Annotated in this window: 62 protein-coding genes (2 of these 62 only partly in view); 25 read left to right on the top strand and 37 right to left on the bottom strand. The window is 67.6% G+C overall.

All coding sequences use genetic code 11. From position 1 onward, the window contains the following. A protein-coding gene (gene hemN, locus EEB15_RS16000) for an oxygen-independent coproporphyrinogen III oxidase (protein WP_141510863.1) crosses the window boundary here: on the bottom strand, nucleotides 1-989 show its 5' portion. It extends 394 nt beyond the left edge of the window; 989 of the gene's 1383 nt are visible here — the first part of the coding sequence; the start codon lies at nucleotides 987-989; its stop codon lies off the left edge, out of view. Nucleotides 990-1095: 106 nt separating this feature from the next. Here hemN and fnr (EEB15_RS15995) point away from each other — a divergent pair, with 106 nt between their 5' ends. Next, entirely contained in the window at nucleotides 1096-1830 is a 735-nt protein-coding gene (gene fnr, locus EEB15_RS15995) for a fumarate/nitrate reduction transcriptional regulator Fnr (protein ID WP_141510862.1), read from the top strand. 9 nt (nucleotides 1831-1839) lie between these two features. Here the strand turns inward: fnr (EEB15_RS15995) and EEB15_RS15990 are convergent, their stop codons facing one another. Continuing rightward, nucleotides 1840-2394 carry a hemerythrin domain-containing protein gene (locus tag EEB15_RS15990; RefSeq protein WP_141510861.1) on the bottom strand — a complete coding sequence of 185 codons (555 nt, stop codon included), beginning with the start codon at nucleotides 2392-2394 and terminating at the stop codon, nucleotides 1840-1842. Nucleotides 2395-2510: 116 nt separating this feature from the next. Between EEB15_RS15990 and EEB15_RS15985 the strand changes: the two genes are divergently transcribed. Genes EEB15_RS15985 through EEB15_RS15970 form a run of 4 tightly spaced genes read left to right on the top strand, consistent with a single transcriptional unit; the run spans nucleotide 2511 to nucleotide 7930 of the window. Beyond that, complete coding sequence (locus EEB15_RS15985) at nucleotides 2511-3749, top strand: nitronate monooxygenase family protein (protein WP_141510860.1); 1239 nt, start codon at nucleotides 2511-2513, stop codon at nucleotides 3747-3749. Beyond that, nucleotides 3746-6145, top strand: coding sequence for an adenosylcobalamin-dependent ribonucleoside-diphosphate reductase (locus EEB15_RS15980; RefSeq protein ID WP_141510859.1), 2400 nt, complete (start codon nucleotides 3746-3748; stop codon nucleotides 6143-6145). Before EEB15_RS15985 ends, EEB15_RS15980 begins: the two co-directional genes overlap by 4 nt. Continuing rightward, nucleotides 6142-7413: an NnrS family protein gene (locus tag EEB15_RS15975; protein WP_141510858.1), complete on the top strand. Its 1272-nt coding sequence runs from the start codon at nucleotides 6142-6144 to the stop codon at nucleotides 7411-7413. The genes EEB15_RS15980 and EEB15_RS15975 overlap by 4 nt, the downstream gene beginning before the upstream one ends. Further along, nucleotides 7379-7930, top strand: coding sequence for a hemerythrin domain-containing protein (locus tag EEB15_RS15970; protein WP_233259501.1), 552 nt, complete (start codon nucleotides 7379-7381; stop codon nucleotides 7928-7930). Before EEB15_RS15975 ends, EEB15_RS15970 begins: the two co-directional genes overlap by 35 nt. Nucleotides 7931-7934: 4 nt before the next feature. Here EEB15_RS15970 and EEB15_RS15965 read toward each other — a convergent pair whose 3' ends face one another. From EEB15_RS15965 to EEB15_RS15885, 17 genes are all read right to left on the bottom strand, one after another. Continuing rightward, complete coding sequence (locus EEB15_RS15965) at nucleotides 7935-9101, bottom strand: hypothetical protein (RefSeq protein WP_233259500.1); 1167 nt, start codon at nucleotides 9099-9101, stop codon at nucleotides 7935-7937. Beyond that, entirely contained in the window at nucleotides 9050-9382 is a 333-nt protein-coding gene (locus tag EEB15_RS15960; RefSeq protein ID WP_141510857.1) for a metal-sulfur cluster assembly factor, read from the bottom strand. The genes EEB15_RS15965 and EEB15_RS15960 overlap by 52 nt, the downstream gene beginning before the upstream one ends. Nucleotides 9383-9395: 13 nt before the next feature. Further along, nucleotides 9396-10880, bottom strand: a complete 1485-nt coding sequence (gene nirK / locus EEB15_RS15955; RefSeq protein WP_141510856.1) for a copper-containing nitrite reductase — start codon at nucleotides 10878-10880, stop codon at nucleotides 9396-9398. Between the two features lie 153 nt (nucleotides 10881-11033). Then, nucleotides 11034-11630: a hemerythrin domain-containing protein gene (locus EEB15_RS15950; RefSeq protein WP_141510855.1), complete on the bottom strand. Its 597-nt coding sequence runs from the start codon at nucleotides 11628-11630 to the stop codon at nucleotides 11034-11036. Nucleotides 11631-11702: 72 nt separating this feature from the next. Continuing rightward, entirely contained in the window at nucleotides 11703-12491 is a 789-nt protein-coding gene (gene fnr / locus EEB15_RS15945; protein ID WP_141510854.1) for a fumarate/nitrate reduction transcriptional regulator Fnr, read from the bottom strand. Between the two features lie 26 nt (nucleotides 12492-12517). Beyond that, entirely contained in the window at nucleotides 12518-12928 is a 411-nt protein-coding gene (locus EEB15_RS15940) for a response regulator transcription factor (protein WP_233259499.1), read from the bottom strand. Between the two features lie 490 nt (nucleotides 12929-13418). Beyond that, on the bottom strand, nucleotides 13419-14051 hold the full coding sequence (locus EEB15_RS15935) for a response regulator transcription factor (RefSeq protein ID WP_141510853.1): 633 nt from the start codon (nucleotides 14049-14051) through the stop codon (nucleotides 13419-13421). Next, nucleotides 14048-15496 carry a PAS domain S-box protein gene (locus tag EEB15_RS15930; protein WP_141510852.1) on the bottom strand — a complete coding sequence of 483 codons (1449 nt, stop codon included), beginning with the start codon at nucleotides 15494-15496 and terminating at the stop codon, nucleotides 14048-14050. Before EEB15_RS15930 ends, EEB15_RS15935 begins: the two co-directional genes overlap by 4 nt. A gap of 34 nt (nucleotides 15497-15530) precedes the next feature. Beyond that, nucleotides 15531-15773 carry a hypothetical protein gene (locus EEB15_RS15925; RefSeq protein WP_141510851.1) on the bottom strand — a complete coding sequence of 81 codons (243 nt, stop codon included), beginning with the start codon at nucleotides 15771-15773 and terminating at the stop codon, nucleotides 15531-15533. 14 nt (nucleotides 15774-15787) lie between these two features. Next, complete coding sequence (locus EEB15_RS15920; protein ID WP_141510850.1) at nucleotides 15788-16060, bottom strand: FixH family protein; 273 nt, start codon at nucleotides 16058-16060, stop codon at nucleotides 15788-15790. 9 nt (nucleotides 16061-16069) lie between these two features. Next, nucleotides 16070-17479 (bottom strand): cytochrome c oxidase accessory protein CcoG, encoded by a 1410-nt coding sequence (gene ccoG / locus EEB15_RS15915; RefSeq protein ID WP_141510849.1) that lies wholly within the window; start codon nucleotides 17477-17479, stop codon nucleotides 16070-16072. Nucleotides 17480-17489: 10 nt separating this feature from the next. Continuing rightward, entirely contained in the window at nucleotides 17490-18407 is a 918-nt protein-coding gene (ccoP, locus tag EEB15_RS15910) for a cytochrome-c oxidase, cbb3-type subunit III (protein ID WP_141510848.1), read from the bottom strand. 22 nt (nucleotides 18408-18429) lie between these two features. Further along, entirely contained in the window at nucleotides 18430-18567 is a 138-nt protein-coding gene (locus tag EEB15_RS15905; RefSeq protein WP_141510847.1) for a cbb3-type cytochrome c oxidase subunit 3, read from the bottom strand. Between the two features lie 9 nt (nucleotides 18568-18576). Beyond that, a complete protein-coding gene (ccoO, locus tag EEB15_RS15900; protein WP_141510846.1) occupies nucleotides 18577-19209 on the bottom strand; it encodes a cytochrome-c oxidase, cbb3-type subunit II in 633 nt (210 codons plus the stop codon). Between the two features lie 13 nt (nucleotides 19210-19222). Next, a complete protein-coding gene (ccoN, locus tag EEB15_RS15895) occupies nucleotides 19223-20662 on the bottom strand; it encodes a cytochrome-c oxidase, cbb3-type subunit I (protein ID WP_141510845.1) in 1440 nt (479 codons plus the stop codon). Between the two features lie 67 nt (nucleotides 20663-20729). Next, complete coding sequence (gene ccoS, locus EEB15_RS15890; RefSeq protein WP_141510844.1) at nucleotides 20730-20867, bottom strand: cbb3-type cytochrome oxidase assembly protein CcoS; 138 nt, start codon at nucleotides 20865-20867, stop codon at nucleotides 20730-20732. Further along, nucleotides 20867-23155, bottom strand: a complete 2289-nt coding sequence (locus EEB15_RS15885; protein ID WP_141510843.1) for a cation-translocating P-type ATPase — start codon at nucleotides 23153-23155, stop codon at nucleotides 20867-20869. The genes ccoS and EEB15_RS15885 overlap by 1 nt, the downstream gene beginning before the upstream one ends. A gap of 102 nt (nucleotides 23156-23257) precedes the next feature. Between EEB15_RS15885 and EEB15_RS15880 the strand changes: the two genes are divergently transcribed. Beyond that, nucleotides 23258-23701, top strand: coding sequence for a universal stress protein (locus tag EEB15_RS15880; protein ID WP_141510842.1), 444 nt, complete (start codon nucleotides 23258-23260; stop codon nucleotides 23699-23701). A 31-nt stretch (nucleotides 23702-23732) separates the two neighbouring features. Here EEB15_RS15880 and EEB15_RS15875 read toward each other — a convergent pair whose 3' ends face one another. The 3 genes from EEB15_RS15875 to EEB15_RS15865 form a co-directional block, all read right to left on the bottom strand. Next, nucleotides 23733-24077: a cytochrome C gene (locus tag EEB15_RS15875; RefSeq protein ID WP_199236551.1), complete on the bottom strand. Its 345-nt coding sequence runs from the start codon at nucleotides 24075-24077 to the stop codon at nucleotides 23733-23735. Then, a complete protein-coding gene (locus tag EEB15_RS15870) occupies nucleotides 24074-24631 on the bottom strand; it encodes a hypothetical protein (protein WP_141510841.1) in 558 nt (185 codons plus the stop codon). Before EEB15_RS15870 ends, EEB15_RS15875 begins: the two co-directional genes overlap by 4 nt. Before the next feature lie 147 nt (nucleotides 24632-24778). Next, nucleotides 24779-25666, bottom strand: a complete 888-nt coding sequence (locus tag EEB15_RS15865) for an MBL fold metallo-hydrolase (RefSeq protein ID WP_141510840.1) — start codon at nucleotides 25664-25666, stop codon at nucleotides 24779-24781. Between the two features lie 73 nt (nucleotides 25667-25739). On the opposite strand from EEB15_RS15865, the gene EEB15_RS15860 reads away from it, so the two are divergent. From EEB15_RS15860 to EEB15_RS15840, 5 genes are read left to right on the top strand one after another with little or no spacing between them, the layout of a single operon-like run. Then, nucleotides 25740-26066: a metalloregulator ArsR/SmtB family transcription factor gene (locus EEB15_RS15860; RefSeq protein WP_141510839.1), complete on the top strand. Its 327-nt coding sequence runs from the start codon at nucleotides 25740-25742 to the stop codon at nucleotides 26064-26066. A gap of 3 nt (nucleotides 26067-26069) precedes the next feature. Further along, complete coding sequence (locus tag EEB15_RS15855; protein WP_141510838.1) at nucleotides 26070-26504, top strand: YeeE/YedE family protein; 435 nt, start codon at nucleotides 26070-26072, stop codon at nucleotides 26502-26504. A 10-nt stretch (nucleotides 26505-26514) separates the two neighbouring features. Then, nucleotides 26515-26952, top strand: coding sequence for a DUF6691 family protein (locus EEB15_RS15850; protein WP_199236550.1), 438 nt, complete (start codon nucleotides 26515-26517; stop codon nucleotides 26950-26952). Continuing rightward, nucleotides 26949-27587 (top strand): DUF599 domain-containing protein, encoded by a 639-nt coding sequence (locus tag EEB15_RS15845; RefSeq protein WP_141510837.1) that lies wholly within the window; start codon nucleotides 26949-26951, stop codon nucleotides 27585-27587. Before EEB15_RS15850 ends, EEB15_RS15845 begins: the two co-directional genes overlap by 4 nt. A 10-nt stretch (nucleotides 27588-27597) precedes the next feature. Then, entirely contained in the window at nucleotides 27598-27855 is a 258-nt protein-coding gene (locus EEB15_RS15840; protein ID WP_141510836.1) for a hypothetical protein, read from the top strand. Here EEB15_RS15840 and EEB15_RS15835 read toward each other — a convergent pair whose 3' ends face one another. After that, on the bottom strand, nucleotides 27856-28674 hold the full coding sequence (locus EEB15_RS15835) for a formate/nitrite transporter family protein (RefSeq protein ID WP_141510835.1): 819 nt from the start codon (nucleotides 28672-28674) through the stop codon (nucleotides 27856-27858). A gap of 67 nt (nucleotides 28675-28741) precedes the next feature. Next, the gene (locus tag EEB15_RS15830; RefSeq protein ID WP_141510834.1) at nucleotides 28742-29116 is read right to left on the bottom strand and encodes a cytochrome c; all 375 of its coding nucleotides are present in this window, start codon (nucleotides 29114-29116) and stop codon (nucleotides 28742-28744) included. Nucleotides 29117-29273: 157 nt separating this feature from the next. On the opposite strand from EEB15_RS15830, the gene EEB15_RS15825 reads away from it, so the two are divergent. Genes EEB15_RS15825 through EEB15_RS15805 form a run of 5 tightly spaced genes read left to right on the top strand, consistent with a single transcriptional unit; the run spans nucleotide 29274 to nucleotide 32984 of the window. After that, nucleotides 29274-29468, top strand: a complete 195-nt coding sequence (locus tag EEB15_RS15825; protein WP_141510833.1) for a DUF2892 domain-containing protein — start codon at nucleotides 29274-29276, stop codon at nucleotides 29466-29468. A 10-nt stretch (nucleotides 29469-29478) separates the two neighbouring features. Further along, entirely contained in the window at nucleotides 29479-29850 is a 372-nt protein-coding gene (locus EEB15_RS15820) for a carboxymuconolactone decarboxylase family protein (RefSeq protein WP_233259508.1), read from the top strand. Between the two features lie 6 nt (nucleotides 29851-29856). Further along, nucleotides 29857-31050, top strand: coding sequence for an efflux RND transporter periplasmic adaptor subunit (locus tag EEB15_RS15815; protein WP_141510832.1), 1194 nt, complete (start codon nucleotides 29857-29859; stop codon nucleotides 31048-31050). Beyond that, nucleotides 31047-32240 carry an ABC transporter permease gene (locus tag EEB15_RS15810; protein WP_141510831.1) on the top strand — a complete coding sequence of 398 codons (1194 nt, stop codon included), beginning with the start codon at nucleotides 31047-31049 and terminating at the stop codon, nucleotides 32238-32240. The genes EEB15_RS15815 and EEB15_RS15810 overlap by 4 nt, the downstream gene beginning before the upstream one ends. Beyond that, complete coding sequence (locus EEB15_RS15805) at nucleotides 32241-32984, top strand: ABC transporter ATP-binding protein (RefSeq protein WP_141510830.1); 744 nt, start codon at nucleotides 32241-32243, stop codon at nucleotides 32982-32984. 39 nt (nucleotides 32985-33023) lie between these two features. Here the strand turns inward: EEB15_RS15805 and EEB15_RS15800 are convergent, their stop codons facing one another. Further along, nucleotides 33024-33494: a universal stress protein gene (locus EEB15_RS15800; RefSeq protein WP_141510829.1), complete on the bottom strand. Its 471-nt coding sequence runs from the start codon at nucleotides 33492-33494 to the stop codon at nucleotides 33024-33026. Nucleotides 33495-33570: 76 nt separating this feature from the next. After that, nucleotides 33571-36258, bottom strand: a complete 2688-nt coding sequence (locus EEB15_RS15795; RefSeq protein WP_141510828.1) for a GNAT family N-acetyltransferase — start codon at nucleotides 36256-36258, stop codon at nucleotides 33571-33573. 161 nt (nucleotides 36259-36419) lie between these two features. Between EEB15_RS15795 and EEB15_RS15790 the strand changes: the two genes are divergently transcribed. Further along, nucleotides 36420-36806 carry a TraR/DksA family transcriptional regulator gene (locus tag EEB15_RS15790; RefSeq protein ID WP_158290123.1) on the top strand — a complete coding sequence of 129 codons (387 nt, stop codon included), beginning with the start codon at nucleotides 36420-36422 and terminating at the stop codon, nucleotides 36804-36806. Nucleotides 36807-36817: 11 nt separating this feature from the next. Continuing rightward, nucleotides 36818-37258, top strand: coding sequence for a universal stress protein (locus EEB15_RS15785; protein WP_141510826.1), 441 nt, complete (start codon nucleotides 36818-36820; stop codon nucleotides 37256-37258). A 43-nt stretch (nucleotides 37259-37301) separates the two neighbouring features. Here EEB15_RS15785 and EEB15_RS15780 read toward each other — a convergent pair whose 3' ends face one another. The 4 genes from EEB15_RS15780 to EEB15_RS15765 are packed head-to-tail and all read right to left on the bottom strand — an operon-like array spanning nucleotide 37302 to nucleotide 40685. After that, a complete protein-coding gene (locus tag EEB15_RS15780; protein ID WP_141510825.1) occupies nucleotides 37302-38735 on the bottom strand; it encodes a trypsin-like peptidase domain-containing protein in 1434 nt (477 codons plus the stop codon). Beyond that, a complete protein-coding gene (locus EEB15_RS15775) occupies nucleotides 38723-39121 on the bottom strand; it encodes a chaperone modulator CbpM (protein ID WP_141510824.1) in 399 nt (132 codons plus the stop codon). The genes EEB15_RS15780 and EEB15_RS15775 overlap by 13 nt, the downstream gene beginning before the upstream one ends. After that, nucleotides 39102-40022, bottom strand: coding sequence for a DnaJ C-terminal domain-containing protein (locus tag EEB15_RS15770; protein ID WP_141510823.1), 921 nt, complete (start codon nucleotides 40020-40022; stop codon nucleotides 39102-39104). The genes EEB15_RS15775 and EEB15_RS15770 overlap by 20 nt, the downstream gene beginning before the upstream one ends. Before the next feature lie 15 nt (nucleotides 40023-40037). Beyond that, nucleotides 40038-40685 carry a helix-turn-helix domain-containing protein gene (locus tag EEB15_RS15765; RefSeq protein WP_370283626.1) on the bottom strand — a complete coding sequence of 216 codons (648 nt, stop codon included), beginning with the start codon at nucleotides 40683-40685 and terminating at the stop codon, nucleotides 40038-40040. A 388-nt stretch (nucleotides 40686-41073) separates the two neighbouring features. Here EEB15_RS15765 and EEB15_RS15760 point away from each other — a divergent pair, with 388 nt between their 5' ends. From EEB15_RS15760 to EEB15_RS15750, 3 genes are read left to right on the top strand one after another with little or no spacing between them, the layout of a single operon-like run. Further along, complete coding sequence (locus tag EEB15_RS15760; RefSeq protein ID WP_141510821.1) at nucleotides 41074-41496, top strand: universal stress protein; 423 nt, start codon at nucleotides 41074-41076, stop codon at nucleotides 41494-41496. Then, on the top strand, nucleotides 41496-43025 hold the full coding sequence (locus tag EEB15_RS15755) for a thymidine phosphorylase family protein (RefSeq protein WP_233259498.1): 1530 nt from the start codon (nucleotides 41496-41498) through the stop codon (nucleotides 43023-43025). The genes EEB15_RS15760 and EEB15_RS15755 overlap by 1 nt, the downstream gene beginning before the upstream one ends. Continuing rightward, nucleotides 43022-43948 (top strand): ribose-phosphate pyrophosphokinase, encoded by a 927-nt coding sequence (locus EEB15_RS15750; RefSeq protein WP_141510820.1) that lies wholly within the window; start codon nucleotides 43022-43024, stop codon nucleotides 43946-43948. Before EEB15_RS15755 ends, EEB15_RS15750 begins: the two co-directional genes overlap by 4 nt. Before the next feature lie 38 nt (nucleotides 43949-43986). On the opposite strand, the gene EEB15_RS15745 is transcribed toward EEB15_RS15750, so the two are convergent. Then, nucleotides 43987-46518, bottom strand: coding sequence for a cation-translocating P-type ATPase (locus EEB15_RS15745; RefSeq protein ID WP_141510819.1), 2532 nt, complete (start codon nucleotides 46516-46518; stop codon nucleotides 43987-43989). Between the two features lie 206 nt (nucleotides 46519-46724). Here EEB15_RS15745 and EEB15_RS15740 point away from each other — a divergent pair, with 206 nt between their 5' ends. Then, nucleotides 46725-47168, top strand: a complete 444-nt coding sequence (locus EEB15_RS15740; protein ID WP_141510818.1) for a universal stress protein — start codon at nucleotides 46725-46727, stop codon at nucleotides 47166-47168. Nucleotides 47169-47194: 26 nt separating this feature from the next. Then, on the top strand, nucleotides 47195-48553 hold the full coding sequence (locus EEB15_RS15735; protein WP_141510817.1) for an MBL fold metallo-hydrolase RNA specificity domain-containing protein: 1359 nt from the start codon (nucleotides 47195-47197) through the stop codon (nucleotides 48551-48553). Nucleotides 48554-48580: 27 nt separating this feature from the next. On the opposite strand, the gene EEB15_RS15730 is transcribed toward EEB15_RS15735, so the two are convergent. Beyond that, nucleotides 48581-49258 carry a glutathione S-transferase family protein gene (locus EEB15_RS15730; RefSeq protein ID WP_141510816.1) on the bottom strand — a complete coding sequence of 226 codons (678 nt, stop codon included), beginning with the start codon at nucleotides 49256-49258 and terminating at the stop codon, nucleotides 48581-48583. Nucleotides 49259-49339: 81 nt separating this feature from the next. Between EEB15_RS15730 and EEB15_RS15725 the strand changes: the two genes are divergently transcribed. Further along, nucleotides 49340-50743 (top strand): amidase family protein, encoded by a 1404-nt coding sequence (locus EEB15_RS15725; protein ID WP_141510815.1) that lies wholly within the window; start codon nucleotides 49340-49342, stop codon nucleotides 50741-50743. Here EEB15_RS15725 and EEB15_RS15720 read toward each other — a convergent pair. Then, nucleotides 50717-51202: a GNAT family N-acetyltransferase gene (locus EEB15_RS15720; protein ID WP_199236549.1), complete on the bottom strand. Its 486-nt coding sequence runs from the start codon at nucleotides 51200-51202 to the stop codon at nucleotides 50717-50719. The two genes, EEB15_RS15725 and EEB15_RS15720, sit on opposite strands and share 27 nt — an antisense overlap. Before the next feature lie 89 nt (nucleotides 51203-51291). On the opposite strand from EEB15_RS15720, the gene gloA reads away from it, so the two are divergent. Further along, nucleotides 51292-51687 carry a lactoylglutathione lyase gene (gloA, locus tag EEB15_RS15715; RefSeq protein ID WP_141510814.1) on the top strand — a complete coding sequence of 132 codons (396 nt, stop codon included), beginning with the start codon at nucleotides 51292-51294 and terminating at the stop codon, nucleotides 51685-51687. A gap of 9 nt (nucleotides 51688-51696) precedes the next feature. Here the strand turns inward: gloA and EEB15_RS15710 are convergent, their stop codons facing one another. From EEB15_RS15710 to edd, 4 genes are all read right to left on the bottom strand, one after another. Then, a complete protein-coding gene (locus EEB15_RS15710) occupies nucleotides 51697-52026 on the bottom strand; it encodes a helix-turn-helix domain-containing protein (protein ID WP_141510813.1) in 330 nt (109 codons plus the stop codon). Beyond that, the gene (locus EEB15_RS15705) at nucleotides 52023-52406 is read right to left on the bottom strand and encodes a type II toxin-antitoxin system RelE/ParE family toxin (RefSeq protein WP_141510812.1); all 384 of its coding nucleotides are present in this window, start codon (nucleotides 52404-52406) and stop codon (nucleotides 52023-52025) included. The genes EEB15_RS15710 and EEB15_RS15705 overlap by 4 nt, the downstream gene beginning before the upstream one ends. A gap of 66 nt (nucleotides 52407-52472) precedes the next feature. After that, nucleotides 52473-53120 (bottom strand): bifunctional 4-hydroxy-2-oxoglutarate aldolase/2-dehydro-3-deoxy-phosphogluconate aldolase, encoded by a 648-nt coding sequence (gene eda, locus EEB15_RS15700; protein ID WP_141510811.1) that lies wholly within the window; start codon nucleotides 53118-53120, stop codon nucleotides 52473-52475. Then, nucleotides 53111-53272, bottom strand: partial view of a phosphogluconate dehydratase gene (gene edd, locus EEB15_RS15695; protein ID WP_141510810.1) — the 3' end only. It continues 1680 nt past the right edge of the window; the window shows 162 of its 1842 coding nt (coding positions 1681-1842); its start codon lies beyond the right edge, outside the window — the gene reads right to left on this strand; its stop codon occupies nucleotides 53111-53113. The genes eda and edd overlap by 10 nt, the downstream gene beginning before the upstream one ends.

Genomic DNA, 53272 nt, shown 5'->3' with positions numbered 1-53272 from the left:
GACACGCCCAGGCCGATGAGGTCGCAGTCCGGCTGCGTGCTGTAGCCCTGGAAGTTGCGGTGCAGCCGGCCCTGGCGCTTGGCCACGGCCAGCGCATCGTTGGGCAGCGCGAAATGGTCCATGCCGATGTAGTCGTAGCCGGCCTCGCCAAACGCGTCCAGGGCCTGCGTCAGCATGCCCAGCTTGTCCGGCGGCGCCGGCAAGTCCGCGGACAGAATGCGCCGCTGCGGCTTGAAGCGGTCGGGCAGATGCGCGTAGGCGTACAGGGCGATGCGGTCGGGGCGCAGTTGCGAGACCTGCACCAGCGTTCGCGCGAATGATTCCGGTGTCTGCTTGGGCAGGCCGTAGATCAAGTCCACGTTCACCGAGTCGAAGCCGATGGCGCGGGCGGCGTCCATCAGCGCGAACACCTGCTCGGCCGGCTGCACGCGGTGCACCGCCTGCTGCACTTGGGGATCGAAGTCCTGCACGCCGAAGCTGATGCGGTTGAATCCCAGATCGGCCAGCCGCTGCAGGCGCCCTGCGTCCACGGTGCGCGGATCGATTTCGATGGAGTGCTCGCCGCCGGGCACCAGATTGAAGCTGCGGCGCAGCATCTCCATCAGCTGCCCCAGTTCATCGTCGGTGAGGAAAGTGGGCGATCCGCCGCCCAGGTGCAATTGGGTCACCGCCTGCCCGGTGCCGATCTGCAAGGCGTACAGGTCCACCTCGCGCGCCAGCAGCTTCAGGTAGGCGGCGCCGCGCTCGTGCTTCTTCGTGATGATCTTGTTGCACGCGCAGTAGTAGCAAAGCGACTCGCAAAACGGGATGTGCACGTACAGCGACAACGGCATCGCAAGCGCCGCGGGCCCTGCGCGGCGCTGCGCCAGGGCCTGCGCCAGGTCGGGCGCACCGAATGCCTCGACGAAGCGGTCGGCGGTGGGATAGGAGGTGTAGCGCGGCCCCGGGATGTCGAAGCGGCGCAGCAGTTCGGGCGAAACGGCGGTCATGTTGGGCGTAAGGTTGAGTGGCTCCACTGTGCGCCGGGCGAAGGGCCTCGCTGTTGACATGGGTCAAGTCCGCGCTGCGAAGGTTCCGGACAATTTGACTCAGATCATGAATAACCACCCCACCCCCAAGGAGCAGTTGCAGGTCGCCTGCTCCAATTGCAGCCTGCGCGAGCTGTGCATGCCCGTCGGGCTCACACCCGAGGAACTGGACCGCGTGGACGAGCTGGTCGCGGCCCGTAGGAAGGTCGAGCGCGGCAGCGCCCTCTTCCGGCGTGGCGACGCGTTCGGCTCCCTGTTCGCGATCCGCACCGGTTTTTTCAAGACCTGCATGGCGGCACCGGACGGGCGCGAGCAGGTCACGGGCTTCCAGATGGCCGGCGAAATCATCGGGCTGGACGGCATCGTGAACGACCAGCACTCGTGCGACGCCATCGCCATCGAAGACGCCGAGGTGTGCGTGATGCCGTTCGACCGCATCACCGAGCTCTCGCGAGACGTTGCTTCCCTGCAGCGACACGTCCACCGGATCATGAGCCGCGAGATCGTGCGCGAGCATGGCGTGATGCTGCTGCTGGGCAGCATGCGCGCCGAGGAGCGGCTGGCCGCCTTCCTGCTGAACCTGGTGCAGCGGCTGCACGCCCGCGGCTTTTCCCGTTCGGAACTGGTGCTGCGCATGACGCGCGAGGAAATCGGCAACTACCTCGGGCTGAAGCTGGAGACGGTGAGCCGTACTTTCTCGAAGTTCGCCGACGACGGCTTGATCGAAGTGCGCCATCGCCACGTGCGCATCGTGGACCCCGACGCGCTCGCCCGGCTGGTGGACCAGCCCTTGCGCAACTGATCCGGCCGATCAGATGTAGGCCACCGGCGCGGGCGCATGGCGCAGGTGAATCGCCAGCCCCAGCGCAGCCATGTGGTTGCCGTTGCGTGCGAGGATCTCCCCGGCCAATGGCAGGAACTCCGTCTCCTCGAACGCCGCATGGCGGTGGTAGGCGTACGACAGCGCGGCCACCGCTTCAGCGTCGAGCTGGGCGGTGATGCCGGCCGCCGCCCGCTTGACCGCCGGGCGGAGCATCTTCCAGAGCGACTCCAACGAGCGGTGTTCCGCCACGAGCCGGTCCACCATCGCCTCGACGTGGGTGCGCTCCGGCCCTGGGGTGGCGCTGCGAATCACGGCGGGGAACAGCTCCGACTCCTCATCGGCATGATGAGGCAGCACCGTGCCTTCGAACAGCTGGAGCGTGGTGATCGCGACCTGACGCGACCGCTCGGCCGCCGCTGCGAATTCCGGCAACGCGGCGAACGCGCGCATCGCGCACAGGATGCCGCGGTGCGCGCCGGAAAAGCCTTCCAGCGGCGCGGCGTCCGCGGCAGGGACTGCGTCGGGTGCATGGATATCGGTCATGTGGGTCTCCTCGGGGTCGAATGCCCTGGGTGGATGCTCCATTGTTGGCGGCCGAAGTCGCGCCGACACTGACGCAGATCAAGGAAGCGCGCCGGCCGATGCGATCTACTTGCCCGATGCACACTATTTCTGCGGACGAGGCACAGCAAGCAGCCACGCAACTCGCCCTGCTTGCGCGGGATTCCGGACTCACATCGCTCACGCTGGCGGGCAAGCACCTCGTACCGGTCGTCCAGGGCGGCATGGGCGTGGGCGTCTCGGCCGGCGGGCTGGCTGGCGCGGTGGCCGCTTGCGGCGCCGTGGGGACGATCTCGTCGGTGGACCTGCGGCGCCACCATCCCGACCTGATGGCGCAAACCGCACACCTCGAAGGCGCGCAAGCCAAGGCCGCGATCAACGCCGCCAACCTGGAGGCGCTGGGGCGCGAAATCGCACGCGCACGGGCGGTAGCCGGCGGGCGCGGTCTCGTCGCCGTCAACGTCATGCGCGCCGTCAGCGAATACGAGAACTACGTGCGCCATTCGCTGGCCTGCGGGGTCGACGCGGTGGTGGTGGGCGCGGGCCTGCCGCTCGACCTGCCCGAGCTCGCGAAAGACCATCCGAACACCGCGCTCATTCCCATCCTGTCGGACGCCCGCGGCGTGCAGCTCGTGGTGCGCAAATGGGAAAAGAAGGGGCGGCTGCCGGATGCGGTGGTGATCGAGCATCCGCGCCTAGCGGGCGGGCACCTGGGCGCCGCCAAGGTCGCGGATCTGGGCGACCGCCGCTTCGACTTCGACGTGGTGCTGCCGGAGGTGCTGGCGTTCTTCCGCGCGGCCGGCATCGAAGGCCGCATTCCGCTCATCGCCGCCGGTGGCGTGTCGAGCCTCCAAGATATCCGTCAGCTGCAGTCCCTGGGCGCGTCCGCAGTGCAGCTGGGCACCGCATTCGCCGTCACCCGCGAGTGCGACGCCCACCCCGAGTTCAAGCGGATCCTGGCCTCGGCGCGGCCCGAGGACATCGTCAATTTCACCAGTGTGGCGGGCTTGCCGGCTCGCGCCGTGCGCACGCCCTGGCTCGACAAGTACCTGCGGCTGGAGCCGCGCCTGCAGAAGCACGCGCACGTCAAGTCCCACTGCAACATGTGGTTCGACTGCCTGGCCCAGTGCGGCCTGCGCGACGGCAAGGGCACGTGGGGGCAGTTCTGCATCGACAAGAGCCTGGGCCACGCGATGGAAGGCCACACCGACAAGGGCCTCTTCTTCCGCGGCGCCGGCACCCTGCCGTTCGGCAGCCAGATCCGTCCGGTCGAAGACCTCATGCGGTGGCTGCTCGGCGGCGTGATGCCCGCCGGCGCCACGGAGGCCGCGGCATGAAGCGCGACGCACCGGCGGCATTGGCGCTGGCCGTGCAACCCATCACGGCGGACGTGCTCCGCGAAAAGTACCTCAAGGCCGGTGAAGCCGTCGAGCTCGACCTGTTCCACCGCGTGGCGCGCGCGCTCGCCTCGGTGGAAGCCGAAGACCGCCGCGCCGAATGGGAGCAGCGGTTCCTGCGCAACCTGGAAGCGGGCGCGATCGGCGCCGGGCGGATCATGAGCGCGGCCGGCACGTCCCTTTCCGCGACCCTCATCAACTGCTTCGTTCAGCCCGTGGGCGACTGCATCCAGGGCGACGACGGCGAAGGCTATCCGGGCATCTACGAGGCGCTGCGCGAGGCGGCCGAGACCATGCGCCGGGGCGGCGGCGTCGGCTACGACTTCTCGCGCATCCGCCCGCGCGGCGCGGTGGTGAACGCGACGGCGTCGCTGGCTTCCGGGCCTTGCAGCTACATCGACGTGTTCGACCATTCATGCGCCACGGTCGAGAGCGCGGGCGCGCGGCGCGGTGCGCAGATGGGCGTGCTGCGCATCGACCACCCGGACGTGCTGGAATTCATCACCGCCAAGCGCAAGCCCGGGCGGTGGAACAACTTCAACGTGTCCGTTGCCGTGACGGACCGCTTCATCCAGGCCGTCGACGCGGGCGAAGACTGGGAGCTCGTGCATCGCGCGCGCCCGGGTGCGGCGCTGGTGTCAGAGGGTGCCCACCAGCGGGCGGACGGCCTCTGGGTCTATCGCTCGCTGCCTGCGCGGCAGCTGTGGGAAACGGTGATGCGTTCCGCGTACGACTTCGCCGAACCGGGCATCCTGTTCACCGACACCATCCATCGCGACAACAACCTGCGTGCGTGCGAACAGATAGCCGCCACCAACCCCTGCGGCGAGCAGCCGCTGCCGCCCTACGGCTGCTGCGATTTAGGCCCCGTCATCCTGCCGCGCTTCGTGCGCCATCCGTTCGGCTTCGAGGGCGCGCCCGAGTTCGACTTCGCGGCCTTCGCGGAAGCCGTCCGCGTGCAAGTGCGCGCGCTGGACAACGTGCTGGACCTGACGTTCTGGCCCCTGCCTCAGCAGCGCGCCGAAGCGATGGCGAAGCGCCGCATCGGCGTGGGGTTCACCGGTCTGGGCAACGCGCTCGCGATGCTGCGGCTGCGCTACGACACGCCCGAAGGCCGCGAAGTGGCGGCGCGCATCGCACGCTGCATGCGCGACGCCGCCTACGCCGCATCGGTGGCGCTGGCGCGCGAAAAAGGCGCGTTCCCGTTGTTCCAGGCGGACGACTACCTGGCGCCCGGCACGTTCGCAAGCAGGCTCGACGCGCCGCTGCAGGACGACATCCGCCGCTACGGCATTCGCAACAGCCACCTGCTGTCGATCGCGCCGACCGGCACCGTGAGCCTGGCCTTCGCCGACAACGCGTCGAACGGCATCGAACCTGCGTTTTCCTGGACGTACTGGCGCAAGAAGCGCGAGTCCGACGGCAGCCTCAGCGAGTACATCGTGGAAGACCACGCGTGGCGCCTCTACCGCGCGTTGGGCGGGGATGTTGCCAAATTGCCCGAGTACTTCGTCAGCGCGCTGGAGATGTCACCCGCCGGCCACGTCGACATGATGCAGGCGGTGCAGCCGTTCGTGGACACCGCCATTTCGAAGACCGTCAACGTGCCGGCGGAAATTCCGTTCGACGAGTTCCAGCATCTCTACCGGCAGGCGTGGCAGGCCGGGCTGAAGGGGCTGGCCACGTACCGGCCGAACGCGATCGTGGGCTCGGTGCTGGACACCAAGGCAACGGCGGCGACACCCGCCGCGGCGGCCCCGGACCCGATGCGCGCCGTCATCGCGAGCCGGCCCAAGGGCGTGCTGCCGGCCGCGGCCGAGAAGATCGAATACTGGACGCAGCAGGGGCGTCAGACGCTGTACCTGGTGGTGTCTTTCCTGCCGCTGCCCGAAGGCCGCGAACGCGCGGTCGAGTTCTTCATGCCCGTGGGGCAGAACGGCGAATCGCAGCAATGGATCACCGCGAGCATGCGGCTGCTGTCGCTCGCCGCGCGCGGCGGCTTCCTGGACCGGGCGCTCGCCGACATGCGCAAGGTCGCGTGGGACCGCGGCCCGGTGCGGCTCGGCACCTACCGCAAGGCCGACGGCACGCAGGTGCCGCTATGGCATGACTCCGAAGTCGCGGCGATCGCGTACGCGATCCAGAACATCATTGCCCAGCGCGGCACCGTGGACCTGGGTGCATCGGCCATTGAGCCCGATGCACCCGCGGTGCCTGGATCGCCAACGACGGTGATGGCGGGGAGGAAGTGCCCTGAATGCGGTGCGCATGCCGTCATCCGCAAGGACGGCTGCGACTGGTGCACCCAATGCGGTCACACGGGGGCTTGCGGATGACTGCAGCGGCCCTGCCGCGGCCGGGCGCCACTGCGCGCTGGCAGTGGCGGCGGTTGCTGTTAGCTCCGCATCGCCTGGCGTTCTTCCTGGCGATGGTGGTGCTGGTGGCCGCCGGCCTCTGGTGGGCGTTGGTCCTGTTCGACCGCGCCGGCGCGGCGATCGGGCTCTCGCATGCGGTGTCGCCCACGACCGTCCATTCAACGGTGATGGCGTTCGGCTTCATGCCGCTGTTCTTTGCCGGTTTTCTGTTCACGGCCGGTCCTCGATGGCTCGGCGTCCGGGGACCGGCGGCGCGTGAGATCGCCACACCGCTGCTCCTCATGAGTGGCGGCTGGCTCCTCTGGCTCGTCGCCGCACAGGTGCATGTGGGGCTGGCCTTGGCTGCGCTGCTTCTGGTGCAAACGGGCCTGGCTGCGGTGACGGCGCGGTTCTGGCGGCTCGTGCTCGCGAGCGATGCGCCCGACCGCATCCACGCAAAGGCCGTGGGATGCGCGTTGGTCGCCGGCGTGTGCTCGCTCGGCGGGCTGGCCATCGCATTGGCGGCCGGCTTGCCGGGCGCCGCGCGCGGCTTCGTGTTGACGGGCCTGTGGAGCTTCGTCATCGCCATCTTCGTGATCGTTGCGCACCGGATGATCCCGTTCTTCACGTCCAGCGCATTGCCGATGGTGGATGCCTGGCGGCCGTTCTGGGTGCTCGGCGCCCTGCTCGGCGTGGCGCTGTTCGAAGCCTCGGCCGTGTGGCTCGATGGAATGCTCGCGGGCAGCGCAGCCTGGCTCGTGCTTCGGGGCTTGGTCGAGATGGCCGCCGCGGCCGTCGTGGTCTGGCTGATGTTCGCCTGGGGGCTGGTGCAGAGCCTGAAGGTTCGCCTGCTCGCGATGCTGCATCTCGGGTTTCTCTGGCTGGGGCTCGGACTCGCGTTGTCGGGCGCCTCGACGCTCGGCGCGGCGTTCACAGGCACGCCGCTGTTGCCGCTTGCGGGCCTGCACGCGATCACGATGGGATGCCTCGGCTCGCTCATGCTGGCGATGGTGACGCGTGTTTCCTGCGGACACAGCGGGCGCCCGCTGGTGGCGGACAATCCGATCTGGACGCTCTTCTTGCTGCTGCAGGCGGCGACGCTGCTGCGCGTCGCCGCCGCGGTGCCACAAGCGCCGTCCGCGCTGCTGGCCGCTGCCGCGGCGGGTGTATGGGCAGGCGTCATGGCCGCTTGGGGGATTCGTTATGGCTCATGGTATGGACACGCGCGCGCGGACGGACGGCCCGGTTAAGCCCGGCGCCGGCTTCGAGCAGCCGTTCGAGATGCTCGAGGCCTGCCACGAGCGCGTGCACCGCATGCTGAACCTGCTGCACCGGCTGCGCGAACACGTCGCGCTGCATGGCGCGGACGAGCAGGCCCGTCAGGCCGCGCGCGACGTGATGCGCTACTTCGACATTGCCGCGCCAGAACATCACCGCGACGAGGAACTGCACGTCTTCCCCGCGCTCCTCGCCGGAGGTGACGCAAGGATCCATGCAGTCGTCGCACGGCTGCGCGACGATCACCTGCAGATGGAGTCGCGATGGAAATCAGCGCGAGCGGTCCTGGCTGCCATCGAGCAAGGAGAGCGCTCGCGCTTGTCATCCACCGACGAAGGCCAGCTCGACGCGTTAGCGGACCTGTACCCAGGGCACATCCAGGCCGAGGAAGAGATCGCCTATCCGGCGGCCAAGCCGTTGCTGGCCGGCGCGCCGCTCGAAGCGATGACGCGCGACATGATGGCCCGGCGCGGCGTGGCCGGGACTTGACGGTTCAGTGCGCAGCGCGGTTGCGCATCGCGCGCGCCGGGCCATGTTTCAAACGCCACGCCCACACGGCACCTGCCACCGTGGCCGCGAAGAGCGCGATCGACAACACGTTGAAAAGCGATCCTTGAGAACGCCATGCCGGCGCGGCGAAGCCCGGGCCGAGCCGGGCCAGCAGCGACAGGTGCAGTGCCGCCAATGGCAGGTAGAACACCGCGCCGAACAGAACCTTCACGCGCGCGATCGCCGGCAGGATCACCGGCGCATGGCCCATCATCATGCTGAAGACGAAGCCCAGGCCCAGCGCGTGCAGGGCCGCGTCCCGGGTGGGCACGCCCAGCGCACTCGCGGCCCAGGCCACGCCTGAAACCGCCAGCCACGCGTAGCCTCCCAGCAGGCAGACGGCCATGTAGCGGGCCAGGCCGTCGGTGAACAAGGTCCGGCGCGCGATGTCGAACCGTATGAGCCACAGTGCAAGCAGAAGCAGCGACGCGCCATACAGAATGCCCCCGCCCACAGGTGCCACCGCGGATGCCGCGGCGCCCGTGGCCATCAGTGCCAGCACGGCGACCAGCGCACTTTGCGCGCCCGGACGGCGGCGCATCATGCGCGTCATCTCCAGGCGCTCGGCCGCGATGGTCATCACCAGGAAAGCGAACCACCATGCCGGCGCGGCGGCGGTGCCCCAGTCCAACGCGAAGAGAAGGTTGCCGGCCAGCCAGCAGAGCGCGCCCGCAAGCAACAACACGGTGTGGGCCGCGCGCTGCCGGTGCACGACCAAAACATTGACGCCCGTGAAGGCAAGCGCCGCTCCCACGAGCAACCATTGCGCCGGCGCGTTCAGTCCGGCCAACAGCGCCGGTCCCGCCAGGGCCGAGGCGGACGGTGCCAGCCATGCCGCGCGCCGCTTCACCGCCACTGCGCGCTCAATGCCGATGACCGTGCCCATGAAGCAGCAGATCATCAGGGCTGCGTGCATCAATGCTGCGCGGCCGGGCCACGCGGCACCATCCCCAACGGGAACGGCGACGCCCGCGCGCAGCAGGCCGCCGGCGATCGCGCCCAGCAACGCCGTCACGACCAGGGCGAGCAGGATCAGCGTGGCAGCGCGCCGCCGCGCCGTCACCACCCCATGAGGCTCTTGGCCTTGTCGCTCAATCGTTCGGGTGTCCATGGAGGTTCCCAGATCAGCTCGACCTGGATCAGCAGGCCAGCGGGGACTGCGCGGTCGAGCTGCTGTTCGATGTCGCCGATGATGACGTCCGCCACCGGGCAGGCGGCCGACGTCATCGTGACTTGCACGTGCACTCGCTCGGTGTTCACGCTCACCCCGTAGACGAGCCCGACGTCGACGATGTTCATCGCGACCTCCGGGTCGACCACGCGCCGCAGGGCCTGGTCGATGGGGGCTTGCAGTTCGGCAGGCCCTTCGAAGGAGAACGCCGGGCTGCTCACGTGGGCGCTTCCTTCAATGCCCGCCGGGGCCGTGGCCGGGTTGGCTCGACTTGTAGATGGCCGCGTCGGCCCGCCCCGTCACGTCGAGCGAACCGGCCGCGCCCTTGGCGACCCGCGACAGCGCGTGGTCCACCAACAGGTAGTTGCCGGGGTAGTTGACCTTGAAGTCGACGATGGTGGCGCCGCCCGGCGCGACGAGCGTGGTCTGCACGTTCGTCTTCACCGCGGTCAGCGATCCTTCGCTGTACACCTTGTCGAAGATCTCGCCGATCACGTGGAACGACGAGACCTTGTTCGGGCCGCCGACGCCGAAGTACACGCGCACGGTTTCGCCGACCTTGGCCGTCATCTTGTATTCCTTGGTCAAGGCACCCACGGCACCGTTGAAGGTGTAGTACGTGGGCAGTTCGTCCGCGGCGCGCTCGTGGCTGAAGGCATGGTGGCCCTTGGTACCGATGGCGTGCGACGTGTAGACGTCCCCCTGCATCACGTAGAACTCCTTGTCGGCCTTTGGCAGGCCCTTCGCCGGCTCGACCAGGATCAGCCCGTACATGCCGGCGGAAATGTGATGCGCTACCGAAGGCGTCGCGCAGTGGTACACGAACAGGCCAGGATTGAGCGCCTTGAATGTGATGGTCTTGGTCTGGCCGGGCGCGACCTGCGTGTCGCGGCCGCCGCCATGGCCGCCCGTCACCGAGTGCAGGTCGATCGAGTGGATCGCCTTGCTGTTCGCGTTGTTGGTCAGCGCCACTTCCACCGTGTCGCCTTCCTTCACGCGCAGCATCGGGCCGGGCACTTTCTTGCCGAAGGTCCAGTAGGTGAAGGTCGTCCCGTCGTCCAGTTTGCCTTCAAGCTCCACGGTTTCGATGGCGTATTTCACCAGCTGCGGGGGCCGGTTGCCGATGGGTGGGGGAACGGCATTCGGATCCATGGAGACGCTCACGGCACTTGCCACCGCGGGCGCGATAGCGCCGTTGGCGGGCGCGGCGCCCAGCGTTGCGGTCGCAGGCCGGGCCGTCGGCACCGGCGCGGCGGCAGATGCGTCGGCGGGCCCCGTCACTTCGAGCACGCCTTCCATGCCGATCTGGCGGTGGCCCGGGATCGAGCAGATGTAGACGAACTTGCCCGACTGCGTGAGCTTGAAGCTGACCTTGACCGGCCCGCTCTTGCCGTCGAAGTGTTTGGAATGCACGCCGAGGTCGGGGAACACGATGTCATGCTCGGCGCCCTCGCCGCTGGCGATCGTGATCTCGATGGTGTCGCCGACATTGCCGCGCAGCACGGGGTTGGGCGTCCCCTTCTCGTCCAGGAACACCATCTTGCCGCCGGCCATGCCGGTCTTCAGGGTGATCTTGTGCACGCCAGCCTGGGTTTGTGCCGGCGCCGCGGTTGCGGCGACGGGCTTGTTGATGGCCGTTGCGCCGAAGGAGCCGAGAAGCGGTGACGTCGCGAGCAGCACTGCTGCGGCCAACGGAACTCGGGCGATGATGGCTTTCATATCCAACCTGCTACTTTCTGTTGTCGCGGGTGAGGCCCCCGCGGGGCCAACGGCTTCGTGCGCCGTTGAGTTCACTGTAGAACCGGTGCCCGGGTGCAGGTTTGATTCAGCGCAATGAAGGTGCATACGGCAGGCACCTTCTCACCGCGCCGCTCACACGGTGGCGTGCCGCAACGCCGGCCCGACCCCGATGGGTGCGGGTGTGGCCATCACGATGCGGGTAAACAGGCGGTCGAATCGGGGATCGGTGGTGCCACCGGCCAAAGGGTCTCGGCTGCGCTCGAACGCCTCGTCCAGAACGGCCCAATCTTCCGCGGCCAGCACGCGCGCGGCCACAGGCAGGATCTCCGTCTCTTCGGTGCGCATGTGATTGAGGTAGAACGTGACGTAATCGTCCGCGGCCTTGACGAATGCCATGCGGCGCGACTCGCCGATCAGTTCCCACGCGAGCAGGAGGTGCTGCAATTCGCGCACACGCCCCTCGCCGGCGGCATGGTCTTCCTCCAGCCGCTGGATCACCGGAGCGAGCTCCGGCGCCTTGCGGATCAGCAGCGGGAACAACAGGTTGGATTCCTTGGGATGGTGCAGCTTCTCCGGGAATTCGTCGATGTAGAACAGCATCGCGCGAATCACGTCGAAGAAGCGTTCGGGTTCATCGCCGGCGCCTTGCGCCATCATCAGTCGCAAGGACCGCAGTACGGCGGCAACGCCCGCGTGCTCGTCGCGGATGATCTGGATGGCAATGGACATGGCTGACTCCTGTATCGCTGCGGTGCGCCGTAATTGGAAATGGAAATGAAGGCGGGTCTGTTCACGCGCCGCTTACTGGACGCGCAACCCGAACGCGCGCGTCAGGCCGTCCAGGTCCAGGATGCGGATGTGCCGCTTGTCGACTTCCAGCAGGCCCTGCTGCTGGAAGGCGGAAAAGGTGCGGCTCACGGTTTCGAGCTTCATGCCCAGGTAGCTGCCGATCTCGGCGCGCGACATGCGCAGGTGGAATTCGCTCGGGGAGTAGCCGCGCGCCTTGAGCCGCCGCGACAGGTTCAGCAGGAAGGCGGCCAGCCGCTCTTCCGCGTTCATGCTGCCCAGGAGCATCATCAGGCTGTGCTCGCGCACGATCTCGCGGCTCATGAGGCGCGCGACGACCATCTGCAGGTTGGTGCTCTGCGTCGCCAGTTCGTTGAGGTGCGCGTAGGGGATCGCGCAGATCTCGGTGTCCTCCAGTGCGATCGCGCTGCTGGCATGCGCGCCGGAAGCGATGCCGTCCAGGCCCATCAGCTCGCCGGCCATGTGGAACCCGCTGACCTGCTCGCGGCCGTCCGCCAGCGTCAGGCTGGACTTGAACGTGCCCATGCGCACGGCATAGATGGACTGGAACTTGTCGCCCTGGCTGTACAGCGGCTGCCCAGCGGCGACCTTGCGGCGGGCGAACATCATTCCGTCGAGACGCTCCGTGTCCGGGACGGAGAGGCCGCACGGCAGGCACAGGTCGCGCAGGTGGCAAGTCGAGCACTGCGTCTTGAGCGGTGCGACCGACACGGCCCGGGGCACCGAAGGAACCGGTGCGATGCGGATGGTGCGGGCGATGTCGAGAGTGGCGGCGTTGGACATGATGGGCTCTTGCTTTCTCGGTGATCTCAAAGGGAGACGGTTTGATGGGCGGCCGCTGCGACGGCACCGGGCAACTGGTCGAATTCGGCGGACTTGTCCAGGAAGCGCACGGCGCCCGAGTCCAGGTAGCGCTTGCGGTAAGCCGGCCCGGAGTTGTTGCTGAACACGACGAAAGCGATGCGAGGCGCGGCGGGATGCACGGCCTTCAGCACCTCGAGGCCCTGGCCGCCGTCGAGCTGCACGTCCAGCACCACGACGTCGGGACGGGTTGCGAGGATCCCGTCTATACAGGCCTGGGGTGTTTCTGCCTGGCCGACGACGTCGATCTTCCCGTTCGCCAACATGGCGGCGACGCGGGTGCGGATCAGGGCCGAGTCATCGGCCAGGAAAACCTTGATGGGTGAAGTGCGTTGCGCCATGGATGTACTGTCGTTCATCCACCTCTTCCCGCCCATCGGCGCGGGCCTGAATCGAGGCTCGGTGCACGGCGCAAAGACGCCTTCGCGGGCGCCCTAGCAGGACTAGGACAATTCCTAGCGGCCGTATCGACATGGCCGGGCGGGATCGGGGCGGCGGGGCACTCTGCGCTGCGAATGTCCCCCGTCGCGGCAAGCCGCTCCCTCCTCCTTTATTTCGCTGCGCAGAGCGCCCCACCACCCCGATCCGGGAGACGTTGTAGGTGTTCGCGTCGCGCGCCAACTGGGTCCCCCATGGATGCCGGGTGGCCGATGCGGCGAAATAAAGGAGGAGGGAGGCCGCACGCCGACGGGGGACATTCGCTGCATCGGCCACCCGGCGTCCGTGGCTCCGCACAGGTCGCTGTGCAGCGCTTCGATGAGATCAGACTTCGGGCAGCAGCGGGTCGAGCCCGCAATGACAGTCAAGGGGATAGATGCCCGGATCGAGTCCGGCATGACAGCCGAAAGCCTAGTCCGCCAGCCCGTGCTTCAGTGCGTAGCGAATCAGTTCGCTCTGGTTGGCCAAACCCATCTTCTGCATCAGGTTGGCCTTGTGGGTGCTCACGGTCTTCACCGACAGCTTCAGGCGGCCGGCGATGTCGGTCACCGAGACGCCCGCAGCCAACATGCGGAACACCTCGAACTCGCGGTCGGAGAGGCTTTCGTGCGGGTGCGCCTGGCTGCCGGGCATGGCGCCCAGCGCGAGTTGCTCGGCCACTTCCGCGGTGACGTACGCACCGCCGGCGGCGATCTTGCGGATCGCCTGTTCGAGTTCGGCGGGCGCGCTTTCCTTGGTGAGGTAACCGCTGGCGCCCGACTTGATGGCGCGCACCGCGTATTGCAGCTCCTGGTGCATGCTGAGGACCAGGATGCGCAGTTTCGGTTTCTCGGCCTTGACGAGCTTGATCAGCTCCATGCCGCTGCGCCCCGGCATCGAGAGATCGAGCACGAGCACGTCGAACTCCTTCTCGCGCACTTCGCGCATCACCTCGGTGCCGTCTGCCGCCTCGCCCACCAATTCAACTCCCTCGGCGCCGCCCACGAGGCGCTTGAGACCCTCGCGAACGATGGCGTGGTCGTCCGCGATCACCAGCCTTATCATGCGGAATCTCCGTCGCGAGGCACGGGGATGCGCGCTTCGACGGTGGTGCCGCCGCCCTGCTCGCTTTTCACCGTCACATCGCCTTGCACCAGTTGGGCCCGCTCGCGCACTCCGGCAAGCCCGAGCGACGCCGGCTTGCGGGCGGCGGAAGTGTCGAACCCCACGCCGTCATCCGTCACGGCGAGCCGTATCTCCGTGGCCGTTCGGTCCAGCACAACGTTGACCTGCCGCGCCTTCGCGTGCTTGCCGACGTTGACCAGCGACTCCTGGACGATGCGGAACACCGCCGTTGCGTACGGCTCGTGCAATTCGAGCTCGTCGTCGACGTCGAGGCCGCATGCAACGCCGGTGCGCTGGGTGAAGTTCTGCACCAGCCACTCGATGGCGGGCACCAGGCCGAGGTCGTCGAGCACCAATGGCCGAAGGTCCGCGGCGATGCGGCGGGTGGCGGCCACGCTCGCATCGAGCATGGCGAGCATGTCCTCGAGCTTGGCACGCACACCTTCGGCATCATCCCGAAGGTTGTCGCGGGACCAGATCGCATCCATTTTTAGGGCTGTGAGGGACTGCGCGAGTTCGTCGTGCAGCTCGCGGGCCACGCGGCTCTTTTCCTGCTCGCGGATGGCGCTGGCCTGCGCCGCGAAAGCGGCCAGGTCTTGCTGGGCCCGCACGCGTTCGGTCACGTCGCGCAGGATCACCGTGAAGAGCTTGCCCTCGGGCGTGTCCAGCTGCGAAATCGACGCATCCATCGGGAATTCTTCGCCCGTCGCGCGCAGCCCGTGGATCACCGTGGAGCCCCCCATGCGGCGCGACGTGACGCCGGTGGCGGCGAACTGCCGGATGTGTTCATGGTGCGACGCGCGGTAGCGCTCGGGCAGCAGCGCGCCCAGCCGCTGGCCCAGCATCTGCGTTCCCGGCCAGCCGAAGATCTTCTCCGCCGCGCGGTTGTAAAAGACGATCTTCTCCTGTTCGTCGACGGTGATGATGCCGTCCATTGCCGAATCGAGCAGGCCCGACAGCCGCTGTGCCATGCGCGCCTGCTCCTGCTCGGCCCGCACCCGCTCGGTCACGTCGCGCAGGATGACCGTGTACGCCTTGCCTTCGGGCGTGTCCAGGTGCGAGATGGACGCGTCGATGGGAAACTCTTCGCCGTTGGAGCGCAGCCCGTACACCACATTGCGCGAGCCCATGCGCCGGGACGTCACGCCCGTGGCGCCGAAGCGCTCCACGTGCTCCGCGTGCCCCGCGCGGTAGCGCTCGGGGATGAGCCGCGTCAGGGGCTGGCCGATCATTTCGGCCGAAGACCATCCGAAGATGCTTTCGGCCGCGCGGTTGTACAGCACGATGTTCTGCTCGTGGTCGGCCATGATGATGGCGTCCATGGCCGAGTCGAGCAGGCCCGTCAGGCGTGCGGCCGAATTGTCGAAGTCTGGAGTAGCAGCCACTTTGCGCAGGTGATTTGCGCAAATTACAGCACACTCACGTCTCGGGCCGGTCTCCCCGGCGTGTGCTCAGCAGCACAGTCATCAGGCTCGCCAGCGCCGTGGCACCCCAGAAGAGAAAGAACGCGGCGGTGTAGATGCCCTGGCGCGACCACGGCAGCGGCCGGCCGAACCACTCCAGCTCCATCGGGTCCACCACCGCGAACACCACGCCCTGGAGCATGCAGGCTGCTAGGAACGCGGGCCAGGCGATGCACATGAGTCGCTCGATGCTGAGCATGGTTGCTCCTGGCTTCAGCGGCCGGGCACGGCCGGCGCAGGCGTGGCCGCATGGTTGCGGCCCTGCACTGCGGGCAGCAGCGCCTTGCGCTGCTCTGCCAGCGTCTGGTTGATCTGGATGCCGCGGCGGTAGTAGTCGTCCGCCACGACAGGATCGGGCGTGCGGACCGCAATGAAGGCCGTGGCCACGCCCGCCAGCACCACGGCGGCCGGGCCCGCGATGACCATCCAGACGAAGGGGAAGCGCCACCACGGAGCGGATTGCGCGATTGCGTTGGCTGGATTCATGAGGTGCTCCTAGCGGGGAACGATGAAGACCGACTTTTCGGCGACGTGCGCACCCTGCACCGCGTCGCCGATCGAGAATTCGATGGGGTGCGAGCCAGGCGTGGCCGAGCCATAAGTGATTTGGAGGCGAACGGCCACCCAGCGGGATTCCGCGGGCCCGACGGTCACGTCCGGGTCCGACGCGACCTGCAGTCCATCGAGCCCCTTGGCGGTGATGCGGTAGCGCTGCGGCTGCTCGGTGGCGTTCATGACCTGCAGCCGGTACACGTTCTCCAGCTTGCCCCCCGCAACGATGCGCGAGAGCGCCGCTCGGTCGCGCACCACATCCACCTTCAGCGGCATGCGCGCCACCAGGCTGCCCAGCACGCCGATGCACAGCGCCAGCAGCAGCGCGCCATAAATCAACACGCGCGGTCGCAGCACGCGGCGCCACATCTGCCGGGAGTCCCACGAACCGGCCAGCGCGTTCTGGGTGGTGAAACGGATCAGGCCGCGCGGATAGTTCATCTTGTCCATCACGGTATCGCACACGTCGACGCAGGCGGCGCAGCCGATGCACTCGTACTGCAGCCCCTCGCGGATGTCGATGCCGGTCGGGCAGACCTGCACGCACAGTGTGCAGTCCACGCAAGCGCCCAGGCTCAGCGTCGACAGTTCGGCCTTGCGCGAGCGCGCGCCGCGTGGCTCGCCGCGGCCAGGGTCATAGCTCACGATCAACGTGTCCGCGTCGAACATCGCGCTCTGGAAGCGTGCGTAGGGGCACATGTACTTGCACACCTGTTCGCGCAGGAAGCCGGCGTTGCCATAGGTGGCGATGCCGTAGAAGAATACCCAGAACACTTCCCACGACGTCATGCGCGTCTGCAGGAATTCCATCGCCAGTTCGCGGATGGGCGTGAAGAAGCCGACGAAGGTGAAGCCCGTCCACATGGACAGGGAGATCCAGAAAAAGTGCTTGGACCACTTTTTCACCAGCTTCTCAAGTGACATCGGCGCGGCGTCCAGGCGCAGGCGCGCGCTGCGGTCGCCTTCGACCTTGCGCTCGATCCACAGGAAGATCTCGGTGTACACCGTCTGCGGGCAGGCGAAGCCGCACCACAGCCGCCCGGCCACGGCGGTGAACAGGAAGAGCGACAGCGCGCTGATGACCAGCAGGCCCGTGAGGTAGATGAAGTCCTGCGGATACAGCACCCACCCGAAGATGTAGAACCGCCGCGCGCCGAGGTCGAACAGCACCGCCTGCCGCTGCCCCCACTCGAGCCACGGCAGCCCGTAGAACACCAGCTGCGTCAGCGCCACGAAAATCCAGCGCCAGCGCGAGAAGATGCCCGAGACGGAGCGCGGGTAGATCTTGGTCTGCGCCTCGTACAGCGATCCGCTGTCTTGCGACGGAACCGGAACGATGGGAATGACTTTCACAGGCGCAAGGTCAGGGCTTCATGACCGCCGGCTTGTTCGACAGGCCCCAGACATAGGCGCCGAGCACCTGGATCTGCGCTTCGGTGAGCTTGCCGGATTGGGCCGGCATGTCGCTCACCTTGCCGGAGGTCACGATGGAGATGATGGCTTGCTCGCCCCAGCCGTGCAGCCAGATGTCGTCGGCCAGGTTGGGCGCGCCCAGCGCGGTGTTGCCCTTGCCGTCGGCGCCGTGGCATGCGGCACAGGCCATGAACTTGCTTTTGCCCAGCTGGCTGCGCACCGAGTCGTGCGGCGCGCCGGAAAGGCTGAGCACGTAGTTCGCCACATTCTTCAGGTCGTCGGCCGATCCGACGGCCGCGGCCATCGGGGGCATCTGCCCGTGCCGGCCCTGGGTGATGGTCTCCACGATCTTCTCCGGCGACCCGCCGTGGAGCCAGTCGCTGTCGGCCAGGTTCGGGAAGCCCTTGCTGCCGCGCGCGTCCGAGCCGTGGCATTGGGCGCAGTTGTTCATGAAGAGGCGCTCGCCGATGGCCATGGCGTTGGCGTCCCCTGCCAGTTCTTCGGCCTTCTTGCCGGTGAACTGCGCATAGAGCGGCGCCAACGCCTTGTCGGCCTTGTCCATCTCGGCGCGGTACTCGGCACGCGTGCTCCACTTCAGCTCGCCCTCGTACTTGCCGAGGCCCGGGTAGGCCACCAGGTACAAGACCGAGAACACGATGGAGATCACGAACAACCACATCCACCAGCGCGGCATCGGATTGTTGGATTCGCGCAGGTCTTCGTCCCACACGTGCCCCGTCGTGTTGTCGGCGGCGCCGGTGATCTTGGACCGCGCCGTCACCCACAGAAGGATGAGGCACGCGGCGATGCTCAGCAGCGTGGCGGCTGCCACATAGATCGACCAGATGTCGGCATTGAAATCGCTCATATCGTTCTCCTTGGGCTTTTGCCTATTCCTGCTCGAAAGGGATGCGGGCCGCCTCGTCGAAACGGCCGCGATTGCGGCGCGCGAATGCCCAGAAGAGGATGCCGGTGAAGACGGCGAAGCAAGCCAGCGTGGCGGCGATGCGCAGTGTGGTGACGTCCATGCCGGCTCCTTATTTGACGGCGATGCCCATGACCTGCAGGTACGCGACCAGCGCGTCCATCTCGGTCTTGCCCTTGAGGTCTTCGGCGCCCTTGGCGATTTCGGCATCCGTGTAGGGGACGCCCACCGTGCGCAGCGACTTCATGTGGGTGGCGATGCTCGCGCCGTCCGCGGCGTTCTTCATCAGCCACGGATAGGCCGGCATGTTCGATTCGGGCACCAGGTCGCGCGGGTTGTTCAGGTGGATGCGGTGCCAGTCGTCGCTGTACTTGCCGCCCACGCGGTGCAGGTCGGGACCGGTGCGCTTGCTGCCCCACTGGAACGGATGGTCGTAGACGAATTCGCCGGCCACCGAATAGTGGCCGTAGCGCAGCGTCTCGGCCCGAAACGGCCGGATCATCTGCGAGTGGCAGTTGTAGCAGCCTTCGCGCACGTAGATGTCGCGCCCGGCCAGCTGCAGCGCGGTGTAGGGCTTCAGGCCATCGACAGGCTGGGTGGTCGACTTCTGGAAGAACAGAGGCACGATCTCGACCAGGCCGCCGATGGCAACCACGATCAGGATCAGCACGATCATCAGGAAATTGTTGGTCTCGACCTTCTCGTGCGAGAAGCCGGCCGGGGCGGAATGGGTGTCGTTGCTCATGTCAGTCTTTCTCTCAGGCGGCCTGGGCCAGGGGCGGAACGGCGACGCGCGGCGCACTGCCCTGGGCCACGGTCATCCAGGTGTTCCAGGCCATCACCAGCATTCCGCCCAGGTAGAGCAGGCCGCCGACGACGCGGATCACGTAGAACGGGTAGGTGGCCTTGACCGACTCGACGAAGGTGTAGGTCAGCGAACCGTCGGCGTTGATGGCACGCCACATCAGCCCCTGCATCACGCCGGCGATCCACATCGCGGCGATGTACAGCACGATGCCGATGGTCGCCACCCAGAAGTGCAGCTCGATGGCCGGCACGGAATACATCTTCTTCTGGCCGAACAGGCGCGGGATCAGGTAGTACAGCGAGCCCATGGAGATCAGGCCCACCCAGCCGAGCGCGCCGGAGTGCACGTGGCCGACGGTCCAGTCGGTGTAGTGCGACAGCGAGTTCACCGTCTTGATGGACATCATCGGGCCCTCGAACGTGCTCATGCCGTAGAACGACAGCGACACGATCAGGAAGCGCAGCACCGGGTCGTCGCGCAGCTTGTGCCAGGCGCCCGACAGCGTCATCACGCCGTTGATCATGCCGCCCCAGCTGGGCGCGAGCAGGATCAGCGAGAACACCATGCCGATCGACTGCGTCCAGTCCGGCAGCGCGGTGTAGTGCAGGTGGTGCGGGCCGGCCCACATGTAGGTGAAGATCAGCGCCCAGAAGTGGACGATGGACAGGCGGTAGCTGTAGACGGGCCGCTCGGCCTGCTTCGGGATGAAGTAGTACATCATCCCGAGGAAGCCGGCGGTGAGGAAGAAGCCCACCGCGTTGTGGCCGTACCACCACTGGATCATCGCGTCCTGCACCCCGGCATAGGCCGAATACGACTTCATCCAGCCGGCGGGCATCGCGGCGCTGTTGACGATGTGGAGGATGGCGACGGCCAGGATGAATGCGCCGTAGAACCAGTTGGCGACGTAGATGTGGCGGACCTTGCGGATGCCGATGGTGCCGAAGAACACGATGGCGTAGGCGACCCAGGCGACGGTGATCAGCAGGTCGATCGGCCATTCGAGTTCCGCGTATTCCTTGCCCTGCGTGTAGCCCAGGGGCAGGCTGATGGCGGCGGCCACGATCACCGCCTGCCACGCCCAGAAGTGGAAGGACGCGAGCTTGTGGAGGAACAGCGGCACCTGGCAGGTGCGCTGCACGACGTAGTAGCTGGTGCCGAACAGTGCGCAGCCGCCAAAGGCGAAGATCACCGCGTTTGTGTGCAGCGGGCGCAGGCGCCCGTAGCTGAGCCAGGGGATGCCGAAGTTCAGCTCGGGCCAGGCCAGCTGGGCGGCGATGAACACGCCGACCAGCATGCCGACGACGCCCCAGACGACGGCCATCAGCGAGAACTGGCGCACCACGGTGTCGTGGTACAGGGGGTGGGTGCCAGAGGATATAGGGGTCATGGTGCGATCTCTTCCATCGGAATGACCCTAGTCTCGTTGCGGTCAGCGCCGCACGATTTGATAAAAGTCAATCTGTGCGCAGAATCCGCTCGCCCTCGGCTTCTATTGCGTCGAACTGACCACGCCAGACGGCCCAGGCGAGGGCGCCCAGGATCAGCAGCGCGAGCGCTACCGACAGGGGAATGAGAAGAAACAGTACATCCATCAGAAATCCCCCCGCACGCGGGCGAGGCGCGCCGAATTGAGGACCACGAGCAGCGAGCTCGCGGCCATGCCGATGCCGGCCAGCCAGGCCGGCATCCAGCCCACGAGCGCGAGCGGCACGCAGACGGCGTTGTAGGCGGCGGCCCAGGCCAGGTTCTGGCGGACCACCGTGCGGGTGCGGCGTGCGTGCATCAGCAGCGAGCTCACCGCGGCCAATTGGCTGCCCAGGACGACGAAGTCCGCTTTGGCCTGCGCCAGAGGCACGGCCTGGCCCATCGCCACCGAGACGTTCGCGCGGGCCAGCACCGGGCCGTCATTCATGCCGTCGCCCACCATGGCGACGCGGGCGCCGCTGCGCTGCAGTTCGCACACGTGATCGAGCTTGTCTTCGGGCGACTGCTCGCCCCAGCTCCATTCGATGCCGGCACGCCACGCCAGCCGCTGCACCGCATTCGCGTGATCGCCCGACAGCAGTTCCACCCGCGGCCCCATGCGCCGCAGCGCGCCGATGGCCGTGCGCGCGTCGGCACGCATCGACTCGTCGAGGTCGAAGCTGGCGATCCAGCCCTTGTCGTCTGCCAGGTGCACCTGGGTCGCGCCTTCGCGCCGCACGCCAGGCGCGCCGCAAAAGGTGGCGGAGCCGAGCCGCAGATCCCGTGGCGCCCAGCCGCCGTCGCCGCTGACATGGCCTTTCAGTCCTTGACCGGCTGCTTCAGTGACATCTCGCGCCGTCCAGCCGCAAGTGCGTGCCTCGGCGGCGATGGCGCGCGATGCCGGGTGCAAGGAGTGCGCGGCGAGCGCGCCCGCGAGTGCGAGGGCCTCCTCGGCACCGGTGCCCGAACGCGTGCGCACCTGCACGATGGACATCTTGGTGTCCGTCAAGGTGCCGGTCTTGTCGAAGACGACGGTATCGATTTCGGCGCAGTCTTCCAGCGCTCCCAACCGGCGCACCAGCACGCCACGCCGAGCCAACGCGCCCGCAGCCGCCAGCGTCGCGGCGGGTGTGGCCAGCGACAGCGCACAGGGACAGGTGACGATCAGCACGGCCACGGCGATGCCGAGCGCATGCGAAGGCCCGGTGGGCCACCACCACACGGCCGCGCCGGTTGCCGCCATCAACACGCAGGCCAGAAAGGGTCCGGCGATCCGATCGGCCAGGCCCGCGAGCCGGGGCTTCTCGCTGGAGGCGCGTTCCATCAGGTCGACGATTTCGGCGTAGCGCGTCTGCGCCCCCACGCGCTCGACGCGCACGAGCAGCGTGCCGGTGAGGTTGTGGCTGCCGGCCACCACGTGCTCGCCCTGCCCGCGCGGCAAGGCGCGCGACTCGCCGGTGAGCAGCGCCTCGTCGACGCGGCTCGAGCCCTGCAGCACCACGCCGTCGGCAGGAAAGGTTTCGCCCGCGAAAACACGGATGCGATCGCCCATTGCGAGTCGTCCCACGGCGACGCGCTCGTAGCTTTCCGGTGCACATTCACGCTCGATCGTCTGGGGCAGCCGCCGCAATAGCGATTCCAGCGAGCCCGCCGTGCGGTCGCGCAGCCGCTGCTCCAGCAGGCGGCCCGACAGCAGGAAGAACACGAACATCGTGAGCGAATCGAACCAGGCCTCGTGGCCAAACGGGCCCTGCGGCTCGAAGGTGGCGGCCGTGCTCGCGGCAAATGTGATGAGGATGCCCAGCGCCACGGGCACGTCCATGCCGAGCCGCAGGGCGCGCAGGTCGCGCAACGCTGACTGGAAGAAGGGCCAGCAGGAAAACGCCAGCACGGGCAGCGTGAGGATCCACGAGGCCCAGCGCAAGAGTGACTCGACGTCGGCCGTCATCTCGCCCGGGCCGGCCACGTACGCCGGGAAGGCGTACATCATCACCTGCATCATGCAAAAGCCCGCCACCAGCCAGCGCCACAACAGCACACGGCGGGCTTGCGAACGCGGCGCCGCGGTGAGCAGATCGGCAGCCGGCAACCCGCCATAGCCCACCTTTTGCAACGCGGCAAACCAGCCGGAGGGGCGCCCCTGCGCGGGCGCCCAGGTGATGCGGGCAGTGGCGGTCGCGCCGTTGACCTGCACACTGCGAACGCCGGCGCAGCGGGCCAGCGCGTCTTCGACGGTGAGCGTGCAGCCTGGGCAGTACATGCCTTCGATGGCCAGGTACGACTCCCACAGGCCGGGCTCGGCAGCGACCGGTCGGCCGAAGGCGTGCCACTCGGCCGCCTCGTCGAGCGCGGCCCATCCGGCACCGGCGGGCGCGCCGCTCGGCGGAGCGGCGAATGGAAGGGTCGCGGATTGCATGCGGCAAGGCTATCCCCAGCGGTGCCGTCTCGCGTTGATATGGATCAAGCGCGGCGGGTGCGGCGGCGCCTAAGCTGGGTCGTCCATACACAGGAGGTTTCCATGTACCAACGCATTCTCGTCGCCACCGATGGTTCGACCCTCTCCAAGAAAGCCGTGCGCAGCGGTATCGACCTGGCCGCGGCGACGGGCGCCGAACTCATCGCGCTGAACGTCGTGCCGCGCTATCCCACCAGCTACTTCGAAGGCGGCATGACGGTGTCCCCGACCGAGGTCGCGAACACCGAGAAGCGTTGGGCCGACCGGGGCCAGGCCGTGGTGGACCGCGTACGCGACTCGGCGCAGGCCGAGGGCGTGAAGGCCAAGGCCGTGGTGGCACGCTCCGACCTGGTTGCGGAGGCGATCATGGCCGCGGCGCGCAAGTACAAGTGCGACCTGGTCGTCATGGCCTCGCACGGCCGCAAGGGAATCAAGCGTGTGCTGCTGGGCAGTGAAACGCAGCATGTGCTCACGCACTGCACGGTGCCCGTGCTGGTGCTGCGCTGATCGCGGACATCGCCAGGTGCCGCACCGCGCCTCATGGGGCGGTGGCGGACCCCACCCGTTCCGTGTCCGGCGTGAAGCGGTAGATGGTGTTGTCGAGGTGGCGCGCCACCTCCGTGATGTCAGCCTCGCTCCATTGCAGGCCGGCCGCCGCCTGCCAGCGCTCCACCTGCGCGCGCAGGCTGGGCCAGTCACGCGCTTGCCGCCGCTCGCGCCAGTGCATCTGGGTGGTGTGGCATTCGATGCAATGGTTGTTGTACAGCAACTCGCCGCGCGTCGGCGACGTGGCCGGCTGCGCCTGTGCCGCCGTGCTGCAGGCAAGGGCAGTGACCAAGAGGACTGCGCGCTTTGACTTCGACATGGCGGGGGCGCTGTTCAACGGTTCTTTCCGGCCGCCGCCTTGGCCGCATCCTCGGCGGCGCCGCGGGCGGCCTGCTGGGCTCGGCGCAAAGCGTCGCGGGTGGCTTCTGCCGCCCTCGCAGCCTCTGCCTTGGCGGCGCGCCCTGCGGTGCGCGCGGCCCGGTCGGCGTGCTGCAGCGCTTCGCGTGTGGCCTCCACCGCTTTGCGGCCCGACTCTTCCGCTTGCCTCGCAAGCACCTGCCCCTCGCCGGTCGCGCTGGCGCTGGCCGCGACGAAGCGGCGCTGCGCTTGGCGCACGGCGTCCGCCGCCTTGCGCACCAGCCGCCGAACCGTCCGGGACGCACTGGCCGACGTGCCGTGCGCGTCCTTGTCGGCCTCGCGTACGGCGGCGTCCACCGCGGCCGCCGCGGCGCGCGCCGCCTCGGCCGCCTCTTGAGCCGGCTCGCTACGCGGCCGGTCGAGCACCACCTGCTGCGGCACCCCAACCGCCGGGGCAGGCTGCGTCAGCGCGTGCGCCGGAGCGCCCGCCACAACAGCGGCGAGCAGCCAGTACCTTGTCAGCGGCGTAATCATCGGTTCACTGTAGGCGCGCCAGCCCGCTTCGGTTTGATGCAGGTCAAGTCACCGGAGATGACAGTGCTCCGCCGTGCCCCAGGGGCGCCTGGTTCGGCGGGCCACACACCCTGCCGCGGTGCTGGTGCCCTGGTGTGCAGGCGCAGGTCATTCGCGGCGATCATTCCCTGAAAGCACGTTGACGGGAATCCGCAGATAGGACACGCCGTTTTCGTCCGGGGGCGGCAGGTTGCCGCCCCGCACATTGACCTGGATCGAAGGCAGCAGCAGCGTGGGCACCTCCAGCGTGGCGTCGCGCGCGCGGCGCATCGCCACGAAGCTTTCCTCCGAAATGCCGTCGCGAACGTGGATGTTCCTTTCGCGCTGCTGCACCACCGTCGTCTCCCACAGCGGCCCGCGCTCGTCCGGCGGGTAGTCGTGGCAGACGAACATGCGCGTCTCTCGCGGCAAGTCCAGCAGGCGGCGGATGGACCGGTACAGCGTGTGCGCATCGCCGCCCGGAAAGTCGGCGCGCGCCGTCCCCACGTCCGGCATGAACAGCGTGTCGCCCACGAACACGGCATCGCCGACCCGATACGCCATGTCGGCAGGCGTGTGGCCCGGCACGTGCAGCGCCTGGGCTTCGAGGTTCCCGATGCGGAAGGTCTCGCCGTCGCGCAGCAGATGGTCGAACTGGCTGCCGTCGGGCAGGAAGCTGCTGTCCAGGTTGTAGATCTTCTTGAAGATCGCCTGCACATCGCGGATGTGCTCGCCGATGGCCACCTTGCCGCCCACGTGCCGGTGCAGGTAGCGGGCGCCCGAGAGGTGGTCGGCATGGGCGTGCGTCTCCAGAATCCACTCCACCTGCAGCGACTGCTCCTTCAGGTAGGCCAGGATGCGGTCGGCCGACTGGGTGCCGGTGCGGCCCGCCTTGAATTCGTAGTCGAGGACCGGATCGATAACGGCGGCGCGACGCGTGGCCGGATCGGACACGACATACGAAACCGTCCAGGTGGCGGGGTCGTAAAAGGCCTGGATGCGCGGGCTTGTGGTCATGAGGTTTTCCATAATCTACTTGACTATATTCTATACATTGATATATTATTGTCAAGTAGAACAAATTGCCCTCATGAACAACGCAACCACCCTTCCCATCGACCCGGACAAGCTCCGGCGCGCCGCCGGCGTCGCCGTTGGCGCGCTCAAGCTGCTGGCCAACGAAGACCGGCTGCTGCTGCTGTGCCAGCTGGCCACGCAGGGCGAGACCTGCGTGAGCGAACTGGAGCAGCAGCTGCGCATCCGCCAGCCGACGCTGTCCCAGCAGCTCGGTGTGCTGCGCAACGAAGGCGTGCTGGCCACCCGCCGCGAGGGCAAGAACATTTTCTACAGCGTGGCCGACGCCAACCTCCTCGAGGTTCTGTCGCTGCTCTACCGCATCTACTGTCCCAAGGAGTAACCCATGACCATCGACTGGAACGCATTCACACCCTGGCATGCCGCGGCGGGGGGCGCCGCGATCGGGCTCGCCGCCGCCCTCTTCCTGCTCGTCAACGGCCGCATTGCCGGCATCAGCGGCATCCTCGGCGGATTGCTCACACCGCAGCGGGGAGACATCGGCTGGCGCCTCGCGTTCCTCGCCGGCCTGGCCGGCGCCCCGCTCGCCTATGCGCTGGTTGCCGCGTTGCCCAGTCCGCAGATCGACGCGGGCTACGGGGCCCTGGTGGCCGCGGGCCTGCTGGTGGGCGTCGGCACGCGCTACGGCTCGGGTTGCACGAGCGGGCACGGCGTCTGCGGCCTATCGCGCCTGTCACCCCGCTCGCTGGCCGCCACGGCGGCGTTCATGGCCGCCGGGTTCGTCACCGTGTTTTTCGCCCGCCACGTGCTGGGCATCTGAAGGAGCCTCCATGGCAATGATCTTTTCCCTTGCTGCCGGGCTGGTGTTCGGCATCGGCTTGATCGTCTCGGGCATGGCCAATCCGGCAAAAGTGCTCGGTTTCCTCGACCTCGCGGGCAACTGGGACCCATCGCTTGCGTTCGTGATGGCGGGCGCCATCGCCGTCGGCGCGATCGCCTTCGCGTTCGCGCGCAAGCGCACGGTTTCGCTCATCGGCTTGCAGATGCGGCTTCCGTCCGCCACGCACATCGACCGGCGGCTGGTCGGCGGCGGACTGCTGTTCGGCGTCGGCTGGGGCATCGCGGGGTTCTGCCCCGGCCCGGCCCTGGTGGCGTTGGGCATGGGCGAACACAAGGCATTCGTGTTCGTCGCCGCCATGCTGGCGGGGATGGGCCTGTTCGAATTGCTGGAGCGCCGGGGTGCACTACGCCAGGCTTCGAACGCATGAGCCCGGACGAACGCTGGATCGCCGCCGCGCTGACCATCGCGGTGCTGGCTCTCTACGAGATCTGGTTCGCGCTGGCACAGCGCCGCAACCCGGGCCTGCTCGCCCGGTCGGCCCATGCGAGCTTGCGGGAAGACTGGTTCGCCGCGGTTTCGCAGCAGCCCGGCTCGGAGGTGCTCGCGGTGCAGACGCTGCGAAACTCGCTGATGTCGGCGTCGATGACGGCATCCACCGCCGTGCTCGGCCTCATGGGCACCATCACCTTGTCGGCGTCTTCGCTCGACACCAGCCTGGACGGCGGCGTCGCGTTCGAATTCACGCCGCGCCTCGCGCTGGAGCTGATATTGCTGGCTCTCCTGTTCGCCTCGCTGGTCACTTCGGTGATGGCTGTGCGCTACTACAACCATGCCGGCTTCGTCGGGGCCATGCCGGTCGGCTCCGAGGCGCGGCGCCGGTGGAGCGCGATCGGCGGCAGCCACCTGCGACGGGCCGGGATCCTGTACAGCTGGAGCTTGCGCAACCTGGTGCTGGTAGTGCCCGCCGTGGGCTTCATCCTGCATCCCGCGGCCGGCCCGGTCGCTGCCGTCCTGGTGGTGGTGGTGCTGTACGGCTTCGACCGGATCAAGGCCGGGGCATAGCGTCCGATCGATGGCCACATTCTTCAAGACGAGCCGCCTCTGGGTCGTGCACTACACGTGGAAAGGGCGGCCACGCCACTGGTTCAAGGCGCTGCCGGAAGGCGCCTACGGACCGGCCCTGCTCGCCGCCGAACTGATGGACGTCCATGGACCGCTGGCCCGCGTGGTCGAGATCCGTCCAGCGTCGCCGCAGGAAGAGACGGATTACCTGCACGACGAGCTGCCCAGGAACATCCTCTGTCCAACCGGCCGTCGCGGCGGCCCTTGATCATTGCCTGACCCGGTAGATCAAGTGATAGGTCAAGCCGACCAGAACGCTGCCGCCAATGAGGTTGCCCGCGATCACCACGGCCAGGTTCGCGCCCATTCCGGCGAGCGTGATTGCGTCCGGGCCCGACGGCGATCCGCCACCCCATTGCACGAGCATCGCCAGGGGCATCAGGTACATGTTGGCGATGCTGTGCTCGAATCCCGCCGCGACGAACGCAGTCACGGGAAAGGCCACCGCAACGGCCTTGTCCACTACGCTGCGGCCCGCCATCGCCATCCAGACCGCCATGCACACCAGCACGTTGCAAAGCACACCCCGCAAGAATGCCTCCTGCCAGGGCAACTGCTGCTTTGCCAGGGCGATCCTCACGACAGTCCGGCCGATCTCCCCGGAGTTCATCCCGGTGTGCCCGCTCCAGTAGACGACGAACGCCAGGCTTGCCGCACCTGCGAAGTTCGCGGCGCACACGATGGTCCAGTTGCGCAGGACTTCCCGCGACGTGATCCTTCCGTCGGCCCAGGCCATGGCCAGCAGGTTGTTGCCGGTAAAGAGCTCGGCGCCCGCGACCACGACGAGCAGCAAGCCCAGCGAAAACACCAACCCGCCCGAAAATTGTGAAGCAGCGAAGCCGATGCTTGCGTCGGCCTTGACCATGACGAACAGCATCGTGCCCAGCCCGATGAATGCGCCCGCCAAAATGCCGAGCATCGCGAGCGGTACCAGCGCCATCCTGGCCTTGGCGACGCCCACCGTCTCCACCCGCCGCGCGACTTCCGCGGGCGTGTAGGCGTCGGATCCGAAAAATTCAGGTGCCATGGGGGCCGGAACTCGTCCAGGCGTGCGTGACATTCGCTCAATTGGCAAGGGCCAGCATCCGACGCCCTCAGCGCCGGCCGGCAGCCGAACCCACCCGCTCGGTGTCCGGCGCAAAGTGATAAATGGTGTTGTCAAGGTGGCGTGCCACCTCGGTGACGTCCGCTTCGCTCCACTGCAGGCCGGCCACAGCCTGCCAGCGCCACACTTGGCCCCGCAGACTGGGCCAGTCGCGCGCCTGCCTGCGTTCGCGCCAGTGCATTTGCGAGGTGTGGCATTCGATGCAATGGTTGTTGTAGAGCAGTTCACCGCGCGTTGGCGACTGGGCGGGCTGGGCCTGCGACGCCGTGGCGCAGCCCGCCATTGCGACGATCAGGAGTTCTTGAGGGGTGATCACCCGGTCACTGTAGGCGCGGCGCTGGGCATTCGGCTTGATGAATGTCAAGGCATCGCTTCGCGGGTGGCCCGCACGGGTCTGGTGAGGTCGCCGCTTTCAGGACGGCGGCCGCCATTTTATCTATGTCACGGCGCCAGCCACGATAAAGGCATACCGTGTTCAGGGAGTGCAATGGTGCGCTCGTTCCATTCAAGGAAGATCGCAAATGAAAGTTAATGAAGGCGCATTCGACCGTGGTCTGCGCGTCGTCGCGGGGCTCGTCCTGATCGGCTTGGCCGTAACCGGCACCGTCGGCGCGTGGGGCTACATTGGCGCCATCCCGCTGGTGACCGGCGCCGTCGGCATGTGCCCGATCTACAGCTTGCTGGGCATCAGCACCTGCCCAGCGCCGCGCGCGTGACACCGTGGCGATCGAATCGAGCACTTATCGTGACCTGACCCGAGGCACATCGGCCCGGCTCGGCACGTTGCGCGCCGGTGCGCCGGATGTGATGAAGAGCGTCGCCGACCTGGGCCGATTTGCCATGGCCGACGGAGCGTTGGACAAGAAGACCAAGGAATTGATAGCCCTGGCATTGGGTGTTGCGGCGCGCTGCGACGCCTGCATCGGCTACCACATGCAAGCTCTCGTCAAGCTCGGTGTCTCGAGGCAGGAACTGGACGAGACTCTGGGCGTCGCGGTCTACATGGGCGGCGGTCCATCCCTCATGTATGCAGCCAATGCGATCGCCGCGTTCGAGGAGTTCTCGGGCGCGGGCGCATTCCAGGGCAAGGCGGATTGAGTTGCGATGAAGCTGCCGTTCGCCCTTCCCCGCTGGGCCTGGACAGCCACTGCCGGCGTTGCAGTGCTGCTGGCCTTCGGCTGGGTGGCGACCACCAGCGGGCCGCTCGCACCGGTCAAGGTGACCTTGACGCAGGCTGCAACCGGGACAGTCACGCCGTCGCTCTTTGGCATCGGCACCGTGGAAGCGCGCCGCGCGTATCTGATTGGTCCGACCGTCGCCGGCCGCGTCGAGCGCGTGCTGGTTGATGTTGGCGACAAGGTGAAGGCCGGCCAGTTGCTGGCGGAAATGGATGCGGTGGACCTCGACGCGCGCGTGGGCTCCTCTTCGGCGGCGGCGGCTCGAGCCCGGAGCGCCGTGGTCACTGCTCAGGCCCAGGTGCACGATGCACGCAGTCGCCAGGCCCTGGCCTCCGGCGAGGCGCATCGCTACATCGACCTCGGCAAACAGAACTTCGTGAGCTCCAGCGTCGTCGATGCCAAGTTGCAGCTACAGCAATCGGCGGATGCCCAACTCGCCGCCGCCGAGTCCGTGCACGCGGGCGCCAGGCAGGACGTGACCCGCCTGGAGGCGGAGCGCGAGGGCGCACGCCAACAACGCGGCAACTTCCGGCTGGAGGCGCCTGTTGACGGGGTGGTGACATCACGCGATGCCGAGCCCGGTTCCACCGTTGTGGCGGGCCAAGCGGTGCTCAAGCTGATCGACCCTGCAAGCCTCTGGGTCACGACTCGGTTCGACCAGAGCCGTTCCGCGGGGTTGCGCGCAGGACTGCCTGGCCGGATCACCCTGCGCTCCAGCGGCGTGCGCGGCGCGGCGTCCGGCAAGGTTGTGCGCCTCGATCCCGCCAGCGACAGCGTCACCGAGGAGCGCATCGCGCAGGTGGCGTTCGACAGCTTGCCGCTCGGCGTCTCGACGGGAGAGATGGCCGAAGTTCTCGTGAGCCTGCCCGCTGTCACCGGGGCGCTGCTGATCCCCAACGCGGCTTTGCGCCAACGCGGCGCGCAGTCGGGCGTGTGGCGGCGTAGTGATGGCCAGCTGCGTTTCGTCAGCGTCAGGACCGGCGCCGAAGGTGCGGACGGGATGGTGCAAGTCATCGAGGGCCTGAAGGCCGGCGACGAGGTCGTGGTGCACAGCGAGCGCGAGCTATCCGCCGCCAGTCGCATCAGGGTCGTGCCGGCGCTGATCGAGACCACCAGGTGATCAGCCTCGCCGGCCGCGACATCCTGCATTCGTGGGGGAAATTCCTCCTGACCGGGGTGGGGCTGGGATTGCTGATCGGCGTCACGCTCACCTTTGCCGGCGTCTACCGCGGCGTGGTGGACGACGCCAAGGTCCTGCTCAACAACAGCGGCGCAGACCTGTGGGTCGTCCAGAAGGACACGCAGGGGCCGTACGCGGAATCGTCGAGCCTTCGCGACGACGTCTATCGCAGCCTGCTCGGGCTGCCCGGTGTCGCGCAGGCGGCCAATGTCACCTACCTCACGATGCAGGTGCGCGGCCACGGTGCCGACGTGCGCGCGATGGTGGTTGGCTTCGAACCTGGCCAGCCGGGCGAGCCGGCGTTCCTGGTCGCCGGGCGGCGCATCACCCGCAGCCACTACGAGGCAATCGCGGATGTGAAAACCGGCTTCATGCTGGGCGAAAGCATCCGCATCCGCAGGCACCAGTACACCGTGGTGGGCCTCACCCGGCGCACGGTGTCGTCGGGCGGCGACCCGATGGTGTTCATCCCGCTGAAGGATGCACAGGAGGCGCAGTTCCTGAAGGACAACGATGCCATCGTCAGCGAACGCGAGCGGATTGCGGCCAACCCGGCTTTCAACCGCCCGGGCGTGCCCGGCCTGCTGGAGGCCGTCACGGCGTCCCAGGCCACCAGCCACAACGTGAATGCCGTGCTCGTGCGCATGGCCGATGGACACTCGGCGGCCGTCCTGGCACAGACCATCGGGCGCTGGAAACACCTGCAGGCTTATACGCGGGCGGAAATGGAGGAGCTGTTGATCGCGAAGCTGATCGCCACCGCCGCCAAGCAGATCGGCATGTTCCTCGTGATCCTGGCCGTGGTGAGCGCGGCCATCGTCGCCTTCATCATTTACACAATGACGCTAGGCAAGATCCGCGAGATCGCCGTGCTCAAGCTCATCGGCACCCACGGCAGGACGATCGCGGGCATGATCCTGCAGCAGGCGCTAGGACTCGGCATTCTGGGGTTCGTCGTCGGCAAGCTTTCGGCCAGCTTGTGGGCACCGCTGTTTCCGAAGTACGTGCTGCTCGAAAGCGGCGACGCCGTATTGGGCTTCTTTCTCGTGATGACCGTCTGCGCGATGGCAAGCACGCTGGCGATCCGGGCGGCGCTCAAGGTTGATCCCGCCGCGGCGATAGGGGGTTGAATGCAGCCGACAGTCGCTGCGTCCGCCGGCATCCGGATCGAAGGCCTGAGCAAGCGCTACGGCACCGGCGCCACTGCGGTCGATGCGCTCAAAGACGTCAACATGAGCGTTGCGCCGGGCGAAGTGGTGGGCCTGATCGGGCCCAGCGGGTCAGGCAAGACCACGTTGCTCAAGTGCCTGGGTGCGATCACCACGCCCACGCACGGACGGATGACCCTGGGCGGCGAGGTCATTTTTGATCAGGGCTGGAAGATCAAGGACCTGACGGCGTTGCGCCGCGACCGCATCGGCTTCGGCTTCGTCTTCCAGGCGCCCTACCTGATCCCCTTCCTGGACGTCACGGACAACGTCGCGCTCATGCCGATGCTGGCAGGGCAGCCGGACGCGGAAGCGCGGGAGCGCGCGACTGAATTGTTGCGGGCGCTCGACGTGGCGCATCGGGCGAATGCCTGGCCGTCGGAACTCTCCGGCGGCGAACAGCAGCGGGTTTCGATCGCGCGCGCGCTGGCCAACAAGCCGCCGGTCATCCTGGCGGACGAACCGACCGCACCGCTGGACGGTGAGCGCGCGCTGGCCGTGATGCGCATCCTCAACCAGATGGCAGCGCAGTACCAGACCGCCATCATCGTCGTCACCCACGACGAGAAAATCATTCCAACGTTCAAGCGCCTTTACAACATTCGCGACGGGCAAACGATCGAGGAGGCCGGGCAGGGTCGCTCAATCTCGCTCGAGACAAAGTGAGCCGGCCCGGCTGGACATCGGCGAGAGGCACACACTGGCCTATCCTGCTTGTGCGGAGCGTACGAGCAGAACGGGAACGGTTGCATGGCGCGCCACCATTTCGGCGGTGCTGCCCAGGAGAGCGCGTCCGACACCGCGTCGGCCGTGCGTGCCCAGCACGATCAGGTCGGCTTTCCAATTCTCCGCTTCCTTGCAGAGCTGCTCCCAGACCGGGCCGGCGAAGCCTTCGCCCAACACTGTCTCGGCCGGCACGGACGCGGCACCCGCTGTTGCCTCGGCTTCGCGCAGGATCGCCCTGCCGCCTTCGCGCAGGTCCGCGAGCCAGTCGCCGGCAACCGCTCCCGATAAATCCATGCCGTACGCACCCATTGCCGCCGCAAACGAAACGTCGTCGATGGCGTGGACCAGCAACAGCCGGCCGCCCGTCAATTTGGCGAGGCGCACCGCCTCGCCAAGGCCCCGCTTGGAGGTTTCGCTGCCGTCGACAGCGACCAGAATGCGTTCGTACATGATGTCTTCCTTCCAAGGATGCTCAAGGGCATGGTCCCAGTATGGGAAACGCGCAGAGACATTGCCTTGATGAATGTCAATCGGAAGCATCTCCTTCCGTTTGCAGAGCCAGACGCAGCGATTGAGAGTCCTGCGTCGGCAGCACCTCGAATCCCATGGCCTTCGCGAGGCGGGCCATGCCATCGTTTTCAGACAGGCATTCACCCACCATCTCCCGCGTCCCTCGGGCTCGAAGGTAGGCGATGAGTTTCGCGAGCAGCGTCCGGCCGAGGCCTTTGCCTTGCCAGGCCGATGCCACCTGGATCGCGAACTCGGCCGTCGTGTTGTCGGGGTCGCATACCGCGCGCACCTCGCCCACCATCGGCCGGTGCCCGTCAGATGTGCGCGGGCCCAGCGCGATGAAGGTCATTTCACGGTCGTAGTCGATCTGGCTGTAGCGCGCCAGCTCCGAGACCGGCACGTCCCGGCGTGCCATGAAGAAACGAAGCCGCATGTCCACGGCAGTCGCTCGTTCATAGAAGGCGTGCAGGCGATCCCCATCTTCGGGTTTGATGGGCCGCACGAGCATCTCGGTGCCCGCCACGCTGATCGACTCCTCGAGGCTTTCGGGATAGGGGCGCACGGCCATCGGCGCGTGGTCCTTCCCAACGTGCAGCCTGATGCGGGCATCCAGCGCGAGCACGCCGCGTTCATCCACCAGCAGCGGATTGATGTCCAGTTCCGCCATGTCCCTCAGGTCGGACACCATCCTCGAAACTTTGAGCAGCGTGTCCACGAGCGCACTGCTGCTTGCGGGCGCGCGCGACCGCCAGGCCTGCAACAGGGGTCGGACACCGCTGCGGTCCACCAGGTCGTTTGCCAGAACGGCATTGAGAGGCGGCAGTGCAATGGCCGACCGCCTGTTCAACTCGACCTCCACGCCGCCGCTTCCGCACAGGATCACCGGGCCGAACACCGCATCCGAGGCCACGCCCACAATGAGCTCCCTGGCCCCCGGCCGCTGGGCCATCGCCTGCACGGCAAAGCCGTTGACCGAAGCGTCGGGCTTCAGGCGGGCGACGTCCTGCCGCATCCTGATGGCGGCGGCGCGGACCTCGTCGCGCGAACGCAGGTTGAGAACGACGCCACCCACGTCGGACTTGTGGACGATGCGGCGCGACATGACCTTGAGCGCCACCGGAAAGCCGATCTCCGTCGCCAGGCGAACCGCCTCCTCGACGTCGCGCGCCGCCCGGGTTTCGACGATCGGGATGCCATAGGCTTGCAGCAACTGCGTTGCCGCGACCTCGTCCAGCCACTCGCGGCCTTCACGCGAGGCCGTGGCGAGCAGCGCGAGCGCCCGCGCCACCTCCGGCTTGAAGTCCGCGGCCGAGTCCGGCGGAATCTGTTGCAGCGCCAGCTGGTTGCAGGCGTGGTCCGCCATTTGCAGCCAAGCCGCCACCGCGCGTTCCGGCGTGGCGAAGCACGGCACGCCCGCCTCCGACCAGGAAGCGCGTGCCGAGGCGACAGCGGGCCCGCCAAGCCAGCAACCGATCACAGGCTTCGCGGCGTCCCGCGCGAGCGCCAGGCAGGCGCGCGCGATGTCGGGCGCGGGCACCAGCGCCGTGGGCGCGTGCGCGAAGAGCACGGCGTCGACCTCCGGCGCCGCGAGCAGGATGCGCAGCGCGTCCTGGTAGCGCGTGATGGGCGCGTCGCCGATGATGTCGACGGGATTACCGTGCGACCAGGTCGCCGGCAGGCACGCATCCAACGCATGGAGGGTGGCGGGGCTCAGATCGGCCAGCTTGCCGCCGCCCGCGGAAAGCGAATCGGCCGCCAGCACGCCCGCGCCGCCGCCGTTGGTGAGGATCGCAAGGCGTTCGCCCCGCACCGGGCGGGCGTGGGCCAGCGTCTCGGCCGCATCGAACAGGTCTTCCAGCGTATTCACACGAAGCATGCCCGCGCGCCGCGCCGCGGCGTCGAACACAGCGTCCGAACCGGCGAGTGCCCCGGTGTGCGAAGCAGCCGCACGGGCGCCTTCCGGTGCGCGCCCTGCCTTGACCACGATCACGGGCTTGTTGCGCGCCGCCGCGCGGGCCGCGGACATGAATTTACGCCCCGCCTTGATGGATTCCGCATACATCAGGATGGCGCGGGTCGAGGGATCGCTGGCCAGGTAGTCCAGCACATCGCCGAAATCCACATCGGCGCTGTCGCCCAGCGAGATGAAGTGCGAAAACCCGATGCCATGGTCCTTCGACCAGTCGAGCATCGCGGTGGCCAGGGCCCCGGACTGGCTCACGAACGCCAGCTTGCCGGCCACGGCGTTGCCGGGCGCGAAGCTGGCGTTGAGGCCAATTCCCGGAACCAGCAGGCCGATGCAGTTGGGGCCGAGGATTCTCAGCAGGTGCGGCCGCGCCGCGTCCAGTATCGCCTGCTCCAGCGTCGTCCCGCCTTCCGTGGGGGGCCCCTTCAGCCCCGCGCTCAGAACGATCGCCGCTCGCGTTCCTCTGCCGCCCAGCTGCTCAATGAGGCCGGGCACGGTGTGGGCGGGCGTGCAGATGATGGCCAGATCCGGCGCCGACGGAAGTGACTGCACGTCGGGCCAGGCTGTGCCACCGCCGACCGTGGCATGCCGGGGATTGACGGGCCACATCGGGCCGTCGAAGCCGCCGGCCTTCAGGTTGGCCAGCACCACGGCGCCGACGCTGCCGGGGCGGTCGGAGGCGCCGAACACCGCGACGGAGCGCGGCTGGAACAGGGATTCGAGATTGCGAACACTCATCGCGCGGCCTATCGGTTGGGAAGATCAAGGGAGGACCTTGGCGGTCGATGCTTCAAATGGTGGGGTACCGCGGCGCCCCCCTTCTTGATCTAGCGCAAGGCCGGGGCGCGCCGCGCGCCACAGAATCGATTCGTGTCCAGTCTTCAACCACAGGCAAGCCAATGAACAAATTCCACATCGCTATGGCGCCCCAGTTCCAGCAGCGGCTGGCGAGCCGGGCCACGGAACTCCGCGAAATCTTGCGCGGCCAGTTCGCGCAGGCCGGGTCCGCCGACGTGCACGAGGTCTCGGACTTCAAGGACGCCGCGGACCAGGACAGCCTCGCCGCCATGGGCGACGTGCAGGCGGCCCGCGCCGCAACCGAGCTCGAGCAGGTGCGAGCGGCCGAGCAGCGAATCGCAAGCGGCTCGTTCGGGCTGTGCGTGGATTGCGATGAGCCCATCGACCTGCGGCGCCTGACTGCACTGCCCGCCACACCCTATTGCACGGGCTGCCAGGCCGCCCACGAGCATTCCTCTGCCCACGAGTCTCGTGCCAAGGCATCCTGAGACGACGCCCCATGTTCAAGAACATCCTGCTGGCGACTGACGGATCCAGCGCCTCCGAACACGCGGCGAAGCTCGCCGCTGGGCTCGCGCGGTCGCAAGGCGCTCACCTCACGGCGGTGTATGTGGTCGATCCCTATCCGTACCTCGGCTTGGCGGACACGAACCCCATGGGCCTTTACGCCTACCTCTCGGCCGCGCGCGACCACGCGGCCGGCGCCCATGCAAAAGTCATGGCGCTCTGCGCCGAAAGCCGCCCGCCGGTCCCGCTGGAGCTGCGCCTGGTCGAGAACACGACCGCCGCGAAGGGCATCGTGCAGACGGCCAAGGACGAGGCGTGCGACCTCATCGTCGCCGGCTCGCACGGCCGATCCGGCTTCGACAACATGGTCCTGGGTAGCGTGGCGGCCAAGTTGTTGCAGCTGTCGCCGGTCCCTGTGCTGGTGGCCCGCTGAGGCCTCGCCAAGGCGGGCGCAATGCACCCGCCTTGGCGCACCTTCAGGGTTGCCCCCCTTGGCGTTGCACGGGCACGTACACGGCCACATTGCCGCGCATCAACAGCAGCGCAACGACGGGCCTCGGGTTCGCGGACCGCAACGCGGCGTCGAACTCGGCCATCGTCTCGACGGCTGTGCCGTTCACCGCCACGATCCTGTCTCCGCGCTCGATCCCCGCCAGCAGACTTTCGCCGGTCGCGCCTTCGACATAAACACCCGCCGGCATTCCGGCGGTCACGAGGGCTGGGGCAAGTGCCAGGCCCAGGCGAGCTTGCGACGCCGCCGGGCGCTTGCGCTGCGGTGGCGGCATGTCCTGGCGTGCAAGGCCGACCGTGACGCGCACTTGCCTGGCCGACTGGTCGCGCCAGACGCGCAACAGCAGGGTGCTGCCGGGCTGCGCGGCCGCGATTCCCTGCTCGATCCGCGAGTGATCGGCGGGCATGCCGTCCAGGGAAAGAACGACGTCGCCGCGCCGAATGCCCGCGCCGTCGGCGGCACCGCCAGGCTCGATGCGGACCACCAGCGCTCCGCCCGCTTCGGCAAGTCCGAAAGCCAGGGCCAGTTCGCGGTCCAGCGCCTGTGTCTTGAGCCCGATGTCGCCGCGCCGCACGCTGCCCGTCTTTCGAATGCCGTCCACGACGCGCATGACTTCCTCGATCGGGAGGGCGAACGACACCCCGATGTAGATGCCGCTGCCGGAGAAGATCATCGAGCTCATGCCGACGACGGTGCCGTCCGCATTGAAGAGCGGCCCCCCGGAGCTGCCGGGGTTGAGCGCCACGTCGCTCTGGATCAGGGGCATCGTGGTACCCGGCAGGAATCGCGGATAGGCGCTCACGACGCCGGCGGTCACCGTCCTTTCGAAACCGAACGGGGTGCCCAACGCGGCCAGCCATGCGCCGGGGCATATTCGCGGCGGCGCGGCCAGCCGAACCGATGGCAGCCCGTCGGCCTCGACTTTCAGCAGTGCCACATCGGTGCGCCGGTCCAATCCTTCCACGGACGCGCCAAGGCGGCGGCCATCGGCCAGGAGCACCCAGACTTCATGCGCGTCGAAGACGGCATGGGCACTGGCCAGCACGTAGCCCTTTGGATCGATGACGAACCCCGACGAGAAGGTGCGCTCCAACGCGCCGTCCGCGTAACCGGGCAGTGGAAGTCCGGCGAGCGGCTGGAAGAATTCGAAGCCTTCGGTTTCCTCCATCGGGTCCCGCGCGCCGCGAATGACGACGACCTGCACGACCGCGGGCGCATTGCGCACCACGGCCGCGGCAAAGCCCCCGCGCGGCCGCCGGTCGGCTGACTGCTCGCCGCATGCAAGCTGCTCCGGTGGCCGCGGGTCCGCCGCGAACGACGACATCGCCAGCAGGAAGCTTCCCGCCAATGCCGCCATTGCCCCGAAAAGCCGGCCGGCGCGGCGCGTCAGGGATGCCACGGCATCGCGCCCCCGGCGCGCGCATGCTCTTCGTGCCAGGGGCCGGGCTCATGGTGCACTTGCACGGCGTGTGCCGGCGCTCGGGCCTGGATTGACGCAATTTGCCGTTCGAGCGCGCCGATGCGGCGCAGATACCCCAGCAGCAGCCCGGTCGTGAACAGGTCAAGGTCGAAGTCGGCCCGCAGCCTGCAAGCGGTTCGCAATGGAGCCACACAGTCGCTATGGAACAGGCTGGTGCGGCCATCCCCATTGGCGCGCTCCAGCGCACGGTACTCGACCAGTTCCAGCAGGTCGCCGACTTCGAGCTGGCAGCAGTGGCTGAGCTCCTCGATGCTCACGAGGACACCGGTTTCGAGCCGGTGCCAATCAGACGGTTGGTTGTGCATGATGCTCTTCCCTGGAAGGCGTGGCGCGCGCCGAAAATCCTGAGGCGGCCGCAAGGCCTTCAAATAGCTCGCGCTCGCGCGCCGAGAGCACCGCAGGTACGTCGATGCGAACCACGGCATACAAATCGCCGCGCTTGCCATGGCCCGTGTTCATCCCCCGTGACCGCAAGCGCAGCCGGCGGCCGGAACTCGACCCCGGGGGGACTGTCAGCAGGACGGGCGCGTCGAGCGTGGGGACCTCGATTTCGGCGCCCAGGGCGGCCTCCCAGGGGGCGAGGGCCAGATCGAAATAGAGGTCGTGCCCGTCGGCGCGGAAGACGCGGTGCGGAAGCATCGCAATGTGCAGGTAGATGTCACCGTCGGCGCCGCCGTCGCGGCCCTTGCCACCCTTGCCGCGCAGCCTGAGCTTCTGGCCTTCGTGCACGCCCGGCGGGATGGTGACTTGCAAGCTGTGCGGACGATCGCCCTGCTCCACTTGCAGGCTCAGCGTGCAGCCCCGGTGCGCGTCCTCCAGGCTGATGCGGGCCGACGCGTCGTAGTCGTGCCCGCGCACGGGCGGCCGATGCCGCTGCCCGCGTTTCGCGAGCATGTCGAGCAGGTCCGAAAGGTCCACGCCTTCGAAACCGGCTTCTCCCTCGGGAAACGCATGCCGCCACTGCCGCGGCGGGGACATCTCCTCGCCGGCCCGGTGCTGCCCGAGTTCGTCGTAAGCGGCCCGCTTCTCCGCGTCCTTGAGCGTGGCGTAGGCTTCGGCCGCATCCTTGAAGCGTGCCTCGGCTTCAGGCTCCTTGGACACATCGGGGTGATATTTCCGCGCGAGTTTGCGATAGGCCTTCTTGATGGCCTCGTCGTCGGCGTCGCGGGCAATGCCGAGGATCGCGTAGTAGTCCTTGAACTTCATGGCGCGATGGTTCTTCTAGTGGACCGGTGCGTCGAAAGCCCGCTGCAACGCATCGATGTCGGTGATCCGGATGTGCCGCTTGTCGACTTCCATCAGGCCCTGCTGCTGGAACGCGGAAAAGGTGCGGCTGACGGTTTCCAGCTTCATGCCCAGATAGCTGCCGATTTCGGCGCGCGACATGCGCAGATGGAACTCATTGGGGGAATATCCGCGCGCGCGCAGCCGCTTCGACAGATTCAGCAGGAAAGTGGCCAGGCGCTCTTCGGCATTCATGCTGCCCAGCAACATCATGAGGCTGTGTTCGCGCACGATCTCGCGGCTCATCAAGCGATTGACCATGCGTTGCATGTTGGCGCTGCGGCCGCTCTCTTCGTTCAGCCGCGCATAGGGGATCGAGCAGATTTCCGTGTCTTCCAGCGCTGTCGCGGTGCTCGCGTGAGTGCCGTTGGCAATGCCGTCGAGGCCCATCAGCTCGCCGCTCATGTGCAGCCCGCAGATATGCTCGCGCCCGTCGGCGAGCGACACGCTGGACTTGAACGTGCCCCCGCGTACCGCGTAGATGAACTGGAAGCGTTCGCCTTCCCGGTACAAGGTTTGTCCCGCATTGACGTGTCGCCGGCCTATCGTCATACGGTCGATCCATTCCGTCTCCGCGTCGTTCATCCCGGATGGAAGGCAAAGATCGCGAAGGTGGCAAGAGGAGCACCGCGTGGCAGCGCCCGTCCGGGCTCCAACCGGAGCGGCAGCGGCGATTCGGATCGTGGGGATCGCATTTTCGGCTGCGGCAGGCATGAAACGCTCCTGAAGTTGCATGCAACCAACTGTGCACGCCGCGCGCCGAAAAGCGTATGGGCGGGCACTGATTGCAGCCCTAGGCGCTCGCCGGTCTTTTGCCTTGCAACCGTCCTAGGTCCACTAGGAAATGTCCTAGGGCCCCGGCGCGGACAGTCGGACTTGACATTCGTCAATCACGGCGCCTACCGTGTGTCCTAAGCTCGAACTGCATGCACGGTGACGGGCATCACGACTCAACCACAAGGAGCCAAAAAAAATGAAGATCCTTCTCGCTGCCGACGGCAGCAAATACACCAAGAAGGCGCTCGCCTTTCTCGTCACCCATGAAACGCTTTGCGGCCCCGAGGATGAGCTGGTTGTACTGAACGTGCAGCTAGCGGTGCCGCCACGCGTCAAGACGATGCTGGGTTCGGCGGCCGTGCGCGACTACCACCAGGACGAGGCGACCAAGGTCCTGGATCCCATCGAACGTTTCCTCAAGCGGCACAAGGTCCCGCACCGCGCTTCCTGGGTTGTCGGTTCGCCATCGGCCGAACTGCTCGCGGCCGCAAATCGCGAAAAGGTCCACCTCATCGTGATGGGCACGCACGGCCATGGGCTGATCGGGCGAGCCTTGATGGGCAGTGTCGCCCAGCGTGTCGTGACGGAGTGCAATGTCCCGGTATTGCTGGTGAAATAGTGTTCCCCAGCGTCGCCCGGCCGGGCGCGAACTCGCTGCGCCTGCGCCGCCTGGGCATCGATACGTACCAGGAGCCGGTGCTGTACATGCACCGCGACTGCCACGTCTGCCACTCCGAAGGGTTCGAGGCGCAGTCTCGCGTCGAGGTGGCGTTGGGCGCCCGCACCATCGTCGCGACGCTCAACGTCGTGACCGGCGCGTTTCTTCGTGCCGACGAAGCAGGCCTCTCGGAAGCGGCCTGGCGCATGTTGCAGCCGAAGGAGGGAGACGAAGCAACGCTGCGCCATCCCGCTCCGCTCGAGTCGCTCGGCCACGTCCGGGCCAAAGTCTACGGGCGGCGCCTGGGATCGCCGGCGTTCGACGCGATCATCACCGACGTGGCCGCGGGCCGCTACTCCGATCTGCAACTCGCCGCTTTCGTGACGGCATGCGCCGGAGACGGCCTGGATCTGCAGGAAACCATTTCGCTCACGCGATCGATGGTCGCGGCGGGCGAGCGCATCGACTGGGGTGAGGGACTGGTGATGGACAAGCATTGCGTGGGCGGCCTGCCCGGCAATCGAACCACCATGATCATCGTGCCCATCGTCGCCGCCTGCGGGTTGCGCATGCCCAAGACATCTTCGCGTGCCATCACGTCCCCGGCGGGCACTGCGGACACGATGGAAACGCTGGCACCCGTGGACCTCGACGTCATGCAGATCAAGCGCGTTGTCGGCCGCACGGGCGGCTGCATCGCGTGGGGCGGCGCCGTGCGGCTGAGCCCCGCCGACGACGTGCTCATCCGCGTGGAGCGTCCGCTCGACCTCGACAGCCAGGGCCAGCTCGTTGCGTCGGTGCTTTCCAAGAAAGCCGCAGCGGGTGCGACCCACGTCGTGATCGACATGCCGGTGGGCTTGACCGCAAAAGTCCGCAGCGCCCGGGCGGCGGCGCAGCTCGGGGAACATCTTGAACAGGTGGGCCGGGCCATGGGACTGCAGGTTCGCGTCGTCCAGACCGACGGCCTGGCCCCGGTCGGCCGGGGCATCGGGCCGGCACTCGAGGCGCGCGACGTCCTGTCCGTCCTGCAACGCCATCCGTCCGCGCCGGCAGACCTTGCGCGGCGTGCGCTCGCACTGACCGCCGAGATCCTCGAGTTCGGCGGTGCGGCGCCGGCGGGCACCGGTCTCGCGATGGCGACGGCCGCACTGGAAGACGGCCGTGCGTGGACGAAGTTCCAGGAGATCTGCGAAGCGCAAGGCGGCATGCGGGTGCCCCCCATTGCCGCGTACCGGCAACCCCTGACCGCGCCGCGCGCGGGCACCGTCATCGCCATCGACAACCGGCGCCTGGCGCGCATTGCCAAGCTGGCCGGCGCGCCGAAGTCGCCTTGCGCCGGGATCGAAATGGAAATCGCGCTGGGCTCGGTCGTCGAGCGCGGCCAGCCGCTCTTCACGCTCAACGCGGCCACGCCGGGCGAGTTGGCCTACGCGATGGAATACGCGACCTCGCAGGTCGAAGCCGTCCACGTCATGGAAGAAGCGCTTTGAAAGAGAAGCCGGCGCTGATCGTCGCCATCCCCGGCGGCGCGGCCCTGGCGCAGAGCCTGGCGCACTCGCTGAACTGCGACTGGACCGAACTCGCGGTGCATACGTTCCCCGACGGCGAGACGCTGGTGCGCATCGATGCCGAGGTCGCCGCGCGGCGCGTCATCCTGGCCGGCAGCTTGCACCAGCCCGATGGCAAGACCCTGCCGATGCTGTTCGCGGCCGACGCGGCCCGCGAGCTTGGTGCGTCCCAAGTCGGCCTCGTAGCGCCGTACCTTGCGTACATGCGCCAGGACCACCGGTTCAACCCTGGCGAGGCTGTCACTTCGCGCACCTACGCAAGACTTTTGTCATCGTCCTTCGACTTCGTGGTGACGGTCGATCCGCATCTTCACCGGTGGCACAGCCTCGAAGACGTCTATACCGTCCCCGCGCGGGTCGTACCGTCGGCCCCGGCCATCGCTGCGTGGGTCCGCGGCCACGTGGAGCGTCCCTTGATCGTCGGGCCCGACGAGGAAAGCGAGCAGTGGGTGGCCCATGTCGCCCGCCTCGCCCACGCACCCTGGACCGTCATGGCCAAGACCCGCCGCGGAGATCGCGACGTCAGCGTCGAACTGCGTGACGCCGGGCCATGGCCCGGCTGCACGCCCGTGCTGCTGGACGACATCGTGTCCACTGCGCAGACCATGATCGCGGCAGCGGGCGCGCTGGAACGCGAGGGCTGGCCGCCGCCCGTCTGCGTCGCGGTGCACGCGCTCTTCGACCCCGAGGACTTCGCACGGTTGCGAGGCTCGGGCGTGAGCCGCGTCGTCACCTGCGACACGGTTCCACATTCATCCAACGGCATCGCGCTCGCGCCCGCCATCGCCGACGCCGTGCGCACGCTCTCGGCTTCCACTCCGTCCACCCGGCACAGAACATCATGAAGAAGCGGCTTGGAGGCAAGGCGGCTTGACGCGTGCGTTCATGCAACGGGCCGCTGCTCGCCGGCTGCACGCCCTGCCGCCACGCGCAGGCTCACCAGCCACAAGCCCACCGCTGCAAGCATCGCCAAGCCCATCGCGGCTTGCGGCCAGGCCGGCAGCGCGAACCCCAGCACATCACGCAGCCAGGGCAGTCCCAGCAGCAGCGCCATGACCGACGCCACAGCCAGGGCGAGGCGTGGAAACCAGCGATTGCTGCGCAGGTGGGCGCGCCACGCCAGTCGAGGGTGCATCGATGCCAGCAGCAGCGCGCCACCCACCAGCGTGATGAAGGCAATGGTGCGAACCGCGGGCGCGGCCCATGACTGCGCCAGCATCAGCCAACACCCCGCCAACAGGATGGCGGCCACGCCGGCGCCCTGCAGCATGCCGTAGGCCATGTTGGCCGGCGCGAAGGGCGACTGGCCCGCGGTGCGCGGCTGCCGGTCCATCAGGTTCGCAGCCGGCGGCTCGGCCTCGAAGAGGACGGAGCAGGCGGGATCGATGACCAGCTCCAGCAGCACGATCTGCGCCGGCAGGAGCATCACAGGCCAATGCATCAGCACCGGCACCATCGCCAGCCCGATGACCGGTACATGCACCGCGAAGATGAAGCGGATCGCCAGGCGGATGTTGTCGTCCATGTGCCGGCCCTGCCGGATCGCCGCCGTGATGCTGGCGAAGCTGTCGTCCAGCAGGACGATGGCCGCGGCTTCGCGGGCCACGTCGGTGCCGCGCTCGCCCATGGCGATGCCGACGTCCGCCGCCTTGAGGGCCGGTGCGTCGTTCACGCCGTCGCCCGTCATTCCGACGGTGTGACCCGCCGCCTGAAGCGCCTTGACCAGCCGCAATTTCTGCTCGGGCGCCAGCCGCGCGCAGATGTCGCAGGCCGCCAGCCCGGCTTGCAGCTCGGCATCCGACATGGCGTCGATCTGCGCACCCGTCAGCACCGTTTGCGTATCGGCCAAGCCGACCTGGCGCGCGATGGCACGCGCGGTTGCCGGATGGTCGCCCGTCATCATGATGACGCGGATGCCCGCCCGCCGGCAAGCGGCCATTGCCGCGGGAACGTCAGCGCGCGGAGGATCGGCAAACGCGATCAGGCCCAGAAAGCGGAAAGCGAATTCACGCGGGCTTTCCGGGCATTGCGGACCGGCCCATTCGGCGCGTGCCACGGCGAGCACGCGGAGTCCGTCGGCGGCAAGCGCCTCCACCTCCGATCGCAGCGCGTCGCGCTCCGCCGTGCCGAACCGGCAAAGATCGGCCACGGCTTCAGGCGCTCCTTTGGTAGCAACGAGGTGCGGCCCCGATGAGCCGGACGCGAACACCTGCGTCACAGCCAAAGTCTCGCGAGTGAGCGGATAGTGCTGCAGCAGCTCGCGGTCGCCCTGAGCACCCGCGGTGCCGCGCAAGTATTGCTGTGCGAAGGCGGTGATGGCCTTTTCCATCGGATCGAACGGCTTGGCCGGTGTCGCCAGGAGCGCGTGCTCCGCCAGCTCCAGGAAAGCATCGGGAAGATCCGCGCTCTCGCTGGGCTGGAACGAAACACCCCCAGCCCACAACCGGGCCACCTGCATGCGGTTCTGCGTGAGCGTGCCCGTCTTGTCAACCGCCAGCACGGTGATGGCGCCGAGCGCTTCCACCGTCTCGACACGCCTTGCAAGTACGCGGCGCTGGGACAAGCGCCAGGCCCCCAGGGCGAGGAACACCGTGAGCACCACCGGTATTTCCTCGGGCAGCACGGCCATGGCCATCGCGATGCCCTGCAGCAGGCTTTCGAGCGGCGCGCGGCCTTGCCACTGCCAGGCGAGCAGCGCCAACAGCGCCGCCAGCCCAAGTCCTATACCGGCGAAGAGGCGAACCACCCGGCGCGACGTGCGTTGCAGCTCCGATCGGACGATCCTGGTGGTGGCGAGCGCGATGCCGATGCGGCCCACCGCCGTGCGCACGCCCGTGGCTTGCACGCGCGCCCACCCCACGCCGCGCGTGATGACCGAGCCGGCAAAGACGCATGCTGTCCCGTCGGCGCCGGGCGATCCCATCGGCAAGCCTTCGGCGCCCGGCACCTTGTCCTGCGCGGCCGACTCGCCGGTCAGCAGCGATTCGTCGGCGCTGAGCTGGCCTTCCAACAGCACGCCGTCGGCGGCGACCCGGTCGCCCTCGCGCAGCACGATGAGGTCGCCCCGCACAATGTCGCGCCCCGCCACCCTGGTTTCAACGCCATCGCGCACCACCAGCGCGCGGGGCGCGGAGAGGTCGCGCAGGGCCTCGAGCGCGCGCTGCGTCTTGCGCTCTTGCGCCAGCGCCAGGCCGATCACGGCGAAAACCGACACGAGCAGAAACGTGGCCTCTGCCGCGTCACCGAGTGCCAGGTAGGTGAAGCCCGCGGCGAGCAGCATGAGGAACATGGGCTCGACCACGACGTCGACTCCGATGCGAAGGAATGACTTGGGCTCGCTCCCCGGCAGCTCGTTGGCACCCTCTTGCGCCAGGCGGCGCATTGCTTCGGCGTGCGTCAGTCCACGGTCGAGCATCTCATCGACCGCTCAACGCAGTAGCGCGGCACCCGCGGGCTGGAAGGGGCCCATTAGATTCGACTGCAGCTCCACGCGGTCGATAGGGGGTGCGCGTTTTTCCATGGAGCCACTTTGCACGCACGGGCACCGTAGGCGATTGATCCATGTCAAGCGAGGCAGCGCACGGCGCGCGTACGCTGGGGCTTCGTTACAGGAGACCCGCCATGTATCGCCGCATCCTGGTGGCCACCGACGGCACCAAACTCTCCGGCACAGCCGCGCGCCATGGCATCGACCTGGCAGCCGCCGCCGGCGCCGACCTCGTGGCCCTTAACGTGTCCGAGCGCTACCCCGTGGCTTTTTTTGAGAAGGGCTTCACGGTTTCGGGTGATGAAGTCGATCGGTTCGACGCCGAATCGGCCAGCCGGGGCCGAGCCCTGGTCGACAAGCTGTGCGGGGCGGCTCTGGCGCGGGGTGTCAAGGCCACGCCGGTCGTCGTCCGCTCCAATCACGTCGCGGAGTCCATCCTCGCGGCCGCAAAAAAGCACAAGTGCGACCTGATCGTCATGGCCTCCCACGGCCGCAAGGGTCTCAAGCGCGTGCTGATGGGTAGCGAGACGCAGCAAGTCCTGGTGCACGGTACGGTGCCGGTGCTCGTCGTTCGTTGAACTCGACATCGCAACAGGCCACCACCATGCATCTCCAGTTCCTCGGCGCCACCAACACCGTCACCGGCTCAAAGTACCTGCTCGAGCGCGGCGACGCCCGCGTGATGGTGGACTGCGGGCTGTTCCAGGGCTACAAGCAGCTGCGGCTGCGCAACTGGTCGCCCCCGCCGGTCAAGCCGTCTTCCATCGACGCGGTCATCCTCACGCACGCCCACATCGACCACAGCGGCTACCTGCCGCTGCTCGCGCGCCAGGGTTTCAGCGGCAAGGTGTATTGCAGCGCCGCAACCTACGACCTGTGCCGCATCCTGCTGCCCGACTCGGGCTACCTGCAGGAAGAAGAAGCCGCGTATGCCAACCAACATCGACTGTCGAAGCACCGGCCGGCGCTGCCGCTGTACACCCGCGACGACGCGGAGCGCTGCCTGAAGCTGTTCCACCCGGTGCCGTGGAAAACGTCCTGGTCGCCCGCGCCCGGTTTGAACGTGTCGCTCAGTCCTTCAGGCCACATGGCGGGCTCTTCGTTCGTGCGCGTGGATGACGGCGCGCGCTCGGTGCTGTTCTCCGGCGACATCGGCCGGCCCAACGACCTCGTCCTCCGCGCTCCCACGCTCATGGACGGCGCCGACTACCTGGTGGTCGAATCCACCTATGGCGACCGCGAACATCCCCGCTCCGATCCCCTGTTCCAGCTGGGCGAGGTGATCCGTCGTACGGCGGCACGCGGTGGGGTCGTGGTCATCCCGGCCTTCGCCGTGGGCCGCGCCCAAAGCCTTCTGTACTGCATCCACCTACTCAAGACGCAGGGTGCGATCCCCGACTTGCCGGTTTACCTCAACAGTCCGATGGCATCGAACGCCATGGACGTCTACTGGAAACACAAGGAAGATCTGCGCCTGACGCCCGAAGAGTGCGAGGCGGTCGCCGCCACCGCGCGCATCGTGCGAACGCCCGAAGAGTCAGAACGCCTCAATGGCAAGCGAGGGCCAATGGTCATCATCGCCGCCAGCGGCATGGCGACGGGCGGACGGGTGGTCCACCACATCAAGGCGTTCGCGCCGGACCGCCGCAACACGCTGCTGTTCGCCGGTTTCCAGGCGGGTGGGACGCGCGGCGCGACCATCACGCAAGGCTTGCCCAACGTGCGCATCCATGGCAAGGACGTGCCGATCCGCGCCGAAGTTGCGCAGCTGGAGGACTTGTCGGCGCACGCCGACGCCACGGAAATTCTCGACTGGCTGGGGCATTTCAAGCAGCAGCCGAAGAGGACTTTCATCACGCATGGCGAGCCCGACGCGGCCGATGCGATGCGCCAGCGCATCGAGCGCCAGCTGGGCTGGGCCTGCTGCGTGCCGGATTACCTGGAGCGGGCGGAGCTCGATTGAACAGCGGTGCGTCTCCGCGATTGCCCCTCAGAGCGCTTGCATGAACGCAGGCACCGGTCGGCCCACCGACGCAAGCCACCGGCCCATCGCCCCCGCCACCTGACGCACCGGCGGCCGTGAGCTCATGCGGTCACGCCACGCCAGCAGGCGCGGTGTTGCCGCACCCAGCGGCGCGCCCTTGCGCTCACCGAACACCGCAGCCATGTAGAACGCGATGTCGGCGAACGAGTAGCCGCCGGCCAGGTAGTCGCGGCCGTCCAGCAGCGACTCCAATTCGGCGTAGAACTTGTTCGCCGCTGCGATGGCCGCCTGCGCCGCCTCGCCTTGCAGATCGTGCTCCAGCCCCATCAAGCGGACGACGTGCGGGAAGTACACCTCGTCGGACTTGTGTTCCAGCAGCCGCGCGCGGGCTCGCTCGCGCACGTCGCCCGGCCACAGTGCCGGCGTGGGCTGCACGTCTTCGAGATACTCGAAGATCTGCGTGGAGTCGAAAAGCTCCAGGTCGCCATGCACCAGCACCGGCACTTGCTGCTTCGGGTTGATGCGCAGCACCTCCGGATGCTTGGGCGTGTAGAGGGCGGTGAAGTCGAAGGGCACCAGCACCAGGTCGAAATCCAGGCCCTTCTCCAGGGCAGCGATTTGCACCTTGGCGCCGAACATGCTGAGCGGGCCGGAGTAGAGCGTGAAGCGATTGGATGTGTTCATGAACCGGAACATAGCAGCCCCGGGCGCACGATATTGACGGGAGTATTGACGGCAGGCACACAACACTGCAGGCTGGAGGGCATGACCTCGACCGAACCCTGGCAGCTCTCCGCCAGCCAGACCGCCCGCCTCGTTCGCACCCGGCAGATTTCCGCCGTGGAGGTCGCGCAGTCCGCGCTCGCGCGGCTGGACGCCGTCAACCCGCAGCTCAACGCCGTTGTCGAGCACCGGCCGCATGAAGTGCTGGCGCGCGCCCGGCAGATCGACAGCGCCATCGCGCGAGGCGAGGACCCGGGGCCGCTGGCCGGTGTCGTCGTCGCGACCAAGGTCAACGTCGATCATGCGGGCTACGCGACGACGAACGGGCTCCGGTCGCAAAAGGACTTGATCGCAAAGACCAGCAGCCCCGTCGTCGACAGCCTGCTCGCGGCGGGCGCCGTCACCGTGGGCCGCACCAACACACCGGCGTTCAGCTACCGCTGGTTCACCGGCAATCTGCTGCACGGTGCCACGCGCAATCCGCACGACCCCGCGCTTACGCCCGGCGGCTCCTCGGGCGGTTCGGCAGCGGCGGTGGCTTCCGGCATTTGCCAGCTCGCGCATGGCACCGACATCGCGGGCTCGATCCGCTATCCGGCCTACGCCTGCGGCATTCACGGCCTGCGCCCTTCGCTGGGCCGCGTTGCCGCGTACAACGCCACAGCGGCGGTGGACCGGCCGATCGGCGGGCAGATCATGGCCGTGTCGGGGCCCATCGCGCGCACCATCGACGACCTTCGGCTCGGCCTGCTCGCCATGTCGCGGCCCGACGCGCGTGACCCCTGGTGGGTGCCCGCGCCGCTCGAAGGCCCCGAGCTGCCGCGCACCGTGGCGATGTGCCTGCGCCCCGACGGCATGGACACGCGGCCCGAAGTCTGCGAAGCGTTGCTCGATGCCGCCGCGCGTTTGCGCGATGCGGGCTGGCGCGTCGATGAGGTCGAGGCACTGCCGCCGTTGAAAGAGGCCGTTGCGATCCAGATCACCTTGTGGATGGCCGACGGCTACGACGCGCTGGTGCAGGCCGCGCAGCGCGAAGGCGACCCGGGCGCCATCGCGGCGCTGGGGGGCCAGGCGGAGCTGGCGCGGTCGGTCGGCCTTGCGGAGTTCTCGTCGGCGCTTTCGCGACGGCTGGGCATTGCTCGGGCCTGGCAGCTGTTCCTGGAGCGCTACCCCGTCGTGTTGTTGCCAGTAAGCGCGGAACTGCCCTTCCCCGCCGACCTGGACCTGCAGGGCCCGGAAGCGTACGAGCGCGTGTGGCGGGCGCAGATGCCGATGATCGCCCTGCCCGTCACCGGGCTGCCGTCGCTGTGCGTCAACACCGGGATGGTGGGCCGCTCGCCCGTCGGCGTGCAGCTGGTTGCGGGACGCTTTCGCGAAGACATGTGCCTGGCCGCCGGCGAGGCGATCGAGGCGCGCGGTTCAGGCGTCCGGTTCCCGCCCCTTTGAGATCCACAGGCTCTTTTCGAGCCGGACGGCATCGACCTCGCCGCGGTAGTAGCCGGGCTGCGTCCCGGCCGGCTCATAGCCTTGGTCGCGGTAGAACGCGATGGCACCCGGATTGTCGGAACGGGCTTCGAGCTGCACACGTTCCAGCCCGGCGATGGCGGCGGACTTCTCCAGCCACTGCACCAGCACCGCACCCAGGCCGCGCTTGCGCTGGCCGGGCAGCACCGCCAGCAACGTGAGGTGCGCGCGCTGCTCGCCGTACCGCATGATGCCGAAGCCGAGCACGTCGCCCTTCTCGCGGACGACAGCCACATTGGTCGAGCTGTCGCGGATGGCCTTCTGCACCCGGGCCGGCGTCCAGCTCCAGCCCAGGCCGAACTCGATGTAGTCGCGCGACATTTCCGCGATGCCGCGCGCGTCGTCAAGGGTTGCGAGGCTGACGCTGGGAATGATGATCATGGGTTTGAAAATCGCCTGGCGGAGTGTGCAGGAACACAGCTTAGCGCGGCCGCCTGCAAAACGCACGCGCCATGGCCATAATGGCGCTCATGAGACTTCTCCACACCATGCTGCGCGTGGGCGACCTGCAGCGCTCCATCGATTTCTACACCCGCGTGCTCGGCATGACGCTGCTGCGCACCACCGAGCGGCCCGAGCAGAAATACTCGCTGGCGTTCGTCGGCTACGGCACCAACCCCGACCATGCCGAGATCGAGCTGACGTACAACCATGGCGTCGACAGTTACGAACTGGGTACGGCGTATGGCCACATCGCGCTGGGCGTGCCGGATGTGTATGCGTCCTGCGAGAAGATCCGCGCCGGCGGCGGGAACGTCACGCGCGAGCCGGGGCCTGTGAAGGGCGGCAACACCGTGATCGCGTTCGTGACCGATCCGGATGGGTACAAGATCGAGCTAATCGAACGGAAGAACGAGGCGGCGTAGCCGCCACGGTCAGGCGAATTGAAGTTCAATCTTGCCCGCGCGGCGCCTCACGGGCCCGACGACGATCTTCACGTCATGGCCCAGCTTGGCGACCAATTCAAGCAGCTTGGCTTCGCTCACTCCTCGGAACTGGCCACGCGTGATGCGGGAAATTTTTGACTGATCGATTCCCAGCAATTGGGCAGCATCTGCCTGTGTGAGACGCCGTGCCTTGATCGCGCGGGCAATCTCGGCGGCCAACTGAGACTTGCGCTGCATTTCGGCCGCATCGGCATAGCCCAGGTCGGCATAGACGTTCGTACCGCCCTCTTCTATCGTGATCGCACTGTGCTGGCTCATCGCTGTACTCCTTGCTTTGCTTGCCAAGCCTCATAGTCCTGTTCAGCGGCCCTGAGGCGAAGCTTGATCAGGTCCATATCTTCCTTCGGTGTCTTGATCCCGCTCTTGGACTTCTTCTGAAAGCAGTGCAAGACGTAGACCCACCCCGCGAACTTGACGGTGTAGACGGCGCGGAAGGTGTCGTTGCGATGGTCCTCGACTACCTCCAATACACCTGCCGAGCCGAAGCCACCCAACGGTTTGGCATCTTGATGTTTGCCTCCTGCCTGGGCAAGGTCGATGGCGTGGCCAAATACATCCTTGACGTCCTCGGGCATCGAATCCAGGTCACGCTTTGCCGAGGCCACCCATTTGAGGGGCTTGCGGATCTGTTTCGACATCGTCTCCGAATTATGCCAATCTAGGCATAATCGGTCAAATCACCTACCTGTCGAGTACGGACGCCGTCAAGCTGACCGCTTCAGCGCCACGGCCTCACGCGCCAGCTGCGTGATGCGCGCCCAGTCTCCCGCCTGAACGGCATCCTGCGGCGTCAACCACGACCCGCCCACGCACACGATGTTCGACAGCGCCAGGAACTCCGGTGCATTCGTGGCGGTGACACCACCCGTCGGGCAGAACTTCACGTCGCCGAACGGCCCCTGCCACGCCTTGAGCATGGCCAAACCGCCCGCCTGCATCGCCGGGAAGAACTTGAGCTGGTTGTAGCCGTCTTCCTGCGCCGCCATGATCTCGCCGCCGGTCGCCACGCCGGGTAACAACGGCAGCCCGAGTTCGCGGCACGCCTTGCCGACGCTGTGCGTGTAGCCAGGGCTCACGGCAAAGCGCGCGCCTGCCTTGGCCGAAGCTTGTGCATCGGCCGCGCTGCGAACCGTGCCGGCGCCGGCTACGGCCTCGGGCACCTCGCGCGCAATCGCCTCGATGCAGGCCAGCGCGATCGGCGTGCGCAGCGTCACCTCCAGCATGCGGATGCCGCCGGCCACCAGCGCGCGCGCCAGCGGCACGGCATGCGCCACGTCCGTCAGAACGATCACCGGAATCACCGGCGCATCGCTCATCACTTCGATTGCCGTGAGTCGGTTGTCTACAGCCATGTGCAGGCTCCTTCTTCTGCGATCAGCGCATTGCGCCGGAATGCCGCGAACATTTCGCGGCCCACGCCAACGCCGTTGGCGGCCCTCAATGTTTCGGGCATGACGGCATTCTCGCGCGCCGCCCATTCCGCGTCGGGGACCTTCGCCTGCAA

Source organism: Ramlibacter sp. WS9 (genome assembly GCF_003797765.1).
In the GTDB taxonomy this organism is placed as follows: domain Bacteria; phylum Pseudomonadota; class Gammaproteobacteria; order Burkholderiales; family Burkholderiaceae_C; genus Ramlibacter.
The sequence above is the reverse complement of the archived record's forward strand: the minus strand, read 5'-3'. Positions and strand labels throughout refer to the sequence as shown.

Coding starts and splice junctions, on each gene's coding strand:
- EEB15_RS15975 (WP_141510858.1), top strand. CDS start 6,142: ATGACTGCAGCGGCCCTGCCGCGGCCGGGCGCCACTGCGCGCTGGCAG.
- EEB15_RS15870 (WP_141510841.1), bottom strand. CDS start 24,631: ATGATTACGCCGCTGACAAGGTACTGGCTGCTCGCCGCTGTTGTGGCG.
- EEB15_RS15825 (WP_141510833.1), top strand. CDS start 29,274: ATGAAAGTTAATGAAGGCGCATTCGACCGTGGTCTGCGCGTCGTCGCG.
- EEB15_RS15985 (WP_141510860.1), top strand. CDS start 2,511: ATGCACACTATTTCTGCGGACGAGGCACAGCAAGCAGCCACGCAACTC.
- EEB15_RS15845 (WP_141510837.1), top strand. CDS start 26,949: ATGAGCCCGGACGAACGCTGGATCGCCGCCGCGCTGACCATCGCGGTG.
- EEB15_RS15710 (WP_141510813.1), bottom strand. CDS start 52,026: ATGAGCCAGCACAGTGCGATCACGATAGAAGAGGGCGGTACGAACGTC.
- EEB15_RS15765 (WP_370283626.1), bottom strand. CDS start 40,685: ATGAACGACGCGGAGACGGAATGGATCGACCGTATGACGATAGGCCGG.
- EEB15_RS15885 (WP_141510843.1), bottom strand. CDS start 23,155: ATGCAATCCGCGACCCTTCCATTCGCCGCTCCGCCGAGCGGCGCGCCC.
- EEB15_RS15865 (WP_141510840.1), bottom strand. CDS start 25,666: ATGACCACAAGCCCGCGCATCCAGGCCTTTTACGACCCCGCCACCTGG.
- EEB15_RS15735 (WP_141510817.1), top strand. CDS start 47,195: ATGCATCTCCAGTTCCTCGGCGCCACCAACACCGTCACCGGCTCAAAG.
- fnr (WP_141510862.1), top strand. CDS start 1,096: ATGAATAACCACCCCACCCCCAAGGAGCAGTTGCAGGTCGCCTGCTCC.
- EEB15_RS15740 (WP_141510818.1), top strand. CDS start 46,725: ATGTATCGCCGCATCCTGGTGGCCACCGACGGCACCAAACTCTCCGGC.
- ccoS (WP_141510844.1), bottom strand. CDS start 20,867: ATGGATGTACTGTTTCTTCTCATTCCCCTGTCGGTAGCGCTCGCGCTG.
- ccoP (WP_141510848.1), bottom strand. CDS start 18,407: ATGAGCGATTTCAATGCCGACATCTGGTCGATCTATGTGGCAGCCGCC.
- nirK (WP_141510856.1), bottom strand. CDS start 10,880: ATGAAAGCCATCATCGCCCGAGTTCCGTTGGCCGCAGCAGTGCTGCTC.
- EEB15_RS15745 (WP_141510819.1), bottom strand. CDS start 46,518: ATGCTCGACCGTGGACTGACGCACGCCGAAGCAATGCGCCGCCTGGCG.
- EEB15_RS15840 (WP_141510836.1), top strand. CDS start 27,598: ATGGCCACATTCTTCAAGACGAGCCGCCTCTGGGTCGTGCACTACACG.
- EEB15_RS15855 (WP_141510838.1), top strand. CDS start 26,070: ATGACCATCGACTGGAACGCATTCACACCCTGGCATGCCGCGGCGGGG.
- EEB15_RS15800 (WP_141510829.1), bottom strand. CDS start 33,494: ATGTACGAACGCATTCTGGTCGCTGTCGACGGCAGCGAAACCTCCAAG.
- EEB15_RS15795 (WP_141510828.1), bottom strand. CDS start 36,258: ATGAGTGTTCGCAATCTCGAATCCCTGTTCCAGCCGCGCTCCGTCGCG.
- EEB15_RS15935 (WP_141510853.1), bottom strand. CDS start 14,051: ATGATAAGGCTGGTGATCGCGGACGACCACGCCATCGTTCGCGAGGGT.
- EEB15_RS15720 (WP_199236549.1), bottom strand. CDS start 51,202: ATGATCATCATTCCCAGCGTCAGCCTCGCAACCCTTGACGACGCGCGC.
- EEB15_RS15940 (WP_233259499.1), bottom strand. CDS start 12,928: ATGAACGACAGTACATCCATGGCGCAACGCACTTCACCCATCAAGGTT.
- EEB15_RS15760 (WP_141510821.1), top strand. CDS start 41,074: ATGAAGATCCTTCTCGCTGCCGACGGCAGCAAATACACCAAGAAGGCG.
- EEB15_RS15920 (WP_141510850.1), bottom strand. CDS start 16,060: ATGAATCCAGCCAACGCAATCGCGCAATCCGCTCCGTGGTGGCGCTTC.
- EEB15_RS15850 (WP_199236550.1), top strand. CDS start 26,515: ATGGCAATGATCTTTTCCCTTGCTGCCGGGCTGGTGTTCGGCATCGGC.
- EEB15_RS15725 (WP_141510815.1), top strand. CDS start 49,340: ATGACCTCGACCGAACCCTGGCAGCTCTCCGCCAGCCAGACCGCCCGC.
- EEB15_RS15970 (WP_233259501.1), top strand. CDS start 7,379: ATGGACACGCGCGCGCGGACGGACGGCCCGGTTAAGCCCGGCGCCGGC.
- EEB15_RS15980 (WP_141510859.1), top strand. CDS start 3,746: ATGAAGCGCGACGCACCGGCGGCATTGGCGCTGGCCGTGCAACCCATC.
- EEB15_RS15990 (WP_141510861.1), bottom strand. CDS start 2,394: ATGACCGATATCCATGCACCCGACGCAGTCCCTGCCGCGGACGCCGCG.
- ccoO (WP_141510846.1), bottom strand. CDS start 19,209: ATGAGCAACGACACCCATTCCGCCCCGGCCGGCTTCTCGCACGAGAAG.
- EEB15_RS15790 (WP_158290123.1), top strand. CDS start 36,420: ATGAACAAATTCCACATCGCTATGGCGCCCCAGTTCCAGCAGCGGCTG.
- EEB15_RS15815 (WP_141510832.1), top strand. CDS start 29,857: ATGAAGCTGCCGTTCGCCCTTCCCCGCTGGGCCTGGACAGCCACTGCC.
- ccoN (WP_141510845.1), bottom strand. CDS start 20,662: ATGACCCCTATATCCTCTGGCACCCACCCCCTGTACCACGACACCGTG.
- EEB15_RS15880 (WP_141510842.1), top strand. CDS start 23,258: ATGTACCAACGCATTCTCGTCGCCACCGATGGTTCGACCCTCTCCAAG.
- EEB15_RS15925 (WP_141510851.1), bottom strand. CDS start 15,773: ATGCTCAGCATCGAGCGACTCATGTGCATCGCCTGGCCCGCGTTCCTA.
- EEB15_RS15705 (WP_141510812.1), bottom strand. CDS start 52,406: ATGTCGAAACAGATCCGCAAGCCCCTCAAATGGGTGGCCTCGGCAAAG.
- EEB15_RS15835 (WP_141510835.1), bottom strand. CDS start 28,674: ATGGCACCTGAATTTTTCGGATCCGACGCCTACACGCCCGCGGAAGTC.
- EEB15_RS15775 (WP_141510824.1), bottom strand. CDS start 39,121: ATGCACAACCAACCGTCTGATTGGCACCGGCTCGAAACCGGTGTCCTC.
- eda (WP_141510811.1), bottom strand. CDS start 53,120: ATGGCTGTAGACAACCGACTCACGGCAATCGAAGTGATGAGCGATGCG.
- gloA (WP_141510814.1), top strand. CDS start 51,292: ATGAGACTTCTCCACACCATGCTGCGCGTGGGCGACCTGCAGCGCTCC.
- EEB15_RS15770 (WP_141510823.1), bottom strand. CDS start 40,022: ATGAAGTTCAAGGACTACTACGCGATCCTCGGCATTGCCCGCGACGCC.
- EEB15_RS15730 (WP_141510816.1), bottom strand. CDS start 49,258: ATGAACACATCCAATCGCTTCACGCTCTACTCCGGCCCGCTCAGCATG.
- EEB15_RS15950 (WP_141510855.1), bottom strand. CDS start 11,630: ATGTCCATTGCCATCCAGATCATCCGCGACGAGCACGCGGGCGTTGCC.
- EEB15_RS15785 (WP_141510826.1), top strand. CDS start 36,818: ATGTTCAAGAACATCCTGCTGGCGACTGACGGATCCAGCGCCTCCGAA.
- EEB15_RS15905 (WP_141510847.1), bottom strand. CDS start 18,567: ATGGACGTCACCACACTGCGCATCGCCGCCACGCTGGCTTGCTTCGCC.
- EEB15_RS15965 (WP_233259500.1), bottom strand. CDS start 9,101: ATGGACACCCGAACGATTGAGCGACAAGGCCAAGAGCCTCATGGGGTG.
- EEB15_RS15860 (WP_141510839.1), top strand. CDS start 25,740: ATGAACAACGCAACCACCCTTCCCATCGACCCGGACAAGCTCCGGCGC.
- EEB15_RS15805 (WP_141510830.1), top strand. CDS start 32,241: ATGCAGCCGACAGTCGCTGCGTCCGCCGGCATCCGGATCGAAGGCCTG.
- fnr (WP_141510854.1), bottom strand. CDS start 12,491: ATGTCCAACGCCGCCACTCTCGACATCGCCCGCACCATCCGCATCGCA.